This window comes from Kitasatospora sp. NPDC092286 (assembly GCF_044755565.1).
Lineage (GTDB): Bacteria > Actinomycetota > Actinomycetes > Streptomycetales > Streptomycetaceae > Kitasatospora.
This window is the reverse complement of the sequence record NZ_JBIVRD010000044.1, coordinates 1-56,670: the sequence shown is the minus strand read 5'-3', so window position 1 is coordinate 56,670 and position 56,670 is coordinate 1. Positions and strand designations below refer to the sequence as shown.

Here is a 56,670-nt window from a genome sequence, read left to right as displayed (position 1 = left end):
CGAACTGCCGCTCGGCCTCGGCCACCTCCGCTCCATGGACCCGCCCCCCAAGCCCACGGCCGTGGCCCTGCCACCGGGCCACACCCTGCTGCTCTACACCGACGGCGTCAGCGAGGCCCGCGACGCCGTCGGCGCCTTCTACCCGCTGGCCCGCCGGCTGGCCCTCCTCGGCAGCACCGCCCCGGACGTCCTGGTCTCCTTCCTCGCCCAGGACGTCCACGACTACGCCCGCCTGCTCGCCGACGACCTCGCCGTCCTCGCCCTCACCCCCGCCCCGGCCGCCCGCCCTCCGCGCTCATGAGGGGCTCGCACACCGCGAAGCCCCCGCCCGGCCAGGGGAACGAATCGCAGCTCCTGGCCGCTGCCCGCGTCGGACGGCACGGCTGCTCTCAGGCATGTCAGGCACGGTCCCGGTGCGCAGACGGAAAATTGGTTGAGCCTCGGGTAGTCAGGTGGCAGGCTTGCCCGCCGTGACCGAGATCACCAAGTCGCACGACGATGAGGTGGACATCGATGCATCCCTGGCGGCGCGTCCGCTCTCCACGAGGCGATGACATCCGGGGTCTCGGTGAACAGCACGCGTTACGGAGGACGGATGTCATCGATCAAGCAGTTCCAAGTCACCTTCGACTGCGCGGAACCTGAGCGCGTCGCCCGTTTCTGGTGCGAGGTGCTGGGGTACGTCGTACCGCCGCCACCGGAGGGGTTCGCCACGTGGGACGATTTCAATCGCTCGCTGCCGCCTGAGCGCCAGGGTTCGGCGTTTGTCTGCATGGATCCCTCAGGTGTGGGCCCGCGCATGTACTTCCAGCGCGTTCCCGAAGGCAAGGCCGTCAAGAATCGGCTGCATCTCGACGTGCGGGTCGGCACCGGGCTCGTGGGCGAAGAACGCCTCGCCACACTCGAGGCCGAGTGCGCACGGCTGACGGCGCTCGGTGCGGTGCGCGTGCAACTACTGCGTGCCGATGGCGTCAATGAGTCGTGCATCGCGATGCAGGACATCGAGGGCAACGAGTTCTGTCTCGACTGAGGCGCCGCGAACGCGTCCTCTTTCTGTCCCCGTTTTGCCCAGGACGAAGAACCGCCCCGGCCTGTCAGGGCGCTGCAGTGCCTTCCGCACCGCCCGGCGACGGATTCCGTACCTCCGGCCGAGCGCCCGGACGCCCGTACCCTCAAGCCGTGTGTCCCGCCGGATCGCGGCGAACATCTTCACCTCGGTCATCCGCGCCATCTGCGCTCCTTGGACTCGGAGCGCAGATGGCGTCCCACCGCAGCCCTCCGGTGGGGCCAACACAGGTCCTTAGAACCAGTTACGTGCCCGCCGACGCTCGGCCGCTGGTGTGAGTTCTCGCTTCGGATCATCCTCCTGAGGCTCGCTCGGGCGGCGACGAGGTCGTCGCTGGTCTCGGCGAGTCTCCGTTCGAGCTCCTGCTTCTCATGGCGGAGCTGAGCGAGCTGGCTGTTCAGCTCTTGGTTCGGCGGTGAGCTGCTCAGCGGGCTGAGGCTGCGCCTCGGGCTGGGTCACGGCCCGGTCGACTGCGGGTCGGTCAGAATCCGGCCGTCATCCACGTGCACCGACTGGCCGGTGATGACCGCTTCGGCTCGGTCGAGGGAAGCGGAGAGGTCCTTGTCCAGCTCGGGCGGAACTGTTCGGCGATCGAGCGCGCACGCATCCAGTACCTGGGTGAGGGAGTATCTCTGGCGGTCCGTCATCAGGAGCGCACACGCGGCATGGGTGAGCACGTCTCGTGCCGCGTACCCGTCGCCGACCTCCAGGATCTGGTCGACCAGCTGTGCCACCTGAGTTTGCACGCGTCGGTGGCGGTCGCGACCGACGGCGTCGATGGCCGACAGCGTCAGGCGGGTGTGGAACACCACCAGATCCGCGCGAAAGCCGACTTGGCGGCAGCGCGTCAGCAGGCTGTCGATCTCCTCATCGGTGGGCCGGTGGCCGGGAGGCCGGCACAGGACGGTGAGGCAGGCAGTTACGGCGTTCTCCCAGGGTTCGCCCGGGGCGGTGTCGGAGAGGAGTTGCTGAGCGCCGGCGTGGTCGCCGGTGGTGGCGAGCGCGAGGACGGCGACTTGGCGGCCGTCGAGCATGTGCTTGCCGATGCCGTGGTGCTGCCGGACATGGGCGAGGGCGTCCCGCCAGCGTCCCGACGCGGTCAGGGCGCGCGTGCCGTCGGCGATGATGACCCGCCACAGCCACTGGCGCACTTCCTGGCGATCCGCGTCGGTGGCGGTCAGGTTGGCCGGCACGGTGATTCCGTCGAGGACGGCTGCCTTGCTTTCGGTGACGGCTTCGTAGAGGGAAAGGAGCAGCCGGTGGCCCTGGTCTCCGTGGCCTGCACGGATGTGGAGCCGGGCGAGGTTGATGATCGGTTCGAGGTTGCGGATCGCGTCCATGCCGCCCAGAGGGCACAAGCGCAGGTAGGCAGCGGCGTGCCGGTGGCACCAGTACCGGGCAGTGTCGGGCAGCCCGAGATCGGAGGCCAGGAGCGCTGCCTGGTTGAAGATGCTGGAGGCAACGCCCTGGTACGCCTCCCGCTCGGCCTCGTCAGCGAGTTTGCGGATTTTGCCGACCCGGGCGGGGAGCGGGAGGCATCCCGGCCGGGCTCGTGCCACGAGCGGGAAGCGCCGGGCTATTGGTCCGTGGGGGTCCATGTGTTCCTCTCGGACGACCGTTTGGATGCGCGGGCGCTGGGGCCGGACCGGCTGTCCGGTCCTACGGGTCCCGCCGGCCACAGGCGTGTGGCCAGCGGGACCTGTGGCGCTATCCGGCCAGAGGCCGACTCACTGCCACGCGACGACGATCCGGTTGAGCGGAGTGTCGATGGTGAACCGGCCAGGGGCGGGCTTGACGGGCGCGGCGGTCAGGGGCTGGATCTCGAACTGGGCCTCGCGGTCCCGGTACTCGCGGTCCCAGGTGCGCATCGACTCGGCTACTCGGTCGGCCAACTCGTCGCTGCCGGGCCCGTGTCCGACGACCCCGAACTCCCACAGCTTGCCGCCTTCGGGGGTGCGCTTGGGGGACAGGCGTCGGGCGAGATACGTGAGTGCGCCCTTCTCGAACACTGCGGTGGAACTCGGGTACGGGTCCTCGGTGAGCAGGTCGCCGACGGTCTCCCGCTTGAAGGGCATCTGGTTCAGGCCGCTGGGCAGCGTGCAGGACAGCCAGAGTTCCATCCACTCGGGCGACTCCATGGCGCGGTAGAAGACGTCAGCCCAGAGCACGGTACGAGGCTGGTCGAGCACGTCGGCCAGAGCGTCCGCATCGACCGGCTGTTCGCTGTTGGTCTGGAGGCGCACGGAGCCGTTCGAGGCCACCGGGATCATGCGTCGCTCGTCGTCGGCGATTCCCCTGCGCAGCGGCATGAAGGTGTTCATCTCGCTACGGATGGAGACCCAGGCACCGTTCTTGCGCTCGTAGGCGATGGATCGGGACACGCTACCCCGCAGTCGCTGGGGCACGAGCAGCCGACCGCCGGGCGCGAGCTGCTTCATCCAGGCGTGCGGGACACCGTGCGCACCGACCGTGGCGACAATACGGTCATACGGTGCGCCGTCGGGGTGGCCGAGCGCTCCATCGGTCCGCAGGACGGTGACGTTCTCGATCCCCGCCGTGGCCAGGTGTGACCGGGCACCCTCCACGAGGTCGTCGTCCACGTCGATCGTGGTGACGTGGCCGCCCCCTTCGACCAGGTGGGCGAGCAGCCCGGCGTTGTAGCCGGTGCCGGCACCCAATTCGAGTACCTTGTTGCCAGGTTGAGGTTGGAGCTGTTCCAGCATGAGCCCGACGACGCCTGGCTGCGATGCGCAACTGATCGACGTCCCATCGCTGTTCTGCTTGATGTCGACCGTCGAATTGGTGTATGCCTCTTCGAGGGACACCTCGGGGACGAACACGTGGCGGGGCACGGTCCGCATGGCCGCCTCGATGCGAGGTGTGTGCACACGCCCCTCCGTGATGACCTGGTCGACCAGGACGTTGCGGAGGCGTTCGGCGGCGGTGTCGATCTCTTCGATCGTGTCGCTGTTCACCTCGTCGAGGCTAGTGCGCTCGGAGGCCGCGCCGGGCGAAGACGCGACGTTGTCACTCGTTCCCATGACTACTTCTCTCGCTAGTGCTGACATGGCGCTTTGGTCCTCCACGGGGAGGCCGGCGCGGTTGGCGTGAAAGATCAGATGGTGAGCCAGGACGGCCCGCAGTCCCCGGGTCAGCGCGCCGCGACGCGCCAGGTGAGCCAGCGTCTGCCCGGCCTGCTCGAAGGCGGTCACCCACGGGTCATGCCCGGCGAGCGGACCGTCTGGGTTGCACAGGGCTCGGACGTTGACGGTCATGAGCCGGCGCATCGCCGTGACCTTCTCGGCAGGGAGCTCGGAAGGACGGGGGTCAGAGGCCGGGCGCAGTTTGGCGACCTTGTCCCAGACGTCGCCCTGCTCGTAGAAGTCCAGGCCGGCGGCCCGCATCATTGCGCTGAACAGCAGGATCACGGTCTCCCGTCGGCCCAGATGCCCGGCGGTGGGGGACGGGGCGTAGGTGAGCAGGTGGCGGCTGTCGTGGTGGAAGAGCGCGTGGGCGGCGTCCATGGCTGCGTCGCCACCGAAGGCGAATGTCTCGGGTTCGTAGATCCCGGGTGTCCAGCTGACGATCCGGCCTTGGGCGGCCAGCGTGTTGAGCAGGTCGTTGATGACGCCCGGGATGGCAGCGTCGGTCAGGTAGCGCAGCGGCCAAGGCTGCTTGTTCAAGTACCACCAGCCGTGGAGGAGACCTCCGGTTCCGGCGGAGAGCAGGGCGGGGCCGATGGCGTCGGCGACGACCTGCTGGGCGGTCTCGCGGTCGGGGAACTCGATGTTGTGTTGGTGCCAGCGAGCGGTTGGCATCCGGCGTCCTCAGGCTGGTGATGGGCGGTCAGGAGATGAGTAGGCAGGCGTCCCAGGCGGAGCTGGGCGGGGCGGCGGCACTGGGAGTGAGTACGGCCAGGGCGACGCCGGCCGCGCCGTCGAGAAGTCCTGGGCCGCCGTCTGCGGCGCCCATCAGCGCGGTGGTCACATGTTCCGCGTCGGTGCCCGGGGGGTGGACGGCGGAAAGCAACGCGGGTATAAGGGCGCGCAGTTGGCCGACAGTTTCAGGGAGGGCGTCATCGGCCGCGCGGGCGGCAACGTGGGCGAGACCGGCGAAGCCGTGGCACAACGAGATGTCGGTCGTCGCCGCGAGCTGGGCCGGATCACTGAGAGCGCCGACCAGCCCGATCTCCGCCAGGAGCTGGCGGTCGGTGTCGCCGAGGGCGAGAGCGGCGAGTTGTTGCACTCTTCCCAGCCCCGCACCGCCGTAGCACCACGACGGACGCAGTGGCCCGGACTGCTTGGGCAGGTTGCTGCGGAGTTCGGCGCGGGTCACCCAGTAGGGCCAGGTCGGGCCGTGGCCGGTCTCGACACGCCAGCGGTCCAGCCACGCGCAGACCGTGTGGATGGCGTCGAGCTGGCCGCCAACGATGGTGCCGCGCAGGGCAGCGAGGGAGAGCAGGCTCAGGGCGCCGGTGATGCCGTGGGCCACGCTGTTGTTGGCGTGGCCGTCGGGGAACCGGTCGTCTGCCCGTCCGGAGGGCGCCGATGCTGTCCACCACCCGGGCAATACCTCCCCGGCGAGGGTGATCGGGATGGTGAGGCGAACGAGGTATTCGAGGACGGCGCGTACGGCATCGCCGTCGGGGTCGCGGCGTAGCAGGTAGCCGCCGAAGCCCGTGAGTCCCTGGAGCGCGTCGAACTCGGCCAGAGTGGGAAGGTGCCCGGCGTCGATGCGGTGGTGCGCGGCGGCCACGCGGCGGAGGGTGTCGTTGGCGATCTGCTGATCCAGGATGCCGAGGGCGCACTTGTAGGAGCCGGGGAGCCGATCGGCAGCGCAGGCAAGGGCGTGGGCGATGGCGGGTGCCCCGTAGTAGGGGTGGCTGTCGGTCCCGCTGGTGATGGGGACTCGAGTGGCGGCGGCGAGCCAGTCGTGGGCGCGTTGCCAGGGTGCCCGTCCTTCAGCCGCGAGCTCGATGTGCAACAGGGCGATGCCGGGAATGCCGTGTGCGAGCGACTGCGGCCACCACGCCTGAGCGCGCCGCTCGGCGGGGGCAGTGTCGGGGTGGGCGAGTCGTTCGCTGATCACCATGGCGAGGTCAGCGGCTGGATGCTGCGTCACACGGGCCTCCCGGTGGTGCGGGCAGTCCACGCGAGGGCGGCGGCTCGCGCGAGGTACAGGCAGATGGCCTCTTCTGGGAAGTCGACGGCGACGGCGCGTACGAAGTGGACGTGGAGGAGGGAGCCAAGAACGTCGTCGGTGTCGATGCCCTGGGTGTCCGGGCCGGGTAGATGGTTCCGGTAGGCGGCCACCGCGAAGTCGCGTTCAGCCCACGCCTCCACGGTGGCCGTACCGCCGGGCACCGTGCGAAGTGCCGCCCAGTCGTCGCGGGGGTCAGTGACCCGGACGGCTTCGTTGAACTGGTCGCGGGGCACTGGCTCGGGTGCTGTGGGCGGAACGTGGTCGATGAGCCAGCGCATGCCTGCGTCGGTGCTGCCCAGGAAGGCAGAGACGATGGAGACGCTGTGAGCGGCGACCAGTGCCCGCCGATGCGGGCGGGTGGGTTGGCCGAACTGGGTGAGCAGGGCACGTGAGTCAGCGCGGAACACCTCCTCGGCGGCAGCCCACGCCGGCCCCGAGCCCCAGCGGCCGGTCTCGGGGTAGGAGGTGGGGTAGCGCACCTCCCGCAGTAGTCCGGCGTGATGCAGCTCGTCGGACCAGACGCTGACCGTACCGGCTGCCCGCCCGAACGCTTCCGGGTCGGGTAGAGCGATCCGCAGGCGCAGGTGCTGGTCGGGGTCGCGGAACCGGACGTACCACCAGGGCGGCTGACCGAGCCGGTCGAGCAAGGCCGGGAGGTGTTCGGCCAGGATGGTGTCCTGGCGGCGGATATCCCCGTACAGGCTGGCGAGGAGTACCGACGACATGGCAGGGGTCTGCCCCTGGTCCCGCCCGATGATCCGCGCACGGGTGGGCTTCGGCAGGCGCGGCCACGCCGGCGGTTCGGCCGTTTTCAGAGGAACGACGACTTCGTGAACCCTGCCACCGCACCAACCGGCTTCGGCCGGGGCTTCCGTCAGGACCGCGTGCGCGACACGGTCCAAGTGCACGCGCAGCAGAACGCGGTGGCCGGGCTCGTCCAGATCCAGCGCGAGCAGCCTGTCCCCCTCGGTCAGGTACACCTGTCGCGGCAACCGGTGTGTGTCCCGCCACATGGCCAGGGCTTCGTCCCACATGGACCACGGCTGCGATCGGGCGGGTAGCTCGGCCGCTTCCAACTGCCACCGGGCAGGGGAAAGGACGGTGCGCCCGTAGCGCAGTCGGGGTAGGAACGGCATCGCCCGCGCCGCGCCCCAGTCGAACAGCGTCACCGCAGCGCACTGAGCACGGCTCAGCTCGGTTAGGAAGCGGGCCAGCGGCGGGGTGTGGGTGTGCAGGTTCAGCGCGTGCATGGCTACGGCCTCCACCCGGTGGCCGTGCGCCGGAGCGGCCAGATACATCCGGCGACCATCGCAACCCACGGCCAGGTCTTCGACTGTCAGGACCTCGTCGTCGGGAGCACGGTGCTCCTCCAGGCTGATCACGGTCGGCAAGACCTGCGGGGAGCGGGTGACGTGAGCCGTCTCCGGCACTAACGGCGGGAACGACAACTGCGCCGGCACGGTGTCGCCGTCGGCACCCGGCAGATCGGCCAACTCCACAGCCAGTCGGGCGTGGTCCTGCGGCTCCAGGACATTGAGGAAGCGACCGATTCCGACGCCCGCACCTCGGGAAACGCTCACCACCTCCAGCCGGAAATCCCCGTGCTGGAGGTCGTGCAGGCTGGCGGCGTGCACACGTACCCCCACCTCCAGATGCGGCGGCAGCCGAACCCGGTCCGGTCCCAGCTCCAGATTCTTCATCAGCATCTCGTCCAGGGCTACTTCGTAGCGGCCATCCAGTGCCGCGCCCTGCGCCAGGCGGACCAGGGCCTCGTCCCGGCTCGACACCGGTGATCGGCGTTCCGAGCCCCCGGACCCCGGATAGCCGTCGGGAAATCCGATCCCGCTGTCAGCGACGACATCCAGTACGGGCACCATCGAGCCGATCCCGAAGCGCTCGTAGAACCGCTGGTGATACGACTTCCACTCAGCGGCGCCGTAAGGAGCGGCACTCAGACGGGCCAGGGCCAGCGCCGCGCGCTCCACCTCGCGGGCCACTTCCCGTGGCAGGGTGACCGTGGCGTCCATCCGCAGGTCCACCGCGAGCGGATGCTTGCGGACCGGCGCCAGGCGCTGCATCCGAACGGCCACATCCTCGCGTACAACGCTATCCTGACTGAGAGTCAGTGCCGGGTGGATCTCTCGAAGTGCGATCACCAGATCGGCTACCTGCACGATGCTCGCTGCGTCTACGGCCTCCAACTGCGCCACGAGGTACCGCAAGGCGTCGGTCTCGGTACTCGGTGCGTGCAGAACGGTGATCAGTGCACGTCTGGCGACCAGCTCCGTGAGTAGTGCGGTCACCTTCTCCGGGCCGGCCGTGGGAAATTCGGCCAGGAGTTTCGCCCTCACGCCCCCAACCGGAATCGGGGCGCGGGTAGCCGTCAAGGCCGACTTCACCGGGGCGGTGTGGCGTAGCGAGACCTCGATGGCCCCGGTCCCCCGCTGATGGTTGTTCGGCTGGTACGGCACGATCAACCGGTCGCCGCGAATCATCAACGAGGTGTTGGCGACTACAGGCAAACGGTCCAACAGTTCAGGGCAGCTCTCCAGTTGAGCGGTTACCGCTGCCAGCCACTCCGCTCCGGCCCGGACCACTGCCCGGTGCTCAGTGCCCCAAGCCGCTTGCACCTTCGTCCCGAAGGAGGCGGTTGTCACTCCGGCGAACAGGCCGAATGGGGTGGCGCGACCCTGCGAACGCAGCAGGTAGCGGGCAACGGACAGCACGGCGCGCCGGACATCGCGCGGCGCGGGATTCTCGGCCTCACCCAGGGCGTGTACCTGTGCGGCGAGCACCGGACTCGCATGCCGCAGTCCTTCGGCAACACCTTCTGTTTCCCAAACCGCCCGGAGCCATGCGACCTGAGAAGTCGCTCGCGCAGGGTCGGCGGCGGTGTTAGTCAGGTCAGGCCATGGTGGAAGGTGCAGCGTTGGGCGAGCGACGGCGCGCACGAGCGCCGCACTGCCGGAACGGAACGCGGGGGCCTGGGTGACCACGCTATTACCTCCGTATGGACACGGTGAACGGGACCGCCGGTGCCGCCGCAGTACGGCGGCACCGGCTTACTCAACGGGAGTTGCGCCCGGTCAGGCGACACCGGTGGTGCAGGCACCGCAAGTGCTGCCACAGTTGTCGTTGGTGATGTTGACCAGGCCGGCCGAGTCGGCGACCTCCAGCAGGGTGACGTCCAGCTCGAACTCGTCGGCGGCTGGAGCCACAGGGGCGTTCTGAGCCATCTCATTCCTCCTTTGTGACGGCTTTTCCGGTACCTGGCCTGGGTTTTCAGAGCCAGGAAAATGTGATGCGGTCAGTGGCTTGTACCAGCAGGCCGCTCGACAACGGTCCGCTCCTTATGTCGGGTTGGGCGCGGCATCCCTTCGGTGTCGGGGACGCATCGACGGAGCCGCCGCAGGGAGCCGCCCGGTGCGGTTCCACGGTTGCCGAGGGGGATCGGCATTCCTCGTCCCGGGCGGCTGATGAACAGTTCACCGCTTGCAAGTGCCAAGCACGAGGCCGGATCGGAGGACAAATCACCGGACACTTCGATAGGTAGGTTGTGTCCTCGCGCTACCGGTTGTGTCCGGTGGCCTAGGCTGGAGTGACGGGGGGTGCTCATGCCCGAACGGACAACCACGAACTGGAAGTTCGTGGCAGCGCGAGTCGAACGCGGCTGGCGCACGCAGGAGGATTTTGCCGAGGCGTACAACGCTTCGGCCTTAGCCATCCAGTCGAAGGCGCAGATCTCGGTGCGGCAGGTCAGGCGCTGGGAGTCGGGGCAGACGACATGGCCGAACCGCGACGCGCGCTGTGTGCTGACCGAGATGTTCGAAACCCCCCTCGAACGGCTTGGCTTCATCCCAACGGCCAGAAAATCGACTAGGCTTGACGTCTCCTCCAACCTCAAACCCAACCTGGCGGACCACGTGCTTCGATGCGCGTTCGTGGGCGGCCTAGTGGCCGCTGCCGCTCCGCTGCTCGATCTTGCGGCGCTGGACCATCTCACCGCGGCCACCCGAGATGCCTACCGCTATAGCGATCACCAACTCGTCAGTCACCTACGGGACGCGTTGGACGAGACGGCCCGAACGGACGTCTTCTCGGGTCCGCACCGCGCGATGCCGACTGCCCTCGGACTTCTCTCCGTCATCAACACCGCTGCCCGTGACGCCAAGTCGGTGATCCGGCATCAGCTGCTCAACCTCGGTGCCCGCGCGGCGGAGTTCACCGCATGGCTGCACCGTGACGCCGGATCACCGGAGCAGATCACTACTTACTGGTATGGCCAGTCGAAAGAGTGGGCGACTTTCACCGGCGACGGCGCGATGCACGCCTACGTCCTACTGCGCCAGGCACAGGCGCTCGGCCGCAACGACCCCGCGCGGACACTCGATCTGGCCGAAGCGGCAACCGGCAGCCAGTGGACGCTTCCGCCGCGCCCGCGTGCCGAAGCGCTCCAGCAGAAGGCCCGAGGTCTGGCCATGACCGGGGCCGACCCAGAGGAGATCAAGCGGGTGTTGGACCAGGCGCACGCCGCCCTTGACCAGGCCGCGCCGCCAAGCGGCCCGGCGACCTGCACGGGCCCTCTCGGCGACGGGTACACCCGAACGCGGCTCCTGGTGCAGTCCGGGATTTGCTGGCGCGAGGCCGAACGACCAGCCGAGGCGGTCTCGGTGTTCCAGACCCACCTGATCCCCGACGCGTTCCTTCCCCGCGACCACGCCCATTACAGCGCCTATCTCTCGGGCGCTCTCGCCGAGGCGGGGGAGCCGGACGAAGCGGCCTCGGTCGCCCTTCGCGCTTTGGAGGTCGCCGTTCCCGCCCGCTACGGGCAAGCCATCACCGAACTCCACCACACCGCCCGCATCCTGTTCCCGCACCGCCGGCGGCCAGCAGTGCGGGAACTCCACGAGCGCCTTCTCGTGCTCGCGGCTGGCTAGGCGGCCAGGAAGCCACTCACCTTGGCGATGACCTCGCGCTGCCACGCCTGCGACTGCGGGTGCGCGTACGTGGGGTCATCGTGGACTGCGAAACCGTGCTGCGCGCCTTCGAGTTCGTACAGTTCCGCGCCGGCGCCGAACAGCGGTCCGTACCGGCGGGAAAGCTCAACAGGCACGAACGTGTCCTTCGTGCCGTGGACGATGAGGACGGGGACGCGGACGGCGGCGCAGATGGCTTGGGGTGCCAGGAAGAAGACTTCGTTGAGGAGGGCCCGGCCGGTCTCGAACGGCTGGCGGACGGAGAACCCGCGCCCGTCCAGCTTCGCGGCGCGTTCCTCCGACAGGTAGTCCTCGCTCCAGCCGGCCTGGTCGGTGATGAATCGGTTCCGGTAGTCCATGCGGGGGTTCAGCAACACCAGCTTGGCGACATCGTCGGGCCGGTGGCCGGTGTGCAGCGCGGCTGCACCTCCGGAGAACGACGCCGCGACGACGTGTACCGGCCCCGGCCGTTCAGCGACCTGGACAAGGTGGTCGGAGGCGGCCCGGATGTCGTTGGCCACCCCCGCGATCGTCACATCCGCGAATCGGCCGGAGCTGGCACCGTGGGCCCGCAGGTCGAACCGTAGGCAGGTGATGCCGGTGGACGCCAGACCCGCCGCCAGGCGCGTGAAGAATCCGCCTTCTTCGCGGGTGACACCGGCACCGTGCGCGAGCACGGCCAGAGCTGCCGGGGGAGTCGGGGAGGGTGTGATCGTGCCGAAGAGCTGGGTGCCGTCGAGGGACCGAAATGCCGTCTCGTGATCAGCCATGGACAGATGGTAGCCACTTGCCCATCGCCGAGGGCCGCGCTCACGTGACTCAACCTCGCGCCGATCGGCGCGGAGTCCGGAAACGACGAAGCCCCGTCTCCGGCTACAGCAGGAGACGGGGCTTCGGAGCGATCGTTCGGCAGATCTCGTATCAGGTCGGAACGCGAAGATCCGCCTGCGGCTTCCGCATCGTCGAGGCCCTCCGCGCCATGATCCTGCTCTGCTTGGTCGGTTACGCCCGGCCCCTACCCGGACGCACCTGACCAACGCCCGTCAGGACCCGCAGAAGGGGACGAAGAGCCCTTTTTCTGGGGGCACTGTCGGCTGCCCGCAATACCCCACCTTGCCCCGCCTCTTACAGGTCGTAGTACAGCTCGAACTCGTGCGGGTGCGGCCGCAGCGCGATCGGGGCGATCTCGTTGGTGCGCTTGAAGTCGATCCAGGTCTCGATGAGGTCGGGGGTGAAGACGTTGCCCGCGAGCAGGTACTCGTGGTCGGCCTCCAGGGCCTCCAGCACGGCCGGCAGCGAGGACGGCACCTGCGGCACGTTGGCGTGCTCCTCGGGCGCCAGCTCGTAGAGGTCCTTGTCGACCGGCTGCAGCGGCTCGATCTTGTTCTTGATGCCGTCGAGGCCGGCCATCAGCATGGCGGCGAAGGCCAGGTACGGGTTGGACGACGGGTCCGGCGCGCGGAACTCGATGCGCTTGGCCTTGGCGTTGGAGCCGGTGATCGGGATGCGGATCGCGGCGGAGCGGTTGCGCTGCGAGTACACCAGGTTGACCGGTGCCTCGAAGCCCGGCACCAGGCGGTGGTAGGAGTTCACCGAGGGGTTGGTGAACGCCAGCAGCGAGGCGGCGTGCTTGAGCAGGCCGCCGATGTAGTAGCGCGCGGTGTCGGAGAGCCCGGCGTAGCCCTGCTCGTCGTAGAAGAGCGGCGAGCCCTCGGTCCACAGCGACTGGTGGACGTGCATCCCGGAGCCGTTGTCGCCGAAGATCGGCTTGGGCATGAAGGTGGCGGTCTTGCCGTTGCGCCAGGCGACGTTCTTGATGATGTACTTGAACAGCATCAGGTCGTCGGCGGCGTGCAGCAGGGTGTTGAACTTGTAGTTGATCTCGGCCTGGCCGGCGGTGCCGACCTCGTGGTGCTGGCGCTCGACCTCCAGGCCGGCCGCGGCCAGCTCCAGCGACATCTCGGCGCGCAGGTCGGCGAAGTGGTCCACCGGCGGGACGGGGAAGTAACCGCCCTTGTACTTCACCTTGTAGCCGCGCGCGTCGCCCTCGGCGGAGCCGCTGTTCCAGGCGCCGGCCTCGGAGTCGATGTGGTAGTACGACGCGTTGGCGCTGGTCTCGAACCGCACCGAGTCGAATACGTAGAACTCGGCCTCGGGGCCGAAGAACGCGGTGTCGGCGATGCCGGAGGAGGCGAGGTAGGCCTCGGCCTTCTTGGCGACGTTGCGGGGGTCGCGGCTGTACGCCTCGCCCGTCACCGGGTCCTGGATGAAGAAGTTGATGTTGAGGTGCTTTTCCTTGCGGAACGGGTCCAGGCGGGCCGTGGCCAGGTCCGCGACCAGGGCCATGTCCGACTCGTGGATGGCCTGGAAGCCCCGGATCGACGAACCGTCGAACATCAGGATCTCGGAGGGGTCGAAGGTCGCCGCGGGCACGGAGAAGTGCTGCAGGACGCCCGGGAGATCGCAGAACCGGACATCGATGAACTTCACGTCGTTGTCCTGAATGAACTGCTTCACTTCGGCGGCGTTGTTGAACATCCATCCTCCTCGGCGTGCGAATGGGGCTCACCCTAGGAATGGCCCGTTTCCAACCGGTGACCCGGTCGTTTCCTGAATGTTAACCGCCGTCGTTGAGCGGGCGGCAAAGACGTACGCTCCGGGGCAAAACGCTTGAGCGGCGCGGGCCGGGCCCCTTGAGTGGTCTGGACCACGCGGGAAGCCCGGGCGACGCGATTCACCCTCCGGGGGAGCCGGTGGCGGCCCGGCGGGCCCGCCCGGTTAGTGTGGATTCGTGGACACCAGAGAAGCGTTGGGATCGTGGATCGACGGCCCGAAGGCGGCCGCCGAGAAGATGGGAGCCGACTTCGGCTACCGCGGTGAGCGCCTCGGACTCCCCCAGGAGGGTCCCGGCTCGATCGCCGGCCCCGGCCGCCGGATCGGCGCGCTGTTCGTCGACGGCTGGCTGGTCTCCCTGGTCGCCTACGGGCTGATCGGCAAGGGCACCGCGGCCTCGGCCAACCTCTGGACCACCCCGCTGTTCTTCGCGGTCACCGTGCTGCTGCTCGCCACCGCGGGAACGACCGTCGGCAAGCGGCTGTTCGGTCTGCGGGTGGTCCGGCTCGACGGCGGCCGCGCCACCATCCCGCAGGTGCTGCTGCGCACCCTGCTGCTCTGCCTGCTGGTGCCGGCGCTGGTCTGGGACCGGGATACCCGCGGTCTGCACGACAAGGCGGTCGGCACGGTCGAGGTCCGGATGTAGCCCGGAGGACCGGATCCGGTCCGGCCGGAGAACGTCGAACGGCCCCGCCGCGGAAGTTCCGTGGCGGGGCCGTCTCATGTCAACGGGGGAGGGGGTCAGCGTACCTGGCCGCCCTTGGGCATCCGGGCGCCCTTGGGCATCGGGCCCTTGGGGATCGGCGCCTTGGAGAGCAGGTCGCCCAGCGCGCGCAGCCGGTCGTTGGTCTCGGTGACCTGGGAGGGGGTGATGGCGCGGGGCAGCCGCATCAGGTGGATCTGCAGCTTCTTCAGCGGGACCTCGCCCTCGCCGTTGCCCACCACGATGTCGTGCACCGGCACGTCGCCGACCACACGGGCCATCTTCTTCTTCTCGGAGGCCAGCAGCTGGCGCACCCGGTTCGGGTTGCCCTCGCCGATCAGCGCGATGCCGGCCCGGCCCACGGCGCGGTAGACCGCGTCCTGGTTGCGGGTGACCGCGACCGGGGTCGAACTCGCGCTCCAGCCACGCCGGATGTTGTTCAGCACCGCCGCGACGGCCCCCGGCTGCCCCTCCATCTGTCCGAACGCCGCGCGCTCGGCCCGGCGCCCGAAGACGATCGCCATGGCCAGGAAGGCCACGATGAAGCCCAGGATGCCCAGGTAGACGGGGTGGTCGATCGCGAAGCCGATGGCGAGGAACACGCCGAAGGTCAGCAGGCCGACGCCGGCGATGATCAGGCCGATCTTGGTGTCGACCTTCTTGGTCATGGTGTACGCCGTGCGGATCTGCTTCAGCCGCCCGGGGTTTTCGGATGTTTCCCTCGCCATAACGCTCATGGTACGTGGCGTGGGTACGGGATATCCAAGCCCGGGTACCCGTTCGCCCCGAACCGTGACCCGGGGGCCCGCACGCCGACACGCCGAGGCCGGCCCGGCGCCCACCGCCGTTCGGCCGCCGCACCCGCCCTGACCGGCGGGGACGGCCTGTTCCGGGGCTCGCCGGACCGGCCCTGCAAGCCCTACCGGCGCCCGGACCCCGGCACCGGACCGGCCTGCGGCGCGTCGCGCTCCCGGTCCGCCGCGTACCGGCGGTTCTCGCAGACGGCCGCCCAGGCGTTGCGCCGGGCCTGCCGCTGGCCGCCCGCCAGCAGCACGCTCTCCGCGAGCCGCAGTGCGCTGCCCACCGACCGGATGCCGACCTGCATGCCGACCTGCATGTCGAACAGCTCCCCTCGTGGCTGAGAACAATCCACCGACCGCGCCCGCGAGGGCCTCGTCAGCGGCAACGCTTCCATCGTCACCACCCCGTGTTACCAGCCCGTGACCAGGCAGTCAAAGCGCGATGAACCGAAAGGGGCGGGGCCGAAGCCCCGCCCCTCGGGTGGTTCACGCCGGTTGGCCGAAATCAGCCGCCCGCCCTGACCGCCGCCGTCGGACCGCCGTGGTCGGACCGCCGCCGCCCGGGCCGCCGTGGCCGGACCGCCGCCGTCAGACCGCCGACGCCTGCGCGCGGCGCTCCAGCGCCTGCCGGTACAGCCGCCCGGCCCGGTACGACGAACGCACCAGCGGGCCCGACATGACCCCGGCGAAGCCGAGCTCCTCGGCCTCCTGCTGCAGCTCGACGAACTCCTGCGGCTTGACCCAGCGCTCCACCGGGTGGTGGCGCAGCGAGGGGCGCAGGTACTGGGTGATGGTGATCAGCTCGCAGCCGGCGCCGACCAGGTCGGCCAGCGCCTGGCTGACCTCCTCGCGGGTCTCGCCCATGCCCAGGATCAGGTTGGACTTGGTCACCAGCCCGGCCGCGCGGGCCTGGGTGATGACGTCCAGCGAGCGCTCGTAGCGGAACGCGGGCCGGATCCGCTTGAAGATCCGCGGCACCGTCTCGACGTTGTGCGCCAGCACCTCGGGGCGGGAGGAGAAGACCTCGGCCAGCTGCTCGGGCACCGCGTTGAAGTCGGGGATCAGCAGCTCGACGCCGGTGCGCCCGGCCTCGCGGCCGGCGGTCAGCGCGTGCACCTGGCGCACCGTCTCCGCGTACAGCCAGGAACCGCCGTCCGCCAGGTCGTCGCGGGCGACGCCGGTGATGGTGGCGTAGTTGAGGTCCATGGTGACGATGGACTCGGCGACCCGGCGCGGCTCGTCGCGGTCGAACTCGGCGGGCTTGCCGGTGTCGATCTGACAGAAGTCGCAGCGGCGGGTGCACTGGTCACCGCCGATGAGGAAGGTCGCCTCGCGGTCCTCCCAGCACTCGAAGATGTTGGGGCAGCCGGCCTCCTGGCAGACGGTGTGCAGCCCCTCCTTCTTCACCAGCGACTGGAGGGCGTTGTACTCCGGGCCCATCTTCGCGCGGGTCTTGATCCACTCGGGCTTCCGCTCGATGGGGGTCTCGCTGTTGCGGACCTCCAGGCGGAGCAGCTTCCTGCCGTCGGGTGCGACAGCGGACACGTGCGACTCCTAGAACTAGACGGGGTACCCCCAGGGTACGCCTGTGCTTGTACGGCCTTGGCCGGGCCCGCGGCCCGCAATCGCAGGGCAACAGCGCTACCGGCGGGTAGATTCCCTCGGCCCGGCGTTCAGCGGCCGGGTGCGGGCTCGGGCAGTTCGGCGAACACGGCCGCCAGGTGCTTCTCCACCACGGGCAGCGCCTCGCCGACGGCGAAGTCGCGGGCCAGCTCCGAGGAGACCGAGCCGACGCCCGCGTCGCGGATGCCACAGGGCACGATCCGGTCGAACCAGGTCATGTCCGGGTCGCAGTTCAGCGCGAAGCCGTGCATGGTGACACCGCGCGCGACCCGGACGCCGATCGCGGCGAGCTTGCGGTCGTCGCCGCGCTGGCCGGCGTTGGACGGCGCGTACTCGGGGCCGGCCAGCCGCGGGTCGATGCCCAGCGGCAGGCCCATCCGCAGGGTCAGCTTGCCGATGTCCACCACCTGCGACGGGTCCACCACCGCGTCCGGGATGGTCTCGCCCAGGACCCAGACCCCGCTGCGGCCCTCGACCCGGGAGGTCTCCACGCCGAACTCGCCGCAGGAGCGGATCAGCGCCTCCTCCAGCCGCCGCACGTACGCGACGACGTCCATCGGCTCGGGCAGCTTGACGATCGGGTAGCCGACCAGCTGGCCGGGGCCGTGCCAGGTGATCTCGCCGCCGCGGTTGACCTCGACCACCGGTGTGCCGTCCAGCGGCAGGTCGGCCGGGTTGGTCCGCTTGCCCATCGTGTACACGGGCTGGTGCTCCAGCAGCAGCACGGTGTCGGGGATCTCGTCCGCGACGCGCAGCGCGTGCAGCCGCTGCTGCTCCTCCCAGGCCTCCGGGTAGGGGATCGCCCCCGCGCCTATGCCCATGCGTACGAACCGCACGTTCTCGCTCATGCGTCCACCTTCCCGCGCTCGGTGGCCGCCTCGCGAGACGCGCACCCTGCGATGCTCCGCTCGCTCACCACTGCTCCTTGCCAGGGGTTCGAGACCAACCTCGCCACTGTACGCCCCGGCGCGAACCGGGTGTTCAGGCGCCCGAGAGCAGCTGGAGGCGGAGCGCCAGCTGGAGTTCCAGCGAGCGCTCGGGGTGGTTCCAGTCCCGGCCGAGCAGGATCTCGACCCGGTCCAGCCGCTGCACGACCGTGTTCACGTGGACGTGCAGTTCGTCCTTGGCCCTGGTCAGGCTGCCGCCGCAGTCGAAGTAGGCGCGCAGGGTGCGCACCAGCTCGGTGCCGCGCCGGGCGTCGTACTCCAGCAGCGGGCCGAGCGTCGCGCCGACGAACCCGTCCACGTCGTGGCCGTCGCCGAGCAGCACCCCGAGGAAGCCGAGCGCCCGGGCCGAGGCGCCGTCCCCGGCCCGGCCGAGCACCCGCAGCGCCCGGACGCAGCGCAGCCCCTCGGCGTACGAGGCGGCCAGCGCCGGCGGCCCGGCGGCCGGGCGTCCGGCGCCCACGGTGACCGGGAAGCCGGCCAGCCGGGCGAGCCGTTCGGCGGCCCGCTCGGCCGCCCGCAGGGCGCCGTCCGGCCCGGTGGGTCCGCCGGATCCGGCCGGGCCGTCGGTGCCGTCGTCCGGCACCAGCAGCACCACCGCCTCGCCGTGCTCCGCGCTGATGCCCCGCGAGCCGAACAGGTAGCGTCCGGCGGCGCCGGCCAGTCGGCCGCGGTCGACGGCGGCGGTGCCCGGGGCACCGGCCGGCTCGGCGACCAGCACCAGGTGCGGGCGGCCGAGGTCCACACCGAGCCGGCGGCCGCGCGCGGTCAGTCCGGCCGGGTCGCGGTCGGGGCTGGTGAGCAGATCGGCGAGCAGTTCGCCGCGGACCCGGTTCTCGGTCTCGGCGACCGAGCGGCGTAGCAGCAGGACCAGCGCGGTCACCACGCCCGCCCGCTCGAACAGCCGCCGGTCGGCGTCGTCCAGGCCGGGCCGGCCGCGCAGGACCAGGGTGCCCAGCGGCTCCTGGCCGGCCAGCACCGCGCAGACCCAGGCGTCGCCGTGCCGCACCGACCGGCCCTCGGCCCGGGAGGCGGCGACCGCCGCGGCCAGCCCGTCGGCGGGCGCGGCCCGGCCGGCCAGCGGTTCGCCCTCGGTGTCCAGGACCGTTATCTCGCCGTCCAGCAGCGCCGCCACCGCGGCGGCCACGTCCGGCACCTCGGCGCCGCGCAGCACCAGGTCGGTGAGCCGGTCGTGGCCCTGCTCGGCGCGCTGCACGGCGGCGGAGTGGGCCCGGATCAGCTCGTTCGCGCTGTTCAGCTCGGCCAGCGCGGCCCGGGTGTCGGCCAGTGACTTGGCGGTGTCCAGCGCGATCGCGGCGTGCGCGGCCAGCGAACAGAGCAGCGCGACCTCGTCGGGGGAGAAGGCGCGCGGCGAGCGGTCGGCGGCGAACAGCACGCCGATCACCTGCCCGCCGAGCAGCAGCGGTACCCCGATGATCGCCACCAGCCCCTCGTCCAGGACGCCCGCGTCGATCGTGCCGGTGTGGTGGAAGCGCTCGTCGGTGCGGTAGTCGGGGGTGGCGTACGGCCGGGCGGTCTGGGCGACCAGGCCGCCGAGGCCGTCGCCGAGGCTCAGCCGCAGGGTCTGGAAGAGGACGGACACCGAACCGTCGGTGACCCGCATGTAGGTGTCGCCGGCGGCCCGGTCCGGGAGGGTGAGATAGGCGGTGTCGGTGCCGAGCAGCAGCCGGGCCCGGCGCACGATCGCCTGCAGCACGGTGTCCAGGTCCCGGGAGCCGGCCAGGTCCCCGGCGGTGTCGAACAGCGCGGTCAGCTCGGCCTCGCGGCGGCGGTGCTGACGCAGGGTCCGGTGCACCCGCAGGGCCTGCCAGGTGGCGTCGTCGATCTCGCTCAGTACGGCGGCCGGCGCCCCCTGACGACGCGCGGCGGCCAGCACCTCGGCGAAGTCCTCGGTCGCGGCACCGGAGGCGAGCAGGTCGAGCAGCCGCCGCAGCGCGGGCGCCGAGCTGGTCCGGGGGTGGGGGTCGTTCACGGTACGGCCGCCAATCGGCAGTGGGTCTCTGGCCCCAGGGACGGAAGCGCGATCGTAGCTGCTCAGCCGCCCACTCGTGCGGGTGGACCGGGTGGCCGGCGCCCGTGCGGTAGTGGGCGGCGGCCACCGCGGGGCCGGTACGGAGCCGGGCCGCGCGGTGGCGCCATCGGGCCGGTGCCCGGCCGGGGGCCCGCGCGGGCGTCAGTGCGCGGTCCAGCCGCCGTCCACGGGCAGGCTGGCGCCGGTGATGTAGGAGGCGTGCGGCGAGCAGAGCCAGAGGGCCAGCTGCGCCACCTCGTCGGGCTCGATCAGCCGCTTCACGGCGGTGCGGTCGAGCATGATCCGCTCCACCACCTCGTCCTCGTGGATGCCGTGCGCCAGCGCCTGTCCGGCGATCTGCTTCTCCACCAGCGGGGTCCGTACGTACCCCGGGTTGATGCAGTTGCTGGTGACGCCGTACGGGGCGCCCTCCAGCGCGACCGTCTTGCTCAGGCCCTCCAGCGCGTGCTTGGCCGTGACATAGGCGGACTTGAAGGCGCTGGCGCGCAGGCCGTGGACGGAGGAGATGTTGACCACCCGCCCCCAGTCCCGCTCGTACATGTGCGGCAGGGTGCGGCGCAGGATGCGGAACGGGGCCTCGACCATCACCCGCTGGATCAGCGTGAAGCGGTCGAGCGGGAACTCGTGTACGGGGGCGACGTGCTGGAGGCCGGCGTTGTTGACCACGATGTCGGCGTCGTCCGGCAGGGCTTCCACCGCCTCCGGGTCGGAGAGGTCGGCGACGTGCGCGACGCCGCCGATCCGCGCGGCGAGCTCCTGGGCCGGACCGGCCGCGAGGTCGACGACGTAGACCCGGGCGCCGGCCTCGGCGAAGGCCTCGGCGCAGGCCCGGCCGATGCCCGAGGCGGCTCCGGTGACCAGGGCCGTACGACCGTCGAGCGGGCGGGCTGAAGTGGTGTCCATGGCCGAGAACGGTAGGAATCCGGCGGCCCGTCTCCTATGTCGTGGGGAACTACAGCACCCCGGGAGAGTGTGGCGTTCACCGCTATGACGGTCGATCGGCGGTTCGGTCGGCCAAAGCCAAACCCACTCTGTCCGGACTTCCCCACAATGGGCGCGGATGCTTCACCCGTTCGGAGGATTGCTCGGTCAGAACCGCCCATAGCGCCCGAATGCTCGCTACATTCACGCCGATTCCCGACAGGGGCGCCGCCACAGGCAGCCGAAGTGCTGGTGGAGCCGGTACGGCGTCTGAGAGGTGTTGACTGACTATGCCCCAACGGCCTGCAACCGACAGCCCGGCGTACGGACCGCTCGACCCGCTCGACCAGCACCGGGGGCCGGTCGGCCGGGCCCTTCCGGACGCCCCCGACGCCCCGACCGCCGACGAACGGCGGCTGCCCGAGCAGGCCACCCCCGACCGGCACCCGGCGCCCCTCGCGCCCCCGGACGGGACGACCGCCGCCCCGGCCCCGCCCGTCGCCGGCCACTCCGGCCCGGCCCCGCAGAACGGCCAGCTGGCCGCGCTGATCGAGGAGGCCGGCTTCTCGCACGCCGGTCTGGCCCGCCGGGTCGACCAGCTGGGCCTGGAGCACGGCCTGGACCTGCGCTACGACAAGACCTCGGTCACCCGCTGGCTCCGCGGCCAGCAGCCGCGCGGCGCCACCCCGGCGCTGATCGCCGAGGTCTTCACCCGCCGCCTCGGCCGCCGCCTCACCGCCCAGGACCTCGGCCTGGACGCCTGCGCCCCGGTCTACGCCGGGCTGGAGTTCGCCGAGACGCCGCAGGAGGCGGTGGACATCGTGGCGAGCATGTGGCGCAAGGACAACGGCCCGCAGTCCGAGCTGCGGCGGATCGCGTTCACCCCGGCTGGGCTGGTGGTGCCCAGCCGGGACTGGCTGATCGGCCGCACCGACGAGCGGGTCGCCCGGGACGGCTCCACCCTGGCCCGCCCCGACCCCGCCGCGGGCGCGCCGCCCGCCGGAGCGCCCGCGCCCGGCGGGACCCCGGTGCCCCCGGTGCGCGGCCCCGCCCCCGGGGCGCCGGGCGCGGCGCCGGCCAGGGCGGGCGTCCCGGGTGCCGCCGCCTCCACGGCGCTCGGCCGGGTACCGGTCCAGAGCCGGCGCCCGCCGCTGGCCGTCGAGCCCCCCTGCAGCGACCCGGCCCGCGAGCAGCGCCCGGCGCTGCGGGTCGGCCGGGGCGACATCGCCGCCATCCGCGCCGTCGGGGACCTCTTCCGCGCGCTGGACCACGCGTACGGCGGCGGCCACGCCCGGCAGGCGCTGGTCCGCTACCTGGAGAGCGAGGCCGAGCCGATGCTGCGCGGCCGCTACGGCGAGCAGATCGGGCGGGCGCTGTTCGCCGCGGTCGCCGACCTGACCAGGCTGGCAGGCTGGACATCCTTCGACATCGCCGCGCACGGTCTGGCCCAGCGCTACTTCGTCCAGGCGCTGCGGCTCTCCCAGGCGGCGGGGGACCGCGTGCTCGGCGGGTACGTCCTGGTGACGATGAGCCAGCAGGCGGTGCACCTCGGGCACGGCCGGGAGGCCGTCCAGCTGGCCCGGGTCGCCCAGCAGGGCGTGGGCACCGCCGTGCCGCCCGTCGTGCAGTCGCTGCTGCACGCGGCCGAGGCGCGCGGGCACGGCCTGCTGGGGGACGTCCGGTCCTGCACCACCGCCCTGGTACGCGCCGAGCGGTCCCTCGCCGCGGCCCGTCCCGTCGACGAACTACCCACCTGGGCACGGTACTTCGACGAGGCGCAGCTGGCCGACGAGTTCGCGCACTGCTACCGGGACCTCCAGCAGTGGCGGACGTCCGCCCAGCACGCGGAGAAGTCGCTGCGGCTGCGCTCGCCCGCCTACGCCCGCAGCCGGATCTTCTGCCGGCTGGTGCTGGCCACGGCCCGGCTGGGCATGGGGGACCTCGACGAGGCGTGCACCATGGCCACCGACGCGCTGCGGGCGGCCGGGGAGATGCGCTCGGCCCGCTCGCTGGAGTACGTGCGGGACTTCCACCGCCGGCTCGCCCCCTACCGGGGCAGCCCGGTGGCCCGGGCGTTCGAGGAGACGGCCCGTCAGACGGGGGTGATCTGACGCCCGCCGTCCGACCGCCGCTTGCCCGACCGCCGCTTGCCCGACCGCCGCATGGCCGGCCGCCGCCCGCCCGGGCGAGGGCCGGCCGGCGGGGCTCACCAGCTCTCGGCGCGTACCCGGGGCCGGCCCTGCTCCGCCGGCGGGCGCGCGCCGCCGCGCAACTGCTGGGCCAGCAGCGGGAAGAGCAGGACGGAGAGCATGCCCGCACCGACCAGCGCGGCCGCCGTGGAGGACGGCAGGTGATCCGCGTTCACCTCGATCGTGGTGATCACCACGACCAGCGGCAGCGCCGTCGCGCCGTACAGCCCGAGCGCCGCGCGGTCGCGCCGCCCGAGCCCGATCGGCGCGAGCAGCGCGGCGGGCAGCCCGCGCACCACCAGGAGCAGCAGCAGGAACACCGGGACGAGCAGCATCGTGCCGGGTTCGTTCAGCAGCGCGTCCAGGTCGAACTTCATCCCGCTGACGACGAAGAACACCGGGACGAGAAAGCCGAAGCCGATGCCCTCCAGCTTGGCCTCGATCACCGCCTCCTCGGCCTCCGGCACGTCGGAGAGCAGCAGATGGGAGACGACGCCGGCGGTGAAGGCGCCGAGCAGCATGTCCAGGTCGAGCCAGAGTGCGGCGGCCACCATCGCCGCGAGCACCAGCATCACCGTGCGGATCGCGAACTGCCCGGAGGTGCGCAGGGTGTGCCGGATCAGCCGGGTCATCCACGCCGGCCGGGGCCGGCGGGCGCAGCTCACCGCGACCACCGTGATCACCGCGAAGGCGCCGAGGATGACGGCGGCCCTGGCCGGGGTGTTGCCGCTGAGCAGCGCCGCGATCGCGATGATCGGCCCGAACTCGCCGACCGCGCCGGTGGCCATCACCAACGAGCCGAACGGGGTGGGCAGTTCACCGGCGTCGCGGAGGATCGGCAGGATGGTGCCGAGCGCGGTGGTGGTGAGCGCCAGCCCGGCGAAGGCGCCGTTCAGCGGGTCGCGGTTGACCATCGCGCCCACCCCCAGCGCCACCGCCAGGGTCGTCAGCCACGCGGCGCCCGCCCGTCTGAGCGGGCCGCCGCGCAGCCTGGCGAAGTCGATCTCGTAGCCGGCCAGGAACATCAGCATGGCCAGGCCGAACCGCGAGAACGCGTCGACCAGGCCGCCGACGTGCGCCCAGTCCAGGACGTCCGGGCCGATCAGGACGCCGAGCACGATCTCGAACACCACGGTCGGCACGGCGATCCACCGCAGCAGCCGGTCGGCGAGCAGCGGCGCGGCCACGGCGGCGGCCGGGATCAGGATCAGCGCCAGGGGCTGGACCTGGACTCCGGCGCTCACCGCGCAACCGGCCGAGAGGGGAATGCCATCCGATTAGCGGTCATATCGGCATACTGGCATGTCGTCGGTTGCCGCCATCGCAGCCCGGTCACGTGTTCACGCCACCGCGGGTGCCACCCCCTGCCGCCACGGGAGAGCGGCCCGCGCCGCCGTAGACACGCCTAGGCCGCCGCCTCCACCGCCCGGGGCGCGGTCGGCAGGCCGAGGTCGCGCACCACGGCCTGTGCCGCCCGCCGCCCCGAGACCAGCGCACCCTGGACGCTGCTGGTGTCCCGGTGGTCGCCGCAGACGTACAGCCCGGCCAGCACCCGGACCGGGCGTCGGCTGTTGTGCGGCGGCGGCATGGCCGGCAGGGCGTCGGGCAGGTGCCGCACGCTCAGGAAGTGCCAGCCCTTGGTCGGTGTCCCGTACAGCTCCGCCAGCCGCCCGCGCACCGCCGGTTCGAGTGCGGCGGGCCCGCCGGCGTCGAAGGAACGCCGCCCGAGCACGGTGGTCGCGATCAACGCCTGCCCGGCCGGGGCGTACGAGGGGTGCAGCTCGCTGAGTACCAGCGAGTGCGAGACCAGCGGCGGGTGGCCGCCGGGCCGGTCGCCGTCGAGCAGCAGGACGGCCTCGCCGACCGGGGGCCGGTGGGCCGCGTGGTAGAAGGTGGTCACGGGGTGGAAGTCGGGCAGCCGCAGCCCCGGCAGCAGCCCGGTGGCGGACTGTCCGTCGGTGGCCACCACGACGGCCTGCGCGCCGATCCGTCCGTGCCCGGCGGTCTCCACACCGTCGGCCGTGATCGAGGTGACCTGCACCCCGGTCCGCACGGTGCCGGCGGGCAGGGCGGCGGCCAGCTGGGCCGGCACGGCCGCGATTCCGGCGGCGGGCAGACAGAGCCGTCCGCGCGCGTAGGAGCGCAGCACCAGGTCGGCGATCCGGCTGCTGGTGCCCAGGTCCGGGTCGCTGAGCAGGGCGCTCAGCAGCGGCCGCAGGAAGCCGTCGACGGTGCGGGGGGCCGGGCCGCGTTCGGCGAGCGCGCGGGCGGCGGTGGTCTCCGGCCGGGCCTGCAGCCGCCCGGCCGGGGTGGCGGCGAGCCGGCTGAGCCAGTTGCCCAGCCGGGCCTTGTCCAGCGGACTGCCCAGCGGTGCCCGGGTGGTGGCCTGCCGGGCGGCGGTCAGCTGCGGGTCCCCGGCGCGGTAGCGGCGGCCGCCGCTGTGGACCAGCACGCCGGGGGCGAGGGGCCGCAGATCGAGGCGGTCGAGGTCGAGTGTGCGGCGGAGTTCGGGGAAGGCGGTGTTCAGCAGGTGGCTGCCGTGGTCGAGCCGGAATCCGTCCAGCTCGCGGGTGGCCATCCGGCCGCCGATCCGGTCCGTGGTCTCCAGGACCTGGACGGACAGGCCATGGCCGGTGAGCGCGCGGGCGGCGGCCAGGCCCGCGAGGCCGGCGCCCACCACGATGACGTCCGGGTCGGACTGCCGGCGAGCGCGGCGAGTGAAGTCGTACGTGGGCACTGGCGTGCTCCCTCCCTGGTCCCGGAGCTTCGGCCGACGCAGGCAGCGGGGTGCCGGGACACGGTCCGACGATGTGATGCCCAGTCAATGTGAGCGTCAGACCGTCGTACCGGGCCGTATCCCGGGCCCGGAAAGGGCTCGGCGGCATCCGGCGGGGGCGCGGTCACGGACTGTGCGCCCAAGGGGCCGGGTTCGGGGGCTACGGGCGCGCACGGTCACCGGGGGCGTGCGACGCGCCCGCCGTGTGCTCCCGTGCGCCCCTCCCGGGAGCCCCGTCGGTTCCCCGCCCGGCATATGCCCCTGGCCAGGGCAAACGCCGTAGCGGGCGTACGCGGACGAGAGTGGACGGGCCGGGTCGGCCGTCCCGGTGCGACAACCGCACCAACGACACCATCGGCGACACCACCAACGGCACCGCGACGACCGCAGTGCCGACGCAACACCGACATGCGCCGACGCAACACCGACGTACCGCCGAACCCGGAGCGCGCCTACAGCGCCGCCCGCACCGCCGAGTCCACGTCCGGGTGTTCGAACCGGAATCCGGCCTCCAGCAGCCGCCGGGGCACCACCCGGTGGCTGCCGACCACCTCGATCGCCAGCTCGCCCAGCACGGCCTTCAGCACCGCCTCCGGCACCGGGAACGGCGTCGGCCGCTTCAGCGCCCGCCCGAGTGCCGCCGTCAGCTCGGCGTTGGTCACCGGCTCCGGCGCGGTGAGGTTGAAGGCGCCGGCGAGGTCGTCCCGGTCGATCAGGAACCGCAGCGCGGCGACCTCGTCGGCCAGCGAGATGTAGCTCCAGTACTGGCGCCCGCCGCCGAGCCGCCCGCCGAGCCCCAGCCGGAAGAGCGGGAACAGCCGCCCACCGGCCCCGCCGGCGGCGGAGAGCACCAGTCCGGTGCGCGGGTGGACCACCCGGATGCCGGCCCGCTCGGCGGGCCGGGCGGCGGCCTCCCACTCGACGCAGACCTCGGCCAGGAAGTCGTCCCCGGCGGGGGAGTCCTCGTCGATCACCCGGTCGCCGGTCTGTCCGTACAGGCCGACCGCGGAGGCGCTGACCAGCACCCGGGGCGGCTCCTTCAGGTTCGCCAGCGCGACGGCCAGCGTCTCGGTGCCGAGCACCCGGCTCTCCCGGATCTCCCGCTTGTAGGAGTCCGTCCAGCGGCCGTCGCCGACCCCGGCGCCGGCCAGGTGCACCACCGCCTCGACGCCGGCCAGCCCGTCCCGGTCGACCTGGCCCAGCTGGGGGTTCCAGCCGATCGCCGTCGTCCCGTCGGCCTGTGGGCCCGTCCTGGAGCGGTGCCGGACCAGCCGGACCACCTCGTGGCCGTCCGCCAGCAGCGAGTGGACGAGTGCCGAGCCGATCAATCCCGTGGAGCCTGTGACCGCGATGCGCATGGGCCCATCCTCGCAGCTCAAAATCCGTATGCGTTCGGGACGCGGCTGATTAGCATGACGCGCATGTCCGACGACGATCTGATCATCCGTTCCGCGCAGCCCGAGGACGAACAGGAGCTCGCCACCCTCAACCGCGCCACCTGGTCCACCCTTTCCGAGGTCTCCCCGCGGCCCGCGGAGGAGGACGGCGTCTTCGACGAGCGTCACCTCCCGGACCAGTTCCTGCTCGCCCTGCTCGGCGGCCGGATCGTCGGCTACGTCCGCCCGGTCCCGCCCACCCCGCTGGCCAGCAACCAGCACGTCCGTCAGATCCAGGGCCTGGCCGTCGACTCCTCGGTCCGCGGCCGGGGCATCGGGCGGTCGCTGGTCGAGGCCGCCTGCGAGGCCGCCAAGGAACAGGGCGCCCGCCGGATGACCCTGCGCGTGCTCGGCCACAACGCCCCGGCCCGGCGGCTCTACGAGAGCTGCGGCTTCGTCGTCGAGGGCTCGCTCGCCGAGGAGTTCCTGATCGACGGCCAGTACGTGGACGACATCTGGATGGCCCGGTCGCTGACCGCCTGAGCCGCCCTGGCCGCTTGACCGGATCACCTGCACCACCCGCCCCATCCGTCTGACGAATCGTCAGATCGCTGGCGTGGGTGGTGCAGAGTCGTGACAATCCGCACCTGTCTGGGGTGCTGCCGCGCCGGGTACCGTACGGCCGTGAGCAATTCGACGCCTCCCGGGTGGTACCCGGTACCGGGTGCGGACGGCGCAGCCGGTCATGAGCGCTGGTGGGACGGCAACGCCTGGACCAGTGACGTCCGTCCCGTCCAGGCGGGCGGTGCCCAGCTCGCCGACGCCCCGACCCAGACCTGGCAGCCCCCGCAGCAGCCGGTCTCCGCCCCGCCACCCGCATACGGCTACGGAGCCCCGCAGCAGGGCGCCCCCGGCTACGGCTACCCGGGCCAGGCCCCGCAGGCCTACGGCTACCCCCAGGGCGGCTACCCGCCCCCACCGCGGCCGGGCCGGATGAAGCCGGGCGTGGCCGTCGCCGTCGTGCTCGCGGTGCTGGCCGTGGTCGGTGTGGTGGCCGGGATCGCGCTCAACAACAGCGACAAGCCGCAGGCGGGCCCGGCGCCGACGCCCACGGTCACCGTCTCGGACAGCTCGAGCCCCAGCCCGTCCCCGACCCCGCGCACGCCCACCCCGACGACGACCCCGCTCCCCGCGCCGATCGTCAAGGACACCGTCTCCGACAGCCGGCACGCCATCATCGTGCCGGTCTTCGAGGACTGGGACGCCCAGACCGACAGCGCGCACTCGACGGTCTTCCTGGGCACCGGCCGGTACACCTGCCCGGGCGGCGGCTCGTGCATCCGCGGCCAGTTCTCGGTCGAGAAGGAGACCATCGCGGGCGCCAGCGCCCGCGCGGCGGCCGAGGCGGCGATGCCCGCCTACGCGGCGGCGATCTTCACCGGCATCGCCTCGCACACCGACGCGGGCTCCTTCGCCACCACGGTGGCGGGCGTCCCGGGGTACGCCGTGCGCTGGCGCATCAAGACCACCGACGGCACCCGGGGCTACGTCCTGCTGGCGGCCGTCCCGGCCAAGGGCGGCGGCTACGTCGCCTTCGAGGGCGGGGTGGACGACGACCCGAGCGCACCCGACCCGACCGTGCTCGACCAGATCCTCAAGGGCATCAAGCAGGACGGCACCGCCACCGGCTCCACCACCTGACGCCCGCCGGGGGCGTCTCCCGCGAGCCACCCCCGGGGCCCGCTCCGGTCGCCCGGCGGGAGGCGTGTGTCAGTCCCCGTAGCGCTCCCAGAGCTTGGGGAAACGCTTCGCCATGGTGTCCGGATCGTCGAAGTCCAGGGCCGCACCGGCCGGCCGCGCGGGCTGCCGCCCGCCCACCTCGGGCAGCGGCAGCCCGGTCAGCTGCTCGTACGCCTCGTCGGCGGCGTAGCCGAGATCCTCGGCCTCGCCGTCCTCCTCCTCGTCGAAGCCGGGCAGCAGCTCCGCCAGGTCGTCCGGATCGTACAGCCCGCCCTCGAACACCTCCCGGCCCTGACCGATCAGCCAGCAGCGGAAGAAGTCGAAGGTGTCCTCGGAGGCGCCGTCCAGCAGCAGGTAGGCCGCTCCCCAGAGGTCGATGCGGTAGGCGCGCTGGAAGCGGGCCTCGAAGAGCCGCGCGAAGTCGATGACGTCGTCCGGGGTCAGCTGGACGAGCCGCTCCACCAGGCGCTCCGCCTGCTCGTCCGGGTCGCCCTCGGCGGCCTCCCGGGTCTCGTCGATGATCTGCCAGAAGTCGGTCTCGTCCATCACCGCTCCAGCATCCCCGTTCACCCGCGCAACCGCATGCGATGGGCTCACGAAACGCGGAAACCCCCGGAGACGGGGGGCCACGAAAACGCGGAGCCCCGCGCCGTCCGGGGACGACGCGGGGCTCCGGGGACTGCCGTGCTCGCTGGTGCCTTACAGGCCGAGCTCGACCTCGAACTCGCCGGCCTCCAGGATCTCCTTGACGGCCACCAGGTAGCGGGCGGCGTCGGCGCCGTCCACCAGGCGGTGGTCGTAGGAGAGCGACAGGTAGGTCATGTCGCGGATGCCGATGGCGGTGCCGCCGTCGGCCTCGATGACGACCGGGCGCTTGACGGTCGCGCCGATGCCCAGGATGGCGGCCTGGTTCGGCGGGACGATGACGGTGTCGAACAGCGCACCGCGCGAGCCGGTGTTGCTGATGGTGAAGGTGGCGCCGGACAGCTCGTCCGGGGTGATCTTGCTGTCGCGCACCTTGCCGGCCAGCTCCGCGGTCTTCTTGGAGATGCCGGCGATGTTGAGGTCGCCCGCACCCTTGATGACCGGGGTCATCAGACCCTTCTCGGAGTCCACCGCGATACCGATGTTCTCGGAGTCGAAGTAGGTGATGGTGCCCTCGGCGTCGTTGATCCGGGCGTTGATGACCGGGTGGCTCTTCAGCGCCTGGGCGGCGGCCTTGACGAAGAACGGCATCGGGGACAGCTTCACGCCCTCACGGGCGAGGAAGGCGTCCTTGGCCTTGCCGCGCAGCGACATGATCTTGGTGAGGTCCACCTCGACCACGCTGGTCAGCTGGGCCTGCTCGTGCAGGGCCTTCATCATGTTGTCGCCGATGACCTTGCGCATGCGGGTCATCTTGACGGTCTGGCCCCGCAGCGGGGACGGCGCGGCGGCGGCCTTCGGCGCGGCGGCCGGAGCGGCGGCGACGGGGGCCGGTACGGCCTTCGCGGCCTCGGCGGCGGCGATGACGTCCTGCTTGCGGATACGGCCGCCGACACCGGTGCCGGTGACGGCGGTCAGGGCGACGCCCTGCTCGGCGGCGAGCTTGCGCACCAGCGGGGTGACGTAGGCATCACCGGCGTCGGCCACCGGGGCGGCCGGAGCGGCAACCGGAGCCGGAGCGGCGACGGGGGCCGGGGCAGCCGGGGCGACCGGGGCCGGAGCGGCCGGGGCAACCGGAGCCGGGGCGGCGACCGGAGCCGGAGCAGCGGCCACCGGGGCGGCCGGGGCAACCGGCGCGGGGGCGGCGACCGGCGCCGGAGCGGCAACCGGGGCCGGAGCGGCAACCGGGGCCGGAGCCGGAGCGGCGGCACCGGCGGCACCGATCAGCGCGAGCTGGGCGCCGACCTCGGCGGTCTCGTCCTCGCCGACCAGGATCTTCACGACGACGCCGGCGACCGGCGACGGGATCTCGGTGTCGACCTTGTCGGTGGAGACCTCGAGCAGCGGCTCGTCGATCTCGACCGTCTCACCCTCGGCCTTCAGCCAGCGGGTGACGGTGCCCTCGGTGACCGACTCGCCCAGCGCGGGCAGCAGGACCGGGGTGGCGTCGGCGGCCGGGGCGTCCGCGGCCGGGGCCTTGGCGACCGGCGCGGCCGGGGCCGGAGCGGCAACCGGGGCGACGGGGGCCGGGGCGGCGACCGGAGCCGGAGCGGCGGCGGGCGCGGCCTCGGCGGCCGGCGCGGGGGCCGCGACCGGGGCGCCGGTGCCGTCGTCGATGATCGCCAGCTCGGCGCCGACCTCGACGGTCTCGTCCTCGCCGACCTTGATCGAGGCCAGGATGCCCGAAGCCGGGGCCGGGATCTCGGTGTCGACCTTGTCGGTGGAGACCTCGAGCAGCGGCTCGTCGACCTCCACGCGCTCACCCTCGGCCTTCAGCCAACGGGTGACGGTTCCCTCGGAAACGCTCTCGCCCAGCGCGGGCAGTGTTACTGAGACCGCCATGGTTTCAGCGACTCCTATCAAGTCTTGCGTACTGGAATGGGGGATTGGGGAGCGCGATCAGTCGTGCGCGTGCAGCGGCTTGCCGGCCAGCGCCAGGTGCGCCTCGCCCAGGGCCTCGGACTGGGTCGGGTGGGCGTGGATGAGCTGCGCGACCTCGGCCGGCAGTGCCTCCCAGTTGTAGATCAGCTGGGCCTCGCCGACCTGCTCGCCCATGCGGGCGCCGACCATGTGGACGCCGACCACGGCGCCGTCCTTGACCTGGACGAGCTTGATCTCGCCGGCGGTCTTCAGGATCTTGCTCTTGCCGTTGCCGGCCAGGTTGTACTTGAGGGTGACGACCTTCTCCTTGCCGTACAGCTCCACGGCCTTGGCCTCGGAGATGCCGACGGAGGCGACCTCGGGGTTGGAGTAGGTCACGCGCGGGACGCCGTCGTAGTCGATCGGCACGGCCTTCAGGCCGGCCAGGCGCTCGGCGACCAGGATGCCCTCGGCGAAGCCGACGTGGGCCAGCTGCAGGGTCGGGGCGAGGTCGCCGACGGCCGAGATGGTGGGCACGTTGGTGCGCATGTACTCGTCGACGAGGACGTAGCCGCGGTCCATCGCGACGCCGTTCTCCTCGTAGCCGAGACCGGCCGAGACCGGGCCGCGGCCGATGGCGACGAGCAGCAGGTCGGCGTCGATCTGCTTGCCGTTCTCGGTGGAGACGCGCACACCGGTCTCGGTGTACTCGACGCCGGAGAAGCGGGCCTTCAGCTCGAACTTGATGCCGCGCTTGCGGAAGGCGCGCTCCAGCAGCTTGGAGGAGTTCTCGTCCTCCAGCGGGACCAGGTGCGGCAGCGCCTCGACGATGGTGACGTCGACGCCGAAGGACTTCCAGACCGAGGCGAACTCGACGCCGATCACGCCGCCGCCGAGGATGACGGCCGACTTCGGGATGCGGTCGAGCTTGAGGGCGTGGTCGGAGGAGATCACGCGGTCGCCGTCGATGGTCAGGCCCGGGAGCGACTTCGGCACGGAGCCGGTGGCCAGGACGATGTGGCGGCCCTCGATGCGCCGGCCGTTGACGTCCACCGAGGTCTGCGAGGAGAGCTTGCCCTCGCCCTGGATGAAGGTGACCTTGCGGGAGGCCACCAGGCCCTGCAGGCCCTTGTACAGGCCGGCGATGACGTCGTCCTTGTACTTGTGGACGCCGTTGATGTCGATGCCCTGGAAGGTGGCCAGCACGCCGAACTCGGCGGCCTCCTTCGTCTCGTCCGCGATCTCGGCGGCGTGCAGCAGCGCCTTGGTCGGGATGCAGCCTCGGTGCAGGCAGGTGCCGCCCAGCTCGCCCTTCTCGACCAGGGCGACACTCTGGCCCAGCTGAGCGGCGCGGAGCGCCGCGGCGTAACCGCCGCTTCCGCCTCCGAGAATGACTACGTCGAAAACGGTGCTGGCGTCGTTCGCCACGTCACGTCCTCCATGCAATGGGGTGTGGATCGCCGGGCCGGTCACGGTCCGGTGGGTCGGGAAGCCCTTGTGGGGCGCCCAGTCGTGCCGGAAATACATCTTCGCACTTGTTCACGGCGGCTGATGTCCGGGTCCGCTCCAGGGGTGTCCGTCAGGGCGGTCACCGGGGTGGGAATACCCCCGACGGAAGGACATCACCGCAGCTCACGGCGGTATTGACGGCGGTGGTGCCGACGCCCCCGGCGGGCCGGGGCGTGGCGGGTTCCGCACTGTGGAACAAAGTTTCGCCAGTAGCGAACAAGAGTGCACACCGCGGGTTCGTTCCCTACCCGCAGGTAACCGCGGGTGGGAAGCCGACGGGGCCCGGCGCAACCGCGCCGGGCCCCGTCCGCTCAGGCCTCGGATCAGGCCTTGGCGCCCGCCGCGGTCTGCTCGGCGAAGCGGACCAGGGTGCGCACCGCGGTCGCGGTGCCGCCCTTGGGGGTGTAGCCGAACGGCGCGCCCTCGTGGAAGGCCGGGCCGGCGATGTCCAGGTGGGCCCAGTCGATGCCCTCGGCCACGAACTCCTGCAGGAACAGGCCGGCCACCAGGCCGCCGCCCATCCGGTCGCCCATGTTGGCCAGGTCGGCGATGGTCGACTCGGTCATGCCCTTGCGCAGCTCGGCCGGCAGCGGCATCGGCCAGGACGGCTCGCCGGCCTCGCCCGCGACGGTGTGCAGCGTCTCGCGCAGCTCGTCGTTGTTGGCCATCACACCGAAGGTGCGGTTGCCCAGAGCCACCATCATCGCGCCGGTCAGCGTCGCCACGTCGACGATGACGTCCGGGTTCTCCTCGCCGGCCCGCACGATCGCGTCGGCCAGCACCAGACGGCCCTCGGCGTCGGTGTTCAGCACCTCGACGGTCTTGCCGCCGTACATCTTCAGCACGTCGCCCGGGCGGGTGGCCGAGCCGGACGGCATGTTCTCCGCCAGCGCCAGCCAGCCGGTGACGTTGACGGCCAGGCCCAGGCGCTTGGCGGCGACCACGGCGGCGAACACCGCGGCGGCGCCCGCCATGTCGCACTTCATGGTCTCGTTGTGGCCGGCCGGCTTCAGCGAGATGCCGCCCGAGTCGTAGGTGATGCCCTTGCCGACGAACGCCAGGCTCGCCTTGGCCTTCGGGTGGGTGTACGCCACCTTCACCAGCCGGGGCGGGTTGGCCGAGCCGTTGCCGACGCCCAGCAGGCCGCCGAAGCCGCCCTTGAGCAGCGCCTTCTCGTCCAGCACCTCGACCTTGAGGCCGTGCTCCTTGCCGGCGGCCTGGGCGATCGCGGCGAAGCCCTTCGGGTTCAGGTCGTTCGGGGCGGTGTTGACCAGGTCGCGGGCGCGGTTCATCTCCTCGCCGACGGCCAGGGCGCGCTCGACCGCGGCCTTGGCGTCCTTGCTGCCCTTGCGGGCGACGAGCAGGACCAGCTCGCCGACCGGCTCCTTGGCGCCGCTGTTCTTGTAGGTGCCGAACGTGTACGCGCCGAGCAGGCCGCCCAGCGCGACCGCCTCGACCTCGTCGGCGGACTCGGCCGGCAGCGCCAGCGCGGCCTTCTTGGCGCCGGCCAGGGTGCGGGCGGCGACACCGGCGGCGCAGCGCAGCGCCTCGGCCGGGTAGCCGCCGTCGGCGGCCTCGCCGAGGCCGACCGCGAGCACGAGCGCGGCCTTCAGGCCGGCGGGGGAGGGCACCTTGACGGCCTCGCCCTCGGCGCCGGTCGCGCCCAGGGTGGTGAGGACCTCGGCCAGCTTGCCCTCGAACGCCTCGGCCACGGCCTCGGAGCCGGGGGCCAGCACAATGCCCTTCGGGCCCTTCGCCACACCGATCACCAGGGCGTCCGCGCGCAGCGAGGCGGCGGAGGAGGTGCTCACAGACAATGCAGTCACGTAATGCGTCCTGTTCTTTCGCGGTCCACGGCCGGTCACGGCGCGGCTGACGCACCGGCACAGCCCGGGGCCGCCGCGCGGGTCGTTCCGCCCGTCGTGCGCCGGGTCCGGGGCCCCTGGCGCGGGCGCCCGCCGGTCGCGGCGGCCGCACACATCAGAGGCCCCGGCTCCTCAACGCGCGCCGGGCGGGCAGGACCTGCGACGGTGCAGGGCTGCGGTGCTCCCCGCATGGTAGTCCGCATGCTGGGATCACGCGTCGCCCGGTATCCCGCCTTTCGGTAGGGTGTGCGGCCGTCGGCCTCAGCCGAGCAGCGCCAGGGTCAGCAGGCAGCCGGTCGCGGCGGTCTCCGCCATCGCCCCGAGGACGTCCCCGGTGATCCCGCCGAACCGCCGGACGCAGCGCCGCAGCAGCAGCCAGGCGCAGCCCAGGCCGACCGCAACAGCAGTCGGCAGCCGGAGAACTGACCATCCGTCAAGTGCGCCGAGAGCGGCCAGCAGCAGCGCCGCGGCGGCCGAGGACAGCAGGGCGGTGGCGGGCGGCACCGTGCTCGCCACCATCGCGCCGAGCCCGCCCGGCCGGGCGGCCGGCACCGACCGCGCGCACCCCCAGGCGAGCGCGCATCGCGCGGCCGTCGCCGAGGCGAGCACCGCGAGCGCGCCGTGCGCCGCACCGGCGTCGAACTGTCCGGCCAGCGCGGCGATCTGGGCCAGCAGGACCAGGACGAGTGTCAGTACGCCGAACGGCCCGATGTCGGACTGCTTCATGATGCGCAGTGCGTCCTCGGCGGGTTTGCCGCTGCCCAGGCCGTCGGCGACGTCGGCGAGGCCGTCCAGGTGCAACCCCCGGGTCAGCGCGGCCAGTACGCCCACCGCGACCACCGCGCCGAGCGGCCCGCCGGCCCGCCAGGCGGCCGGCGCCCCCACGGCCGCCGCCAAGGCACCCAGCACCAGCCCGACCACCGGGGCCGCCGCCATCGCCCGGGCCGCCGCCGGGCGGTCCCAGCGCTCGACCCGGACCCGCAGCACCGACAGCGTGCCGAAGGCGAACCGCAGCCCCTCGCCCCAGCCGGCCGGTGCCGTCGGCGACTTGTCCGGCATCTTGTCCGGCATCGCCCACCGCTCCTTACGCCCGCTCGCCGGGGCCGTTCGTTCGCCGGGGCGCGCCCCGGTCTTCCACCACCCCGTCAACGGCCTTGCCCCGCACCGTCGTCAGGGTGGCGGCGGAGGTCAGAGCCGGCCGAGCAGCTCGGTCGCCGAGGGCAGCTTCGGCAGTTCCTTCGGCGCCGCCGGGACGAACGGCACGGGCGTCTGCTCGGCCAGGGTGTCCGCCGCGGCCTGCAACAGCGGCAGCGCCATCAGCGCGCCGACGCCCTCGCCCATGATGATCCCCTGCTCCTGCAAGGGGGTCAGGGTGAGCCGGTCGTACGCCTTGGCCTGGGCCGGCTCGCCGCTGGACTGCCCGGCCCGCCACCACTCCGGCGCCCGGAAGGCGATCCGCTGCGCGACCAGCGCGCAGGCCGAGGAGACCACGCCGTCCAGCACCACCGGCAGCTTGCGCGCGGCGGCCTGGAGCAGGAAGCCGGTGATCGCCGCGAAGTCGGCGCCGCCGGTGGCACCGAGCAGCGCCAGCTGGTCGCCGAGCACCGGCCGGGCCCGCCGCAGCGAGTCCCGGACGGTCGCGCACTTGACCATCCACACCCGGTCGTCGATGCCCGAGCCGCGCCCGGTCACCGCGGCGGCGTCCGTCCCGCAGAGCGCGCCGACCAGCACCGCCGCCACCGTGGTCGCGCCGACCCCGAGGTCGCCCAGCACCACCAGGTCGGTGCCGGCGTCGGCCTCCTCGTCGGCGACGGCCATGCCGGCCCGGAACGCCCTGACGGTCTCCTCGGGCGTCATCGCGTCCTCGACGTCGATCCGGCCCGAGCCGCGCCGCACCCGGTGGGCGACCACCTCGTCGGGGAAGTCCGACGGGTCCGCGTCCACCGCCACGTCCACCACCCGCACCTCGGCGCCGAAGCGCCGGGCGAGCAGGGCGACGGGGGCGGTGCCGTCCAGCACCGCCTGCACCCGGGCGGCCGTGCCGCCCTTGGCGGGCAGCCGGGACACCCCGAGGGCCGCCACTCCGTGGTCGGCCGCGAACAGCACCACCTTGGGCGCCGACAGCGGCCGCACCGGGGAGCGCCCCTGCACGGACGACAGCCAGCTGCCCAGTTCCTCCAGCCTGCCGAGCCCGCCGCGCGGCCGGTCCAGCGCCTGCCAGCGCTCCTCGGCGGCCCGCCGGGCGCTCTCGTCGGGGCGCTCGACGAGCGAGGAGAACGTATCGAGATCCACGGTCGTGTCCATCGGTCGGAAGGCTACACGCCGCCGGTCATCGGTCTGCGGCGGGCTTGACCGTCAGAACCTGCCCGGCCACGACCAGCAGCACACGCTCCGAGGCGTCCGCCACCGCCATGTTCAGCCGGCCCAGGGTGTCGCGGAAGCGGCGGCCCGAGGCGGTCGCCGGGACGACGCCCATGCCGACCTCGTTGCTGACCGCCACGACCCGGCGACCGGTGGCCGCCCAGGCCCGCGCCAGCGCCTCGCAGCGCCGCCCGACCGCGGCCTCGCCGCCGGCCGCCCACACCTCGTCGTCCCAGGCGCCGCACTCGTCCATCACCGCGGTCAGCCAGAGCGCCAGACAGTCGATCAGGACCGGTGCCGGGTCGGCGCGGTCCGCCAGGACCGCCTCCAGCTCACAGGTCTCGGCCGTGCGCCAGCTCCCCGGCCGCCGCTCGCGGTGCAGGGCGACCCGCTGTGCCCACTCGGCGTCGCCGTCCCGGGTGCCGCCGGTGGCCACGTACAGGACATCCGGGTCGCCGGCGAGCAGCTGCTCGGCCCGGGTGGACTTGCCGGAGCGGGCGCCGCCGAGGATCAGGGTGCGGGGGAGTGCGGGGTGGGCTGCCATGCGCCCCATCCTGCCCGACCGCGCCGTCCGGCCGGCCGCCGAGCCGCCCGGCCGGCACCGCGCCGAGGCATAGGGAAGATCGGACCGGGCAGGCTAAGGTGCGCAGCACACAGCACACAGCACACAGCGTCACAAGCGTCGGTAGCGTCGTCGGGTGAGGAGAACCGGTCATGGTCTGGACGTGGCGGTACGAGAAGGCGGACGGCACCGTGGTGGCCCCGGGCGAGGGCCAGGAGGAGTTCGCCGGCCAGGGCGACGCCGAGACCTGGATCGGGGAGAGCTGGAAGCAGCTGGTCGAGGACGGCGTCGACACCGCCGTGCTGCTCGACGACGACCGGGTGGTCTACGCGATGAGCCTGCACGAGGCGTAACGGCTCACTTCGCCCCGAGGACGTGCAGCAGCGCGGCGACCTGCCGGTACGGGTCGGTGCGGCCGGCCCGCTCCTCGGCCTCCAGCAGCTGGGCCAGCTGCCGCCCGTCCACCGGCGCCGTCGCGTCGTCGGGCGCGTTGTCGGTGAAGACCCGCACGCCGTACCAGTGCTTCAGCGGGACGGACACCTCGGAGAGGGTGACGGAGAGGTCGGAGAGCCGGTCGGCGCGGGCGGCCAGGCCGAGCCGGTTGTAGTAGCGGTCGCTCTCGAAGGCGTGCAGGGCGGCCCGCCAGTCCCCGGCGGCGGCGGGCCGCAGGGCCAGCGCGTCGCGGTTGCGGACCAGCAGCGAGAGCAGCCCGCCCGGCGCCAGCAGCCGGGCCAGTGAGGCGATCATCGGATCGGGGTCCGGCAGGTACATCAGTACGCCGTGGCAGAGCACCACGTCGAAACTGCGCGGCCCGAACCAGCGTCCGCACTGGTGGCCGTCACCGCTGAGCAGCTGCATCCGGCCGCGCACCTCGGGCGGCTCCGCGGCCAGCGCCCCCTGGGCGACACCGAGCGCGACCGGGTCGGAGTCGATACCGGTGACGAAGTGGCCGGCCCGGGCCAGGCGCAGTGCCTGGGTGCCCTGGCCGCAGCCGATGTCGAGAACACGCTGCGTCGTCCGGCCGGCCAGCTGCTCGGTGAGCTGCCGGGCGACCAGCTCCTGCCGGACGAGGTTGCGCAGGCCGCCGAGTCGCTCCAGCCAGGGGCCGGTGCCGCCGGCGAAGGAGCCGCTGCGCGAGGGCAGCCGCTCGTGCGCCTGCCGGTCGTGGGCGCCGAGACGGTCGTGGCCGCCGCCGCCCTGGCCCGGCAGTGCGTACAGGCCGGGCCCCTCCCAGGTCGGGGGGGCCCAGCCGGAGTCCACCGGCTCGGCGGTCAGGGCTTCTCCCCGCGCCGCACCTGCGGCTTGGGCAGCCGCAGCCTGCGCATCTGCAGGATGCGCATCAGGCCGTACGCGACCGCGCCGCGGGTGTTCTGCCCGGCGAAACGCTCGGCGAGCTGCTTGCGCAGACCGAAGCCGAGGCGGACGAAGTCCAGGATCACCAGGACGAAGAACAGCAGGAAGAGCAGGGTGGAGAGCAGTTGGAGGGCCGGCACCTTCACGATGCTGAGGACCAGGATGACCACGGCCGCGGGCAGGAAGAACTCGGCGAGCGACCAGCGGGCGTCCACGTAGTCGCGGGCGAACTTGCGCACCGGGCCCTTGTCACGGGCCGGCAGGTGGCGCTCGTCACCCTCCAGCAGCGCGGTGCGCTGCTTCTCTCGCTCGGCCCGCATCCGCTCGCGCGACTGGCGGGCGGCCTCCTTGCGGTCCTTGGGCACGCTCACGCGGGTACGCCGGTGAGCCTCGGCCTCACTGCGCTTGGGCGTGGGCCTGCCCTTCTTCGCCTGCGGGTCGCGGGGCTGGGTGGTCTCGTCCTGCTTCTCCAGCACGGCGGCGGAGGCGGCGGCATCATCTGAACGGCGTCGGAACACACCCCCAGCGTACGGGGTGCGGGCGCGCTTCTTCCGGTGCCCTTGGACCCAAACGCATATCGATCCCCGGCGCCCGTGTCCGACGCGAGGTTCAGGGTGCCTTCCCGTAGGGGATCACTCCGATGGACGGTTGGTGGAATGAGGGGCGGATCCACCCCGGGGATGAGGCAGTGGCGCGGATTGCTGTAGCACTCTTGTTGCAGGCAGGTGCACTGCGGCGAAGGGCTCGCTGCACATACACTCGTCGTGTCTGGTAACGAGATAGAGACCGCAGGCCGGAGAAGGGGGCACCCGAGGCCCATGAGCGACGGAATCATGAAGCGTATGGGGCTGATCTTCCGCTCCAAGGCGAACAAGGCCTTGGACCGGGCGGAGGATCCGCGTGAGACGCTCGACTATTCGTACCAGAAGCAGCTCGAGCTGCTGCAGAAGGTACGTCGCGGCGTCGCGGACGTAGCCACCTCGCGCAAGCGCCTGGAACTCCAGCTGACCCAGCTTCAGCAGCAGTCCGCGAAGTACGAGGACCAGGGTCGCAAGGCGCTGTCGCTCGGCCGCGAGGACCTCGCGCGCGAGGCGCTGACCCGCAAGGCCAACATGCAGTCCCAGATCACCGACCTGGAGACGCAGTACCAGCAGCTCCAGGCCGAGGAGGAGAAGCTCACGCTCGCCTCCCAGCGGCTGCAGGCCAAGGTGGACGCCTTCCGTACCAAGAAGGAGACCATCAAGGCCACCTACACCGCCGCCCAGGCGCAGACCAGGATCGCCGAGTCCTTCTCGGGGATCTCGGAGGAGATGGGCGACGTCGGCCTGGCGATCCAGCGGGCCGAGGACAAGACGGCCCAGATGCAGGCCCGTGCGGGCGCCATCGACGAGCTGCTGGCCTCCGGCGCGCTCGACGACGCCAGCGGGCTCGGCCGCAAGGACGACATCGAGGCGGAGCTGGAGCGGGTGGCCGGCGGCTCGGACGTCGAGCTGGAGCTGGCCCGGATGAAGGCCGAGCTGACGGGCGGCTCGCCGTCCGCCGGTCCGCAGGCCATCGAGCAGGGCAAGCCGCAGGACGCGCATCCGCAGGACACCCCGCGCATCAACTACAACAAGTGATCTGAGCTTCACCCCACGAACCAGGGAGACGCACGGCATGATCATGAGGGTCATGGGTGAGGGGCAGTTCAGGGTCGGCGACGACCATCTGAACCGGCTCAACGAGCTCGACGAGGAGCTTCTCGCCGCACTGGAGTCGGGGGACGAGGAACACTTCCGGCGGGCGCTCGCAGAACTGCTCGGCGCGGTGAAGGAGTTCGGCACCCCGGTGCCGCTGGACTCGCTGGATCCGTCCGACCTGATCCTTCCGAATGCCGACGCGACGATCGACGAGGTCCGGCAGCTGCTGCGGGCCGAGGGTGACGGCCTGATCCCCGGCATCCCCGAGTAGCTGCCGTCTCGCGCCGGACGCCAGACACAGGGCGGGCCCCCTCCATCACGGAGGGGGCCCGCCCTTTGGCGCGCGTTCGCCCGTACCGGGGCTACGGCAGGGCCAGCATCCGGTCCAGCGCCGCCTTGGCGTACTTCTCGGTCTCCGGGTCGACGGTGATCACGTTCGGCACCCGGCCCTCGACCAGCGACTCCAGCGCCCAGACCAGGTGGGGCAGGTCGATCCGGTTCATGGTGGAGCAGAAGCAGACCGCCCGGTCCAGGAAGACGACCTCCTTGTCCGGGTGCGCCTTGGCGAGCCGGCGGACCAGGTTCAGCTCGGTGCCGATGGCCCACTTGGAGCCCGGCTCGGCGGCGTCCAGCGCCTTGATGATGTACTCGGTCGAGCCCACCATGTCGGCGGCCGAGACGACCTCGTGCCTGCACTCCGGGTGCACCAGCACGGTGACGCCCGGGATGCGCTCGCGGACGTCGTTCACCGAGTCCAGCGAGAACCGGCCGTGCACCGAGCAGTGGCCGCGCCAGAGGATCATCTTGGCGTTCCGCAGCTGCTCGGTGGTCAGCCCGCCGTTCGGCTTGTGCGGGTTGTAGAGGACGCAGTCGTCCAGCGAGTAGCCCATCTCGCGCACCGCGGTGTTGCGGCCGAGGTGCTGGTCGGGCAGGAAGAGCACCTTCTCGCCCTGCTCGAAGGCCCACTCCAGAGCCCGCCGGGCGTTGGACGAGGTGCAGATGGTGCCGCCGTGCCGGCCGGTGAAGGCCTTGATGTCGGCGGAGGAGTTCATGTACGAGACCGGGACGGTCACGTCGGCTATGCCGGCGTCGGTGAGCACGTCCCAGCACTCGGCGACCTGCTCGGCGGTGGCCATGTCGGCCATCGAGCAGCCGGCCGCGAGGTCGGGCAGTACGACCTGCTGGGCGTCGCTGGTGAGGATGTCCGCGGACTCGGCCATGAAGTGCACGCCGCAGAAGACGATGTACTCGGCCTCCGGGCGGGCGGCCGCGTCGCGGGCGAGCTTGAAGGAGTCGCCGGTGACATCGGCGAACTCGATCACCTCGTCGCGCTGGTAGTGGTGGCCGAGGATGAAGACGCGGTCACCGAGTGCGGCCTTGGCCACGCGGGCGCGCTCGACGAGGTCCGGGTCGGAGGCGGCGGGAAGGTCGCCGGGGCACTCGACGCCGCGCTCGCTGTTCGGATCGGCCTCACGGCCGAGCAGCAGCAGAGCGAGCGGCGTCGGAGTGGGGTCGACGCCGTAGGTCTCGGTGGTGGTGGTCACGGGCGGGTGCCCTTCTGTGCGGCCGATCGGTCGGTGCAGCCTTCTCGTCTATCTGACGTTATCTATGATAACCGGTTAGCGTCAGACTGACGATGGCCGTCCTGTCGATGTGACGAGAACCGCTCGCCGGTTCGGACGCTTCCCGGCGTGGCCGAATCGATATCCGGGCCCGATCGCGTTGGCTGTCGCCATGAAGGCAATCGCGATCAGCCGCTACGGCGGCCCCGAGGTGGTCGAGTACACCGATCTGCCCGACCCCAAGGTCGGGCCCGACTCGGTGCTGGTGCAGGTCAGGGCGGCCGGTGTGAACCCGGTGGACTGGAAGATCCGCGAAGGGCACCTGGACGGGCTGCTGGACGTCCACTTCCCGCTGGTGATGGGCTGGGACGCGGCCGGGGTGGTCCGCGCGGTCGGCGGCGGGGTCACCGAGTTCGCCCCCGGCGACGAGGTCTACGGCTACATCCGCAAGGACGCCGTCGAGCACGGCACCTACGCCGAGCTGGTCGCCGCCCCGGTCCGCACCCTGGCCCGCAGGCCCGCCGCGCTCGACTGGGCGCAGAGCGGCGGCCTGCCGCTGGCCGGGCTCACCGCCCTCCAGGGCCTGAAGGCGCTGCGGGTCACGGCGGGCGACACCGTGCTGGTGCACGCCGCGGCCGGCGGCGTCGGCCACCTGGCCGTCCAGATCGCCAGGGCGCTCGGCGCCCGGGTGATCGGCACGGCGGGCGAGCGCAACCACGACTATCTGCGCGGGCTCGGCGCCGAGCCGGTCGCCCACGGCGAGGGCCTGGCCGACCGGGTCCGGGCGCTCGCCCCCGGCGGGGTGGACGCGGCCCTCGACCTGGTCGGCGGCGGCGCCGTCGAGGTCTCGGCCGGCCTGGTCGCCGACCCGGCCAGGATCGCCTCGGTCGCCGACTACGGCGTCGTCGCGCGCGGCGGCCGCTACGTCTGGGTCCGCCCCGACGCCGCCGGTCTGGCCGAACTCGCCGCCCTGGCCGACGACGGGCGGCTGACCGTCACGGTCGCCTCGACCTTCCCGCTCGCCCAGGCCGCCTCCGCCCAGGCGCTCAGCGCCGAGGGCCGCACCCGGGGCAAGATCGTTCTCCTGACGGGCTGAGCGGCGGCGTACCGCGGCCCGTCATCTGTCAGCGGTGGACTCACTCCTGTCATCCGCCAGAATGGTGGCGAACCGTTTCGGCGGCCCCAGCCCCGCCGATCCCGTACGACCAGTGGAGCCCCGCACCGATGAGCAGCAGCCCAGCGCACGAGACGGTCGGGGCCGCCCTGGACGAGACCGACCGCCTCCTGCTCGCCCGGCTGGGCAGCGACGGCCGCGCCTCGTACGCCGAGATCGGTGCGCAGGTCAACCTCTCCGCCACCGCCGTCCGCCGCCGGATCGACCGGCTGCGGGCCCGCGGCGTGGTCCGCGGCTTCACCGTCGTCCTCGACCCCTCGGTGCTCGGCTGGCAGACCGAGGCCTTCGTCGAGGTCTACTGCCGCGAGCGGACCGCCCCCGAGGAGATCCTCGCCAGCCTGCGCCAGTTCCCCGAGGTGGTCGCCGCCTGGACGGTCACCGGTGACCCGGACGCCCTGGTACACCTGCGCGCCCCCGACATGCGGCACCTGGAGGCCGTCATCGAGCGCATCCGCAAGGAGCCCGGCGTCCAGCGCAGCCGATCCTCGGTGGTCCTCTCCCAGCTCATCGGCTGACCGGGCAGCGGCCCGGAGAACGGCCCGCGAAGGGCGCCCGGCCGCTCGTGCAGGAAACCTGCGCGAGGGTCGGCGAAGACGCTCGAAACCTGCCTGACCAGCCGCGTTCCGACGCGCGGCGAAGGCCCCCGGCTGCCTACGCTGATCACGTCCGGCGGCGCGGTGGGAACGTCCCGCGCGACCGGACCTCCCCCGACACCCCACAGCCGAGAGGGACATCCGTGTCCGCAGCCCCCGACCGCATGCACCGGCCCGACAACGAGCTGGTCGACCTGGTATTCGACTACATGCGGGAGCGGCTGCAGTACGACCCCGTCCCGCTCGACCACCCCGGCGACGGCGAGCACCTGCGCGCCCAGCTGGCCGGCCTGCTGAACCCGGACGGCAACAGCCCGGCCGACGTGCTGAAGCTCTACGACCACGAGCTCTCCCGCGCGGTGATCTCCGCCGACAGCCCGCGCTACCTCTCGTTCATCCCGTGCGCCCCCACCAAGGCCGCGCTCCTCTTCGACATGGTCGTCTCCTGCGCCTCCCTCCAGGGCATCTCCTGGCTGGAGGCGGCCGGCGCCATCGCCGCCGAGAACCAGGTGCTGCGCCTGATCGCCGACCGGGCCGGCCTGCCGGACACGGCCGGCGGCACCTTCGTCTCCGGCGGCTCGGCCGGCAACCTCTCCGCCCTGGTGGTCGCCCGCGACACCGCCCGCCGCCGCCTGGGCGTGGGGCCGGAGACCCGGCTGCGGATCGCCGTCGCCGACCAGGTGCACTCCTCGGTCAAGAACACCTTCAACATCATCGGTGTCGAGGCGTTCAAGGTCCCCACCGTCGACCGCCGCTTCACCGGTGAGGCGCTGCGCGCCGCCCTGGCCGCCGACCCCCACCCGGAGACGGTGATCGCCGTCGTCGGCACCGCCGGCACCACCAACGAGGGCATCGTCGACGACCTCCAGGGCCTCTCCGAGGTCACCCGCGAGCGCGGCCTCTGGTTCCACGTGGACGGCGCCTACGGCGGCGCGGGCCTGTTCGCCCCCTCCGTCCGCGAGCGCTACAACGGCATCGAGCACGCCGACTCGTTCGTGGTGGACCCGCACAAGTGGCTGTTCGCCCCGTTCGACTGCGCCGCGCTGATCTACCGCAACCCGCAGCTCGCCCGCGCCGTGCACACCCAGGACGCCTCCTACCTGGACGTGCTGCACACCGAGGGCGACGAGTGGAACCCCACCGACTACGCCTACCACCTGACCCGGCGCGCCCGCGGCCTGCCGCTCTGGTTCTCCCTCGCCGTGCACGGCACCCAGGCGTACACCGACGCCATCGAGGCCGGCCTCACGCTGGCCCGGGACACCGCCCAGGTCATCCGTGACAGCGAACACCTGGAGCTGCTGATCGACCCGCAGCTGTCCGCCGTCTGCTTCCGCCGCAAGGGCTGGACCAACGACGACTACTACCGCTGGTCGCAGCAGCTGCTCGCGGACCAGGTCGGCTTCGTCACCCCCACCGGCTGGGACGGCGAGACGGTCGCCCGCTTCGCCTTCCTGCACCCGGGCACCACGATGGAGATGGTCCGGGAGATCCTGGACACCATGGTCTGACCGCTGTGGTCCGCCCCCTCCGGGCCGACCGCTCCGTGAACCCCCGCCGGGCCGCCCGGCGGGGGTTCACGCGTCGGGGGTCCGGGCCGCGGACGACGGCTACAACAGGGCGCCGTTCGGCAGGTACGGCGCCGGCGGGCGCATCCCGCGCAGGCCCAGATAGCCGCGGGTCTGCGGCGTGAGCCCCAGCTCCAGGCCGACGTCCAGCGCCCACTCCTGCTCGGCGGTCAGGTACTCCACCCGGGCCTGCTCCCCGTCCGGCACCCGGGCCAGCGCCTCGCGCAGCAGCCGGACGGCTATCCGCTTCGAGGTCGCGGCCAGCAGCTTCACCTCGGCGCCGTCCCGGTAGCAGTAGCCGCTGCCGGCCAGCGCGTCGGCGACCAGCAGCTCCTCGAAGTGGCCCAGCATCAGCTCGTGGTCCGGTCCGTGCGCGGCGCCGCGCAGCCGCCGGTCCACCGAGTCCAGCAGATGCCGGTGGGTGGAGTTGCCGCGGTGCACCGGGATGTCCCCGGGGTCGATCAGCCCGGACCGGTCCACCCGGCCGGCCAGCCGCATCGTCGGGTGCAGCGTGAAGCCGGCCAGCCGGTAGCGGCGGGCGGCCGCGGGGGACGGCGAAGCGCAGAGCATCCCGCGCAGACAGCCCCGCCCGTACGCGGCGGCCCGCTCCAGCAGCAACCGCCCGACGCCCTTGCCCTGCGCCTCGGGCCGCACCACGAACAGCGCGAGCATCCACAGCCCCTCGCGCCGCAGCGACAGCACCGCGCCGACCGGTTCGCCGCCGCTCTCCGCCAGCCAGCAGCCCTGCGGGTCGGTGCGCACCAGATGCCTGGTCCGGGCCGCCTGGTAGACCGGTGAGGGCGGGGCGCCGGGCATGCCGTCGGGGGCATCGGCGAGCGAGGCGAACGAGGCGCGGGCGATGTGCTGGACGGCCTCCGCGTCGGCGGTGGTGTCCTGGACCAGGCGCAGGATCATGCCCACCATCCTGGCCGCCCGGCCTCTCGCGCGGGGCCCGTTCGCCCGGATCGGCACCTCGGGCGGTGACCGAGCCCCGCCGGTTGTGCGAGCATGGGGAACGTAGGGAGCGGGTAGCACACCCGGCCCACGGAAATTCCGCCGCCAGAGACCTGTGAAATCCACCCGCCGTCCCGGAAATGAATTCGGGCGGCTGCTGGTTGGCACTGGCGGCAGACCGTCGTCAAGACCGGGAGAAAGCAGATGACCGTCCAGGACGAGACCACCGTCGAGAGTGGCATCCTCCTTACCGATGCCGCCGCGGCCAAGGTCAAGGGCCTGCTGGAGCAGGAGGGCCGCGACGACCTCGCACTGCGTGTGGCCGTCCAGCCCGGTGGCTGCTCCGGCCTGCGTTACCAGCTGTTCTTCGACGAGCGTTCGCTCGACGGCGACGTGCTCAAGGACTTCGACGGTGTCAAGGTCGTCACCGACCGGATGAGCGCCCCGTACCTCGGCGGCGCCACCGTCGACTTCGTGGACACCATCGAGAAGCAGGGCTTCACGATCGACAACCCGAACGCCACCGGGTCCTGCGCCTGTGGCGACTCGTTCAGCTGAGCAGCGGCTCGGCGGTGAACACCAAGGCGGCCCCGGGAATCTCCCGGGGCCGCCTTCGTCATGTCCGTGGCCCGCGCTACCGGCCGCCGGTCTCCGGCCCGGCCGGGTCCGGGCCGACGTGCGGGTCGGCCTCCAGCGGCACCGCCTCGCCGGTCGCGAGGTCCGTCACCGCCCGGCCCGCCAGCGGCTGCTTCAGATCGGCGGTCACCGACTGCCGCTTGGCCACCTGGGCGCAGACCTGCCCGGAGGGGACCGGCGCCGCCACCGTCACCCGCACGTCCACCCGCCCGGGCCTGGACTCGTCCGCCTTGAGCGCGTACTTCTCGCAGATCCCGCCGTAGAACCAGACCGTCAGCCGGGCGCCGTCCACCCGGTAGGTGATCGCCGGGTGCGTCGCCGGACCGTTCGGCGCCGGCTCGCCGACCGCGATGCCGTTGCCCGGGGGAGTGGGCGCCGGGGACTGCGCCGGTGCCGACGGCACGGAGGACGGCGCGGGGCCGGTCGGCCGGGGCTCGGGCGCGTCCGCCGAGGGATCGGCCGGCGGGGTCGTCACCGGTGCCGGGGCCACGGCCCCGTCGGTGGGCGGGGCGCTCGCCGACGGCCGCGCCGATCCGGCGGCCGCGTCCGAGGCGGCCCGGCTGTCCCCGCCGCACCCGGCCACCGAGGTCGCCGCCGCCAGCACCAGACCGGCCAGCGCCACCATCCGCCGTCCGCGCGGACGGACGGCACGCGCACCGCCGGGGCTCCGGGGCATCGTCTCCAGATCCATCTGAACTTCCTCCCGAGGGCTCAGCGGCGCCGCCTTCACGGCCGCACCGCGCGGATCTGACGTGCCCGGGACGATTCCGGTTCCCCCGCGCCCGCCGTGCCCGCGCCGAGCCGCGCGCGAGGCCTGCTCACATCCCGTAGTCGGCCATCCCGGCGACCACACGCTGCGCCCCGGACGGGACGCGGAAGCCCGGGTGGGCGGGGGCGCTGGGCTCCGGGCCGGTGGCCAGCAGCGGCCAGAACCGCCGCAGTTGCCGGGAGGAGTCAACCAGCGCGTCGAGCGTCTCGCCGTCCGCGTCGCCCCGCGGGACGGGAGGGACCCGCAGGGGGTGGTGACTGGGCATCATCGGCCATCGCTCCGATCCACCGTGCCGTGGCCGCACCGCCACGGACCTGGAAGGGCCGGTCCGGCCCCTGCCGCGACCCTAGGCCGGACCGCCGGGCCGCCACCAGAGCTACCGGGAGGTAGTACCCGTTCGAGCCGACCGGTGCCAATTCGGGCGGTCTTGCTGTCGCCCGCCCTCTGCCCGGTACCGTGAGTGGGTTCGCCGCCCGCTTTCCGTGGCCATGCCGCCATCCTGAGGAGACCTTCCGTGCGTATCGCCGTCGCCGGTTCGATCGCTACCGACCATCTGATGACGTTCCCCGGCCGGTTCGCCGACCAGCTGGTCGCCGAGCAGCTGCACACCGTGTCGCTGTCCTTCCTGGTCGACACCCTCGACATCCGCCGCGGCGGTGTCGCGCCGAACATCGCCTTCGGTATGGGCGTCCTCGGACTGCGCCCGATCCTGGTCGGCGCGGCCGGCGCGGACTTCGCCGAGTACCGCAGCTGGCTGGAGCGCAACAACGTGGACTGCACCTCCGTCCACATCTCCGAGACCCGGCACACCGCCCGGTTCATGTGCACCACGGACGAGGACCACAACCAGATCGCCTCGTTCTACACCGGAGCCATGGCGGAGGCCCGCAACATCGAGCTGAAGCCGATCGCCGACCGGGTCGGCGGTCTGGACCTCGTGCTGATCGGTGCCGACGACCCGCAGGGCATGGTCCGCCACACCCAGGAGTGCCGTACCCGCGGCTACGCCTTCGCCGCCGACCCCTCCCAGCAGCTGGCCCGCCTGGAGGGCGACGACATCCGCGAGATCGTCGACGGCGCCGCGTACCTGTTCACCAACGAGTACGAGGCCGCGCTGATCGAGAGCAAGACCGGCTGGGACGCCGACGAGATCCTCACCCGGGTCGGCACCCGCATCACCACCCTCGGCAGCAAGGGTGTCCGGATCGACCGCAAGGGCGAGGCCCCCATCGTGGTCGGCTGCGCCCCCGAGGAGAGCAAGACCGACCCGACCGGCGTCGGCGACGCCTTCCGGGCCGGCTTCCTGGCGGGCCTCTCCTGGGACCTGGAGCTGGAGCGCTCCGCCCAGCTCGGCTGCATGCTCGCCACCCTGGTGATCGAGACCGTCGGCACCCAGGAGTACGAGCTGCGCCCGACCGCGTTCCTGCAGCGCTTCGAAGGCGCCTACGGTCCGGAGGCGACCGCCGACATCCGGGCGCACCTGCTCAAGTAGTGCGCCGGACCAGGTAGGCCGAGCCCCGGTCGCCGCCGTAGTCGGCGGCCGGGGCCTCGCCCGCGTACTCCTGCCCGCGCATCTCGCACCAGGCCGGGATGTCCAGCCGCGCCGCCTCGTCGTCCGCCAGCACCGCGACCGTCCCGCCCACCGGCACCTCGCCGATCCGCTTCGCCAGCTCGATCACGGGCAGAGGACAGCGCTTGCCCAGGGCGTTGATAAGAGTGACCTGCCCACTCGCCTCCGGTTGCACTGCCTCCGCTGCCTCCGCTGCCTCCGCCGGGGCCGGCAGGTCCAGCCCGAGCGGGGCACGGACGCCGGCCACCAGGCCGGGCAGGACGGCCAGGAAGCGCTCGACGTCCGCCTCCGCCGCCCCGAACGGCAGCGAGACCCGGACGTTGCCCTCGGTGAGGACGCCCATCGCGGCCAGCACATGGCTCGGCGTCAGGGTGGAGGAGGTGCAGGACGAACCGGAGGAGACGGCGAAGCCGGCCCGGTCCAGCTCGGTCAGCAGCACCTCGCCGTCCACGTACAGGCAGGAGAAGGTGACGATGTGCGGCAGCCGCCGCACCGGGTCGCCGACCACCTCGACCTCCGGCACCAGCTGCGGCACCCGGGCCCGGATCCGCTCGACCAGGGTGTGCAGCCGGGCGTTCTCCCGCTCCGCCTCGGCCCGTACCGCCCGCAGCGAGGCCGCCGCGGCCACGATCGCCGGCACGTTGACGTAGCCGGGCACCCGGCCGCCCTCGCGTTCGTCGGCCGGCAGCGGCGAGACGTACCGGACGCCCTTGCGCACGGCCAGCACACCGACCCCGGCCGGGCCGCCCCACTTGTGCGCACTGGCCGTCAGCAGCGACCAGCCGTCCGGGACGTCCACCCTTCCGGCACTCTGCGCGGCGTCCACCAGCAGCGGCACGTCCCCGCAGGCCTCGGCCGCCTCGGCCACCGGCTGGACCGTCCCCACCTCGTGGTTGGCGGACTGCAGCACGGCGAGTGCGGTGTCCGGCCGCAGCGCCGCCGCGAACCCCTCGGGCGAGACCCGACCGAACCGGTCCACCGGGACGACCGAGACCGGGCCGCCGGCCGCCCCGGCCGGAGGCTGGAGGTGCGCCCATCGCTCGGCGGTGTGCAGCACGCTGGAGTGCTCCACGGCCGAGTGCACCAGGTGCCCGCCGCGCCGCCGGTTCCCGGCCAGCGCGCCCAGCATGCCCAGGTGCACCGCCTGCGTCCCGCTCGTCGTGAACGCGATCTCGTCGGCCCGGGTGCCCAGCACCCCGGCCACCGTCTCGCGGGCCGCGTCCAGCAGCATCCGGGCCTGCCGCCCGGACCGGTACAGCCGGGCCGGATCGGCCCACCCCTCGTCCAGAGCGGCGGTCAACGCCTGCCGCGCGACGGGGTGGAGCGGCGCGGTGGAAGCCACATCGAAGTACACGGTCACATTTAACGACACACCCGAACGCATTCCGGCCTCCCACCGCCGCTTAACGGCCGTCAGTCGATCACCCCGAATGCCCGATTCGTCCGCTTCCGACGGACCGTCACCCGCGTTGTCCGAGGTCATCCCCCGATCGGGCGTACGGACCCCTAATGCCTACGATGACCTGCGACGCAGCCCTTGCGGGGCCTGATCGGGTGGCCGGGCGGCGCGTTACCGGGACCTGCCCGTCAGCAGCGCATAAGGCTGGAGTAGGGTTTGGCCCGCATAAGCATTCAAACCGTGCCCGTGGACGGGTCGCCGGGGAGGCTCACAAACCTCCGCGGGGCGACGCGAAGGCGGGCGAGACTTCGGGAAGGCGCTACGTGAGTCCCAACGGCTCCGACCGCTCGCCGCGGCGCACGATGCGGCGGAAGCTGCCTCAGGCGCTGGCACTGGGCCTCGTCATCGCGACCGCCACCGGCTGCTCGGCCAACGACCTCCCCAGGCTTGGCCTCCCGAGCCCCGTCACCAAGGAAGGACCGATGGTCCTCCAGATGTGGCAGGGTTCCTGGATCGCGGCGCTGGTGGTCGGCGTACTGATGTGGGGTCTGATCATCTGGAGCGTGATCTTCCACCGGCGCAGCCGCACCGGTGTGCAGGTCCCCCCGCAGACCCGGTACAACGTGCCCATCGAGGCGCTCTACACCGCGGTCCCCATCATCATCGTGTCGGTTCTCTTCTACTTCGTCGCCCGCGACGAGACGAAGCTGATCGCCGTCTCCGAGAAGCCGCAGCACACCGTCAACGTGGTGGGCTTCCAGTGGAGCTGGGCGTTCAACTACGAGAACACCGAGACCCCCGACCCGGCCAACAAGGACGCCGCGTACGACGTGGGCACCCCCAAGGAGGTGCCGACCCTGTACCTGCCGGTCGACGAGACGGTGCAGTTCCGCCTCACCTCGCGGGACGTCATCCACGACTTCTGGCCCATCAGCTTCATGATGAAGATGGATGTCGTCCCGGGCGTGGTGAACAAGTTCGAGGTCACCCCGACCGTCAAGGGCGAGTACATGGGCAAGTGCGCCGAGCTCTGCGGCGTCGACCACTCGCGCATGCTGTTCAACGTCAAGGTCGTCGACCGCGCCGAGTACGACAAGCACCTGGCGGACCTCCGGGCCAAGGGTCAGACCGGCGCGGTGCCCTCCGGCATCACGACCATGGGAAGTGAAGAGAAGTGACCATCCTCAACGAGCCCGCCGCGGCCGGCGGGGGCGCCGGGGCCGTCACGGTCGGGGCGCAGCGGACCCGGAAGCCGGGTTCGACCATCATCAAGTGGCTGACGACCACTGACCACAAGACGATCGGCACCCTCTACCTGGGCACGTCGTTCGCCTTCTTCCTGATCGGTGGCATCCTCGCCCTGGTCATGCGCGCCGAGCTGGCTCGTCCCGGGACCCAGATCCTGTCGAACGAGCAGTTCAACCAGGCGTTCACGATGCACGGCACGATCATGCTGCTGATGTTCGCGACGCCGCTCTTCGCCGGCTTCGCGAACTGGATCATGCCGCTCCAGATCGGCGCCCCGGACGTGGCGTTCCCGCGTCTGAACATGTTCGCCTACTGGCTGTACCTGTTCGGCTCGACCATCGCGGTGGCCGGCTTCGTCACCCCGCAGGGTGCAGCCGACTTCGGCTGGTTCGCCTACTCCCCGCTGTCGGATGCGGTCCGCTCGCCGGGCGTCGGCGCCGACATGTGGATCATGGGTCTGGCCTTCTCCGGCTTCGGCACGATCCTCGGTGCGGTCAACTTCATCACCACGATCATCTGCATGCGCGCGCCCGGCATGACGATGTTCCGGATGTCGATCTTCGTCTGGAACGTCCTGCTGACCGCCGTGCTGATCCTGCTGGCCTTCCCGGTCCTGGCCGCCGCGCTGTTCGCCCTGGAGGCGGACCGAAAGTTCGGGGCACACGTCTTCGATCCGGCCAACGGCGGGGCGCTGCTCTGGCAACACCTCTTCTGGTTCTTCGGCCACCCCGAGGTGTACATCATCGCGCTGCCGTTCTTCGGCATCGTGTCCGAGATCATCCCGGTCTTCAGCCGCAAGCCGATGTTCGGCTACTCCGGCCTGATCGCGGCCACCATCGCGATCGCCGGTCTGTCCGTGACGGTGTGGGCGCACCACATGTACGTCACCGGCCAAGTGCTGTTGCCGTTCTTCTCCTTCATGACCTTCCTGATCGCGGTCCCGACCGGTGTGAAGTTCTTCAACTGGGTCGGCACCATGTGGAAGGGCTCGCTGAGCTTCGAGACGCCGATGCTCTGGACGGTCGGCTTCCTGGTCACCTTCCTCTTCGGTGGTCTGACGGGCGTTCTGCTCGCCTCCCCGCCGATCGACTTCCACGTCTCGGACTCGTACTTCGTCGTCGCCCACTTCCACTACGTGGTCTTCGGCACCGTCGTCTTCGCGATGTTCGCCGGCTTCCACTTCTGGTGGCCGAAGATGACCGGCAAGATGCTGGACGAGCGCCTCGGCAAGATCACCTTCTGGACGCTGTTCTTCGGCTTCCACTCCACCTTCCTGGTGCAGCACTGGCTCGGCGCCGAGGGCATGCCCCGCCGCTACGCCGACTACCTGGCCGCCGACGGTTTCACCACCCTGAACACCGTCTCGACCATCGGCTCGTTCCTGCTCGGCCTGTCGATCCTGCCGTTCCTGTACAACGTCTGGAAGACCGCCAAGTACGGCGAGAAGATCGAGGTCGACGACCCGTGGGGCTACGGCCGCTCGCTGGAGTGGGCGACCTCCTGCCCGCCGCCGCGGCACAACTTCGTCACCCTGCCCCGGATCCGCTCCGAATCCCCGGCCTTCGACCTCCACCACCCGGAGATCGCCGCGCTGGACTACCTGGAGAACCACGGTGAGCCGGCCAAGCACTTCGCCGGTGTCACCCCGGTGAAGTACGACAACCCGCAGCTGGGCAAGGGTAAGAAGGAAGGCGACGCCTGATGAAGGAACAGGGAAAGATCTTCCTTGGCCTGTCGGTCTTCATGCTCGCGATGGCGATCACCTACGGCCTGTGGACCAGCAACTCCTCCGAGCACGGCGTCGAGGCTGCCGGTACCACCGCGCTGTTCCTCTCCTTCGCACTGAGCGCCTTCATCGGGTACTACCTCGCCTTCACCGCCCGCCGGGTGGACAGCGGCGCGGGTGACAACCCCGAGGCCGAGGTCGCGGACGACTCCGGCGAGCTGGGCTTCTTCGCCCCGCACAGCTGGCAGCCGCTCTCGCTCGCGGTCGGCGGTGCGCTCGCCTTCCTCGGTGTGGTCTTCGGCTGGTGGCTGATGTTCTGGTCGATTCCGGTGATCCTGATCGGCCTGTACGGCTGGGTCTTCGAGTTCTACCGGGGCGAGAACCAGAACCAGTAACAGGTCTCTCTCGCACAGGGCCGGGTATCCCGCACGGGATACCCGGCCCTGTTGCGTCCCCGGAGTGACGGCCTCACTCCGCCGGCCCAATGGAACGGCGCTCCGATGTCGCTTCCGCCCCGACCCTTCCTACGATCTGACTCAATCGTGCGACCCCTACGGAGGCGGTCATGGCCGGCAGGCGCGGAATCGCAGGTATCGGCAGCATCTCGCTGGCGCTCGCAGTACTGACCCCACTGGCCGCCTGCACGTCCGGCGGCCGGGGCGCCGCCGGCCCGCTCCACAAGGTCGACGCGGCGCCGCTGGTGCGCCTCTCGGCCGACCGCACGGTGGACCCGGCCCAGCCCGTCACCGTGACCGCGGTCCGCGGCAGCCGCCTGACCGACGTCACCGTGGTCGGCCCGGACGGCCGGGTGGTGGCCGGCCGGCTGGCCGAGGACCAGCGCAGCTGGCAGACCACCGGCCGGCTGAAGGCGGCCGCCGCCTACACCGTCAGGATCGCCGCCGACGACGGCAAGGGCGGGCGCGGCGAGACCACCGCCGGCTTCACCACGCTGGCCGGGCAGCGCCTGCTCACCGCCAAGCTCGGCCCGGACTCCTCCGGCAGCGGTGTCTACGGAGTGGGCCAGCCGCTCACCGTCCAGCTCTCCGAGGCGGTGAAGGAGCCGCAGGCCCGCCAGGAGGTCGAGCGGGCCCTGGCCGTCACCTCCCAGCCCGCCGTCACCGGCGGCTGGTACTGGGTGAACGACAAGGAGCTGCACTTCCGGCCGGAGAACTACTGGCCGGTCGGCACCGCCGTCGGCCTGGCCTTCGAGGGCACCGGCAGCCGGATCTCGGACGGCCTCTACGGCGGCGACCGCAGCTCCCTGACCCTGCGGATCGGGGAGCGGGTGGAGTCGGTGATCGACGCGGCGGCCCACGAACTCACCCTGATGCGCGGCGGCGAGCGGGTCCGGACCGTGCCGGTGACCACCGGCAAGCCCGGCTTCGACACCCGCAACGGCATCAAGGTCGTGCTGGGTCAGGAGCGCGTGGTACGGATGAACGGCGAGACGATCGGGATAGCGGCCGGCAGCTCCGAGGCGTACGACCTCAACGTGGAGTGGGCCACCCGGGTGACCTGGAGCGGGGAGTACGTGCACGCCGCGCCCTGGTCCGTGGGCTCGCAGGGCCTGGAGAACGTCAGCCACGGCTGTACCGGCATGAGCACCGAGAACGCCAAGTGGTTCTACCAGAACACCCGGGTGGGCGACCTCGTCACGGTGGTCAACAGCCGCGGCACCGGCATGGAGCCGTTCGGCAACGGCTTCGGGGACTGGAACGTCTCCTGGGACGAGTGGGTGAAGCGCAGCGCCCTCGGACAGCCCGTCAGCACCACCCTCCCGCCCGCCCAGGCCCCCGCCACCGGGATGATCCGGCCGGAGCTGTAGCGGGGCCGCCCAGGCCCCTTCAGGACCCCGCAGACCCCTCTGGACCCCCTCCGGGCCGCCCAGGTCCCGCGGGTCCCTCAGACGTCCTCGGGTCCCTGGTAGGCCAGCCGCAGGGCGGTCTCCACGGCCGCCAGGGCGTCCGCCCGCGGCAGCCCGAGCCGGTGGGCCCGCTCGGCGTACTCGGCGGCGGCGGCCGAGGCCAGCCGGTGGGCGGTGTCACCGGCGGCGGCGATCAGGGTGCCGCGACGGCCGTGGGTCTCCACCACGCCGTCCGCCTCCAGCTCCCGGTAGGCACGGGCCACCGTCCCCGGGGCCAGCCCGAGCTCCTCGGCCAGGGCCCGGACGGTGGGCAGCCGCAGCCCGGTCGGCAGCTCGCCGGTCCGGGCCTGCTCGGCGATCTGGACACGGATCTGCTCGAACGGGGGAGTGGCGGCGGCGGGGTCGACGGACAGCTGCACGGGGACTCCTGACGATGGGCGGAGACGGGAAAGCCCGAGGGCCGCCGACCAGAAGAACTCTGGTCAGCGGCCCTCGGGTGTGACGCGGGGTGCGTACGGGATCAGTGGTGGCCGTGGCCGCTGGTGATCTCGTGGTGCTCCTCGGCGGTGGGCTTGGGGATCTGGCTGCCCTCGCCGTAGAAGCCGCGGGAGAGCTTCGCCCGGGTGCGGGTGAGAATGCCGGCCTTGCGGGCCACGCCGTTCTCGTCCGTCTCGGCCGGCAGCTCGAACGGCTCACGCTGCTCGTGCGAGGTGAGCTTGTGCAGGTCGGCCTGCGGCAGCTGCGCGTGCACCTCGACGAACTCGCCGTGCGGCAGGCGCTTGATGACGCCG

At 72.0% G+C, this 56,670-nt stretch carries 50 protein-coding genes and 1 pseudogene (1 of these 51 only partly in view); 19 read left to right on the top strand and 32 right to left on the bottom strand.

Annotated features, from left to right (window positions below):
• Both ACIQIB_RS32700 and ACIQIB_RS32695 read left to right on the top strand, forming a co-directional pair.
• Positions 1-301 carry the end of a PP2C family protein-serine/threonine phosphatase gene (locus ACIQIB_RS32700; protein WP_363611455.1) on the top strand. The gene continues 767 nt to the left of window position 1, outside the view, so 301 of the gene's 1,068 nt are visible here — the last part of the coding sequence; its start codon lies beyond the left edge, outside the window; the stop codon is at positions 299-301.
• Between the two features lie 294 nt (positions 302-595).
• On the top strand, positions 596-1,030 hold the full coding sequence (locus ACIQIB_RS32695) for a VOC family protein (protein WP_363611453.1): 435 nt from the start codon (positions 596-598) through the stop codon (positions 1,028-1,030).
• A gap of 491 nt (positions 1,031-1,521) precedes the next feature.
• Here the strand turns inward: ACIQIB_RS32695 and ACIQIB_RS32690 are convergent, their stop codons facing one another.
• The 5 genes from ACIQIB_RS32690 to ACIQIB_RS32670 form a co-directional block, all read right to left on the bottom strand.
• Positions 1,522-2,664: a hypothetical protein gene (locus ACIQIB_RS32690; RefSeq protein ID WP_400762433.1), complete on the bottom strand. Its 1,143-nt coding sequence runs from the start codon at positions 2,662-2,664 to the stop codon at positions 1,522-1,524.
• Between the two features lie 129 nt (positions 2,665-2,793).
• Entirely contained in the window at positions 2,794-4,884 is a 2,091-nt protein-coding gene (gene fxlM, locus ACIQIB_RS32685) for a methyltransferase, FxLD system (RefSeq protein ID WP_400762431.1), read from the bottom strand.
• 28 nt (positions 4,885-4,912) lie between these two features.
• Positions 4,913-6,187 (bottom strand): lanthionine synthetase C family protein, encoded by a 1,275-nt coding sequence (locus ACIQIB_RS32680; RefSeq protein ID WP_363611447.1) that lies wholly within the window; start codon positions 6,185-6,187, stop codon positions 4,913-4,915.
• A complete protein-coding gene (locus ACIQIB_RS32675; protein WP_400762428.1) occupies positions 6,184-9,264 on the bottom strand; it encodes a lantibiotic dehydratase in 3,081 nt (1,026 codons plus the stop codon). Before ACIQIB_RS32675 ends, ACIQIB_RS32680 begins: the two co-directional genes overlap by 4 nt.
• A gap of 90 nt (positions 9,265-9,354) precedes the next feature.
• Entirely contained in the window at positions 9,355-9,504 is a 150-nt protein-coding gene (locus tag ACIQIB_RS32670) for an FxLD family lanthipeptide (RefSeq protein WP_363611445.1), read from the bottom strand.
• Between the two features lie 378 nt (positions 9,505-9,882).
• On the opposite strand from ACIQIB_RS32670, the gene ACIQIB_RS32665 reads away from it, so the two are divergent.
• Positions 9,883-11,205 (top strand): XRE family transcriptional regulator, encoded by a 1,323-nt coding sequence (locus ACIQIB_RS32665; RefSeq protein WP_363611443.1) that lies wholly within the window; start codon positions 9,883-9,885, stop codon positions 11,203-11,205.
• Here the strand turns inward: ACIQIB_RS32665 and ACIQIB_RS32660 are convergent.
• Together ACIQIB_RS32660 and glnA are read right to left on the bottom strand one after the other, a co-directional pair.
• Positions 11,202-12,014: an alpha/beta fold hydrolase gene (locus ACIQIB_RS32660; protein ID WP_363611441.1), complete on the bottom strand. Its 813-nt coding sequence runs from the start codon at positions 12,012-12,014 to the stop codon at positions 11,202-11,204. The two genes, ACIQIB_RS32665 and ACIQIB_RS32660, sit on opposite strands and share 4 nt — an antisense overlap.
• A gap of 355 nt (positions 12,015-12,369) precedes the next feature.
• A complete protein-coding gene (gene glnA, locus ACIQIB_RS32655; RefSeq protein WP_363611439.1) occupies positions 12,370-13,782 on the bottom strand; it encodes a type I glutamate--ammonia ligase in 1,413 nt (470 codons plus the stop codon).
• A 253-nt stretch (positions 13,783-14,035) separates the two neighbouring features.
• Between glnA and ACIQIB_RS32650 the strand changes: the two genes are divergently transcribed.
• Positions 14,036-14,503, top strand: a complete 468-nt coding sequence (locus tag ACIQIB_RS32650; protein ID WP_363611437.1) for an RDD family protein — start codon at positions 14,036-14,038, stop codon at positions 14,501-14,503.
• 95 nt (positions 14,504-14,598) lie between these two features.
• Here ACIQIB_RS32650 and ACIQIB_RS32645 read toward each other — a convergent pair whose 3' ends face one another.
• From ACIQIB_RS32645 to ACIQIB_RS32620, 6 genes are all read right to left on the bottom strand, one after another.
• A complete protein-coding gene (locus ACIQIB_RS32645; RefSeq protein ID WP_400659022.1) occupies positions 14,599-15,297 on the bottom strand; it encodes a DUF4191 domain-containing protein in 699 nt (232 codons plus the stop codon).
• A gap of 182 nt (positions 15,298-15,479) precedes the next feature.
• Complete coding sequence (locus tag ACIQIB_RS32640) at positions 15,480-15,677, bottom strand: hypothetical protein (protein WP_363611433.1); 198 nt, start codon at positions 15,675-15,677, stop codon at positions 15,480-15,482.
• Positions 15,678-15,948: 271 nt separating this feature from the next.
• Positions 15,949-16,905 (bottom strand): lipoyl synthase, encoded by a 957-nt coding sequence (locus ACIQIB_RS32635; RefSeq protein ID WP_363611431.1) that lies wholly within the window; start codon positions 16,903-16,905, stop codon positions 15,949-15,951.
• Positions 16,906-17,033: 128 nt separating this feature from the next.
• Positions 17,034-17,831: a lipoyl(octanoyl) transferase LipB gene (gene lipB / locus ACIQIB_RS32630; protein ID WP_363611429.1), complete on the bottom strand. Its 798-nt coding sequence runs from the start codon at positions 17,829-17,831 to the stop codon at positions 17,034-17,036.
• 133 nt (positions 17,832-17,964) lie between these two features.
• On the bottom strand, positions 17,965-19,920 hold the full coding sequence (locus ACIQIB_RS32625) for a GAF domain-containing protein (protein WP_363611427.1): 1,956 nt from the start codon (positions 19,918-19,920) through the stop codon (positions 17,965-17,967).
• Between the two features lie 201 nt (positions 19,921-20,121).
• Positions 20,122-20,883, bottom strand: a complete 762-nt coding sequence (locus ACIQIB_RS32620) for a 3-hydroxybutyrate dehydrogenase (RefSeq protein WP_363611425.1) — start codon at positions 20,881-20,883, stop codon at positions 20,122-20,124.
• 308 nt (positions 20,884-21,191) lie between these two features.
• On the opposite strand from ACIQIB_RS32620, the gene ACIQIB_RS32615 reads away from it, so the two are divergent.
• Positions 21,192-23,012, top strand: a complete 1,821-nt coding sequence (locus ACIQIB_RS32615) for a regulator (protein ID WP_400762426.1) — start codon at positions 21,192-21,194, stop codon at positions 23,010-23,012.
• Between the two features lie 95 nt (positions 23,013-23,107).
• Here ACIQIB_RS32615 and ACIQIB_RS32610 read toward each other — a convergent pair whose 3' ends face one another.
• The 3 genes from ACIQIB_RS32610 to ACIQIB_RS32600 form a co-directional block, all read right to left on the bottom strand.
• The gene (locus ACIQIB_RS32610) at positions 23,108-24,334 is read right to left on the bottom strand and encodes a cation:proton antiporter (RefSeq protein ID WP_400659014.1); all 1,227 of its coding nucleotides are present in this window, start codon (positions 24,332-24,334) and stop codon (positions 23,108-23,110) included.
• Positions 24,335-24,495: 161 nt separating this feature from the next.
• Positions 24,496-25,827 carry an FAD-dependent oxidoreductase gene (locus ACIQIB_RS32605; RefSeq protein WP_363611417.1) on the bottom strand — a complete coding sequence of 444 codons (1,332 nt, stop codon included), beginning with the start codon at positions 25,825-25,827 and terminating at the stop codon, positions 24,496-24,498.
• Between the two features lie 491 nt (positions 25,828-26,318).
• Complete coding sequence (locus ACIQIB_RS32600; RefSeq protein WP_400762425.1) at positions 26,319-27,224, bottom strand: TIGR01777 family oxidoreductase; 906 nt, start codon at positions 27,222-27,224, stop codon at positions 26,319-26,321.
• Positions 27,225-27,287: 63 nt separating this feature from the next.
• Here ACIQIB_RS32600 and ACIQIB_RS32595 point away from each other — a divergent pair, with 63 nt between their 5' ends.
• Entirely contained in the window at positions 27,288-27,785 is a 498-nt protein-coding gene (locus ACIQIB_RS32595; protein WP_363611413.1) for a GNAT family N-acetyltransferase, read from the top strand.
• 141 nt (positions 27,786-27,926) lie between these two features.
• Positions 27,927-28,943 carry a DUF2510 domain-containing protein gene (locus ACIQIB_RS32590; protein ID WP_363611411.1) on the top strand — a complete coding sequence of 339 codons (1,017 nt, stop codon included), beginning with the start codon at positions 27,927-27,929 and terminating at the stop codon, positions 28,941-28,943.
• A gap of 69 nt (positions 28,944-29,012) precedes the next feature.
• Here ACIQIB_RS32590 and ACIQIB_RS32585 read toward each other — a convergent pair whose 3' ends face one another.
• The 7 genes from ACIQIB_RS32585 to cobU all read right to left on the bottom strand — a co-directional run bounded on the left by ACIQIB_RS32585 (position 29,013) and on the right by cobU (position 37,766).
• Entirely contained in the window at positions 29,013-29,528 is a 516-nt protein-coding gene (locus tag ACIQIB_RS32585; RefSeq protein WP_363611409.1) for a DUF4240 domain-containing protein, read from the bottom strand.
• Positions 29,529-29,681: 153 nt separating this feature from the next.
• Positions 29,682-31,469 carry a 2-oxoglutarate dehydrogenase, E2 component, dihydrolipoamide succinyltransferase gene (sucB, locus tag ACIQIB_RS32580; RefSeq protein ID WP_400762423.1) on the bottom strand — a complete coding sequence of 596 codons (1,788 nt, stop codon included), beginning with the start codon at positions 31,467-31,469 and terminating at the stop codon, positions 29,682-29,684.
• 57 nt (positions 31,470-31,526) lie between these two features.
• Entirely contained in the window at positions 31,527-32,915 is a 1,389-nt protein-coding gene (gene lpdA / locus ACIQIB_RS32575; RefSeq protein WP_400762421.1) for a dihydrolipoyl dehydrogenase, read from the bottom strand.
• Between the two features lie 404 nt (positions 32,916-33,319).
• Entirely contained in the window at positions 33,320-34,822 is a 1,503-nt protein-coding gene (locus ACIQIB_RS32570) for a leucyl aminopeptidase (protein WP_400762419.1), read from the bottom strand.
• A gap of 300 nt (positions 34,823-35,122) precedes the next feature.
• Positions 35,123-35,932 carry an adenosylcobinamide-GDP ribazoletransferase gene (locus ACIQIB_RS32565; protein WP_400762417.1) on the bottom strand — a complete coding sequence of 270 codons (810 nt, stop codon included), beginning with the start codon at positions 35,930-35,932 and terminating at the stop codon, positions 35,123-35,125.
• A gap of 117 nt (positions 35,933-36,049) precedes the next feature.
• Positions 36,050-37,165: a nicotinate-nucleotide--dimethylbenzimidazole phosphoribosyltransferase gene (gene cobT, locus ACIQIB_RS32560; protein WP_363611399.1), complete on the bottom strand. Its 1,116-nt coding sequence runs from the start codon at positions 37,163-37,165 to the stop codon at positions 36,050-36,052.
• Between the two features lie 25 nt (positions 37,166-37,190).
• Entirely contained in the window at positions 37,191-37,766 is a 576-nt protein-coding gene (cobU, locus tag ACIQIB_RS32555) for a bifunctional adenosylcobinamide kinase/adenosylcobinamide-phosphate guanylyltransferase (RefSeq protein ID WP_400762415.1), read from the bottom strand.
• A 170-nt stretch (positions 37,767-37,936) separates the two neighbouring features.
• Between cobU and ACIQIB_RS32550 the strand changes: the two genes are divergently transcribed.
• On the top strand, positions 37,937-38,137 hold the full coding sequence (locus ACIQIB_RS32550; protein WP_363611397.1) for a hypothetical protein: 201 nt from the start codon (positions 37,937-37,939) through the stop codon (positions 38,135-38,137).
• Positions 38,138-38,141: 4 nt separating this feature from the next.
• On the opposite strand, the gene ACIQIB_RS32545 is transcribed toward ACIQIB_RS32550, so the two are convergent.
• Positions 38,142-38,882, bottom strand: a complete 741-nt coding sequence (locus tag ACIQIB_RS32545; RefSeq protein ID WP_400762446.1) for a class I SAM-dependent methyltransferase — start codon at positions 38,880-38,882, stop codon at positions 38,142-38,144.
• A 173-nt stretch (positions 38,883-39,055) separates the two neighbouring features.
• Positions 39,056-39,655 carry a DUF3043 domain-containing protein gene (locus ACIQIB_RS32540; RefSeq protein ID WP_363611395.1) on the bottom strand — a complete coding sequence of 200 codons (600 nt, stop codon included), beginning with the start codon at positions 39,653-39,655 and terminating at the stop codon, positions 39,056-39,058.
• Between the two features lie 300 nt (positions 39,656-39,955).
• Here ACIQIB_RS32540 and ACIQIB_RS32535 point away from each other — a divergent pair, with 300 nt between their 5' ends.
• Together ACIQIB_RS32535 and ACIQIB_RS32530 are read left to right on the top strand one after the other, a co-directional pair.
• Positions 39,956-40,756, top strand: coding sequence for a PspA/IM30 family protein (locus ACIQIB_RS32535; protein WP_363611393.1), 801 nt, complete (start codon positions 39,956-39,958; stop codon positions 40,754-40,756).
• Between the two features lie 37 nt (positions 40,757-40,793).
• Complete coding sequence (locus ACIQIB_RS32530; protein WP_363611391.1) at positions 40,794-41,087, top strand: hypothetical protein; 294 nt, start codon at positions 40,794-40,796, stop codon at positions 41,085-41,087.
• A gap of 91 nt (positions 41,088-41,178) precedes the next feature.
• On the opposite strand, the gene nadA is transcribed toward ACIQIB_RS32530, so the two are convergent.
• On the bottom strand, positions 41,179-42,360 hold the full coding sequence (gene nadA / locus ACIQIB_RS32525) for a quinolinate synthase NadA (RefSeq protein ID WP_400762413.1): 1,182 nt from the start codon (positions 42,358-42,360) through the stop codon (positions 41,179-41,181).
• A gap of 190 nt (positions 42,361-42,550) precedes the next feature.
• Here nadA and ACIQIB_RS32520 point away from each other — a divergent pair, with 190 nt between their 5' ends.
• The 3 genes from ACIQIB_RS32520 (at position 42,551) to ACIQIB_RS32510 (ending at position 45,656) form a co-directional block, all read left to right on the top strand.
• Entirely contained in the window at positions 42,551-43,474 is a 924-nt protein-coding gene (locus ACIQIB_RS32520) for an NADP-dependent oxidoreductase (RefSeq protein WP_400659001.1), read from the top strand.
• 128 nt (positions 43,475-43,602) lie between these two features.
• Positions 43,603-44,067 carry an Lrp/AsnC family transcriptional regulator gene (locus ACIQIB_RS32515; RefSeq protein WP_363611387.1) on the top strand — a complete coding sequence of 155 codons (465 nt, stop codon included), beginning with the start codon at positions 43,603-43,605 and terminating at the stop codon, positions 44,065-44,067.
• A 221-nt stretch (positions 44,068-44,288) separates the two neighbouring features.
• Positions 44,289-45,656, top strand: a complete 1,368-nt coding sequence (locus ACIQIB_RS32510) for a pyridoxal-dependent decarboxylase (protein WP_363611385.1) — start codon at positions 44,289-44,291, stop codon at positions 45,654-45,656.
• A 99-nt stretch (positions 45,657-45,755) separates the two neighbouring features.
• On the opposite strand, the gene ACIQIB_RS32505 is transcribed toward ACIQIB_RS32510, so the two are convergent.
• Positions 45,756-46,628, bottom strand: a complete 873-nt coding sequence (locus ACIQIB_RS32505; protein WP_363611383.1) for a GNAT family N-acetyltransferase — start codon at positions 46,626-46,628, stop codon at positions 45,756-45,758.
• 243 nt (positions 46,629-46,871) lie between these two features.
• On the opposite strand from ACIQIB_RS32505, the gene erpA reads away from it, so the two are divergent.
• The gene (gene erpA / locus ACIQIB_RS32500) at positions 46,872-47,225 is read left to right on the top strand and encodes an iron-sulfur cluster insertion protein ErpA (protein WP_030391519.1); all 354 of its coding nucleotides are present in this window, start codon (positions 46,872-46,874) and stop codon (positions 47,223-47,225) included.
• A gap of 76 nt (positions 47,226-47,301) precedes the next feature.
• Here the strand turns inward: erpA and ACIQIB_RS32495 are convergent, their stop codons facing one another.
• Positions 47,302-47,994 carry a hypothetical protein gene (locus ACIQIB_RS32495; RefSeq protein ID WP_400762412.1) on the bottom strand — a complete coding sequence of 231 codons (693 nt, stop codon included), beginning with the start codon at positions 47,992-47,994 and terminating at the stop codon, positions 47,302-47,304.
• 127 nt (positions 47,995-48,121) lie between these two features.
• Entirely contained in the window at positions 48,122-48,340 is a 219-nt protein-coding gene (locus tag ACIQIB_RS32490) for a hypothetical protein (RefSeq protein WP_363611379.1), read from the bottom strand.
• Between the two features lie 246 nt (positions 48,341-48,586).
• Between ACIQIB_RS32490 and ACIQIB_RS32485 the strand changes: the two genes are divergently transcribed.
• Entirely contained in the window at positions 48,587-49,564 is a 978-nt protein-coding gene (locus ACIQIB_RS32485; RefSeq protein ID WP_363611377.1) for a carbohydrate kinase family protein, read from the top strand.
• Here the strand turns inward: ACIQIB_RS32485 and ACIQIB_RS32480 are convergent.
• Entirely contained in the window at positions 49,557-51,026 is a 1,470-nt protein-coding gene (locus tag ACIQIB_RS32480; protein WP_400762445.1) for a cysteine desulfurase/sulfurtransferase TusA family protein, read from the bottom strand. The genes ACIQIB_RS32485 and ACIQIB_RS32480 overlap by 8 nt on opposite strands.
• Positions 51,027-51,364: 338 nt before the next feature.
• Here ACIQIB_RS32480 and coxB point away from each other — a divergent pair, with 338 nt between their 5' ends.
• From coxB to ACIQIB_RS32460, 4 genes are all read left to right on the top strand, one after another.
• Complete coding sequence (gene coxB / locus ACIQIB_RS32475) at positions 51,365-52,219, top strand: cytochrome c oxidase subunit II (protein WP_363611373.1); 855 nt, start codon at positions 51,365-51,367, stop codon at positions 52,217-52,219.
• Positions 52,216-53,991, top strand: a complete 1,776-nt coding sequence (ctaD, locus tag ACIQIB_RS32470) for a cytochrome c oxidase subunit I (RefSeq protein ID WP_400658994.1) — start codon at positions 52,216-52,218, stop codon at positions 53,989-53,991. Before coxB ends, ctaD begins: the two co-directional genes overlap by 4 nt.
• Complete coding sequence (locus tag ACIQIB_RS32465) at positions 53,991-54,410, top strand: cytochrome c oxidase subunit 4 (RefSeq protein WP_363611371.1); 420 nt, start codon at positions 53,991-53,993, stop codon at positions 54,408-54,410. Before ctaD ends, ACIQIB_RS32465 begins: the two co-directional genes overlap by 1 nt.
• 170 nt (positions 54,411-54,580) lie before the next feature.
• On the top strand, positions 54,581-55,840 hold the full coding sequence (locus ACIQIB_RS32460; RefSeq protein ID WP_400762409.1) for an Ig-like domain-containing protein: 1,260 nt from the start codon (positions 54,581-54,583) through the stop codon (positions 55,838-55,840).
• A gap of 77 nt (positions 55,841-55,917) precedes the next feature.
• On the opposite strand, the gene ACIQIB_RS32455 is transcribed toward ACIQIB_RS32460, so the two are convergent.
• Together ACIQIB_RS32455 and ACIQIB_RS32450 are read right to left on the bottom strand one after the other, a co-directional pair.
• Positions 55,918-56,298, bottom strand: a complete 381-nt coding sequence (locus ACIQIB_RS32455; RefSeq protein WP_400658990.1) for a GntR family transcriptional regulator — start codon at positions 56,296-56,298, stop codon at positions 55,918-55,920.
• A 101-nt stretch (positions 56,299-56,399) separates the two neighbouring features.
• Positions 56,400-56,670: pseudogene (locus ACIQIB_RS32450) on the bottom strand (ubiquinol-cytochrome c reductase cytochrome b subunit); the annotation flags it as partial.

Coding starts and splice junctions, on each gene's coding strand:
- ACIQIB_RS32695 (WP_363611453.1), top strand. CDS start 596: ATGTCATCGATCAAGCAGTTCCAAGTCACCTTCGACTGCGCGGAACCT.
- ACIQIB_RS32690 (WP_400762433.1), bottom strand. CDS start 2,664: ATGGACCCCCACGGACCAATAGCCCGGCGCTTCCCGCTCGTGGCACGA.
- fxlM (WP_400762431.1), bottom strand. CDS start 4,884: ATGCCAACCGCTCGCTGGCACCAACACAACATCGAGTTCCCCGACCGC.
- ACIQIB_RS32670 (WP_363611445.1), bottom strand. CDS start 9,504: ATGGCTCAGAACGCCCCTGTGGCTCCAGCCGCCGACGAGTTCGAGCTG.
- ACIQIB_RS32665 (WP_363611443.1), top strand. CDS start 9,883: ATGCCCGAACGGACAACCACGAACTGGAAGTTCGTGGCAGCGCGAGTC.
- ACIQIB_RS32660 (WP_363611441.1), bottom strand. CDS start 12,014: ATGGCTGATCACGAGACGGCATTTCGGTCCCTCGACGGCACCCAGCTC.
- glnA (WP_363611439.1), bottom strand. CDS start 13,782: ATGTTCAACAACGCCGCCGAAGTGAAGCAGTTCATTCAGGACAACGAC.
- ACIQIB_RS32645 (WP_400659022.1), bottom strand. CDS start 15,297: ATGAGCGTTATGGCGAGGGAAACATCCGAAAACCCCGGGCGGCTGAAG.
- ACIQIB_RS32640 (WP_363611433.1), bottom strand. CDS start 15,677: ATGCAGGTCGGCATGCAGGTCGGCATCCGGTCGGTGGGCAGCGCACTG.
- lipB (WP_363611429.1), bottom strand. CDS start 17,831: ATGAGCGAGAACGTGCGGTTCGTACGCATGGGCATAGGCGCGGGGGCG.
- ACIQIB_RS32620 (WP_363611425.1), bottom strand. CDS start 20,883: ATGGACACCACTTCAGCCCGCCCGCTCGACGGTCGTACGGCCCTGGTC.
- ACIQIB_RS32615 (WP_400762426.1), top strand. CDS start 21,192: ATGCCCCAACGGCCTGCAACCGACAGCCCGGCGTACGGACCGCTCGAC.
- ACIQIB_RS32600 (WP_400762425.1), bottom strand. CDS start 27,224: ATGCGCATCGCGGTCACAGGCTCCACGGGATTGATCGGCTCGGCACTC.
- ACIQIB_RS32595 (WP_363611413.1), top strand. CDS start 27,288: ATGTCCGACGACGATCTGATCATCCGTTCCGCGCAGCCCGAGGACGAA.
- ACIQIB_RS32585 (WP_363611409.1), bottom strand. CDS start 29,528: ATGGACGAGACCGACTTCTGGCAGATCATCGACGAGACCCGGGAGGCC.
- sucB (WP_400762423.1), bottom strand. CDS start 31,469: ATGGCGGTCTCAGTAACACTGCCCGCGCTGGGCGAGAGCGTTTCCGAG.
- ACIQIB_RS32565 (WP_400762417.1), bottom strand. CDS start 35,932: ATGCCGGACAAGATGCCGGACAAGTCGCCGACGGCACCGGCCGGCTGG.
- cobT (WP_363611399.1), bottom strand. CDS start 37,165: ATGGACACGACCGTGGATCTCGATACGTTCTCCTCGCTCGTCGAGCGC.
- cobU (WP_400762415.1), bottom strand. CDS start 37,766: ATGGCAGCCCACCCCGCACTCCCCCGCACCCTGATCCTCGGCGGCGCC.
- ACIQIB_RS32550 (WP_363611397.1), top strand. CDS start 37,937: ATGGTCTGGACGTGGCGGTACGAGAAGGCGGACGGCACCGTGGTGGCC.
- ACIQIB_RS32535 (WP_363611393.1), top strand. CDS start 39,956: ATGAGCGACGGAATCATGAAGCGTATGGGGCTGATCTTCCGCTCCAAG.
- ACIQIB_RS32530 (WP_363611391.1), top strand. CDS start 40,794: ATGATCATGAGGGTCATGGGTGAGGGGCAGTTCAGGGTCGGCGACGAC.
- ACIQIB_RS32520 (WP_400659001.1), top strand. CDS start 42,551: ATGAAGGCAATCGCGATCAGCCGCTACGGCGGCCCCGAGGTGGTCGAG.
- ACIQIB_RS32515 (WP_363611387.1), top strand. CDS start 43,603: ATGAGCAGCAGCCCAGCGCACGAGACGGTCGGGGCCGCCCTGGACGAG.
- ACIQIB_RS32505 (WP_363611383.1), bottom strand. CDS start 46,628: ATGATCCTGCGCCTGGTCCAGGACACCACCGCCGACGCGGAGGCCGTC.
- erpA (WP_030391519.1), top strand. CDS start 46,872: ATGACCGTCCAGGACGAGACCACCGTCGAGAGTGGCATCCTCCTTACC.
- ACIQIB_RS32495 (WP_400762412.1), bottom strand. CDS start 47,994: ATGGATCTGGAGACGATGCCCCGGAGCCCCGGCGGTGCGCGTGCCGTC.
- ACIQIB_RS32490 (WP_363611379.1), bottom strand. CDS start 48,340: ATGATGCCCAGTCACCACCCCCTGCGGGTCCCTCCCGTCCCGCGGGGC.
- ACIQIB_RS32480 (WP_400762445.1), bottom strand. CDS start 51,026: ATGCGTTCGGGTGTGTCGTTAAATGTGACCGTGTACTTCGATGTGGCT.
- ACIQIB_RS32465 (WP_363611371.1), top strand. CDS start 53,991: ATGAAGGAACAGGGAAAGATCTTCCTTGGCCTGTCGGTCTTCATGCTC.
- ACIQIB_RS32460 (WP_400762409.1), top strand. CDS start 54,581: ATGGCCGGCAGGCGCGGAATCGCAGGTATCGGCAGCATCTCGCTGGCG.